Genomic DNA, 57671 nt, shown 5'->3' with positions numbered 1-57671 from the left:
CGCGACGATTGCTGCACGTCGGTATCGCCGAGCATGACCTTGTGCCCTTGCGAGGCGAAATAGCCGGCAAGATTGGTGGCAAGCGTACTCTTGCCGACGCCGCCCTTCGGGTTGGCGATGACGATGACTGGCATGGCATTCTCCCTTTGCACGATCAGCGAAAACGACGCAGCCCGGGCGGGCCGCAATTGCAGAAAGGCAAGAATAGCATGTGCCGCCGGACGACGGCAGCCGGAAGAAAATCGATCAGCCGCGATCGCCGTATGCGCGCAGCGCCTGCAACAACGGTAGCGCAGCATCGGCGATGCGATCCAGGCTGGCTTCGCGCAAACGTGCAGTATCGACAGCAGCATCGCCATGCAGGCCCGCCCAGCGCAGCAGCGCATTGCACGCAGCAGGCGTATCGAACACGCCGTGCAGATAAGTGCCAAGTACACGGTCGTCGTCGGAACGCGCACCTTCGGGCCTATTCCCGATCGAAACGCCACTCGTATCTTCAATGAAAAAAACCGGCTTGCCGCGTGCAGCGCCGTCGGACGCGCCCATATGGATCTCGTAGCCGCTGACGGTGGCATCGGCAAAGGTGCAATGACCACCGACCTGCTCCAGCCGTTTCTCCGCCGTCAGCACCGTGTCGACATCCAGCAAGCCTAGTCCTTCGGATATTCCGGGCGCGCCTTCGACACCCTGTGGATCGGATACCGTGCGTCCCAGCATCTGGTAGCCGCCGCAAATGCCGATCACCTTGCCGCCGTAGCGCAGATGACGCAGCAATGCCTGCTCCCAACCGTTGGCACGCAGCCATTCGAGATCGCCACGCGTGTGCTTGCTGCCTGGAAGAATAATCAGGTCGGCCGGCGGAATCGGCTGGCCGGGGCCGACCAGTTGCAGATCGACATCCGGATGCGCGCGCAGCGCATCGAAGTCGGTGTGATTGCTGATGCGCGGCGGCACCGGTACGACGACGCGGAAGGCGCCGCACGCCGCCTGCGTCTGCTCAACCGCATCTTCCGCATCGAGGAACAGGCCGTGCAGATACGGCAGCACGGCCAGCACCGGCTTGCCGGTCTGCGCTTCCAGCCAGTCGAGCCCCGGTTCCAGCAGCGACAGATCGCCGCGAAAACGGTTGATGACGAAACCGACGACGCGATTACGCTCGCTTTCCGACAGGCAGGCCAGCGTGCCGACCAGATGCGCGAAGACGCCGCCGCGATCGATATCGGCAACGATGATCACCGGGCAATCGACGGCTTCCGCAAAACCCATGTTGGCGATATCACGCTCGCGCAGATTGATCTCGGCCGGGCTACCCGCACCTTCTACCAGCACCACGTCGTATTGCGCCGCAAGACGCCGGTATGATTCCAGCACCGCCTGCATCGCCACCGGCTTGTAGGCGTGATAATCGCGCGCGTTCATGTCGGCACGCGCTTTGCCGTGAATGACGATTTGCGCACCGATATCGCTGGACGGCTTCAGCAGGATCGGATTCATGTCGGTATGTGGCGCGATGCCGGCGGCGACTGCCTGCAGCGCCTGCGCGCGGCCAATCTCGCCGCCGTCGGCCGTCACTGCGCTATTCAGGGCCATGTTCTGCGGCTTGAACGGCACGACCTTGAAGCCTTCGCGTGCTAGCAGGCGGCACAGTGCTGCGACCAGCACGCTCTTGCCCGCGTCCGACGTCGTTCCTTGCACCATCAGGGTCTTGAACGGGAAATCCGCACCACCGTTTTTGGCATCACTTCCCATATGTCATTTCCCGTTCACACGCCGGCTGCGTGCCAGTTCCAGCTTTTCGCAGACGAAGGTCGCGCCGTCGATCAGACGTGGACCGGCGCGATTGAGCAGATCGGCATCAATGGAAAACAGGTTGTCGCGCTTCACCGCCAGCAGTTCCGGATACTGTTTCCAGATTTCCAGTCCCTGCGTCGTCTTGCGTTCTCCGGTAATCATCGCTTCGGGATTTTCCAGCAGCACCGCTTCGATGGAAACCGTCGGCGCGGTCACGCCCAGGTTGCCGAAGATGTTGACGCCGCCGCATAGCTGCAGCATATCGCTGATGATGTGGCTGCCGTTGACCGTATAAATAGGCTTGCCCCAGACCTGATAGAAGGTGCGCACCGGCGGTCGACTGCCGTACTGTTTCTGCAATTGCGCCAACTGCGCGCGTTCGTCGGCAGCGGTTTTCTCGGCCTGCTGTTCCGTACCCATCAGCTTGCCGAGACGCGAAATGGAATCGGGAATATCGGCCAGCTTTTTCGGCTCGCTATAGAAGAACGGAATACCGAGCTTGTGCAGGCTGTCCAGCTGGCGCTCGGAACTGCCGTGCAGCCATACGACCAGCAAATCGGGCTTCAGCGCGATCACACGTTCGAGATCGATCTGCCGATGATCGCCGACACGCGGAATCTTCAGCGCCGCTTCCGGATAATCGCTGTAACCGACGGTGCCGACGATGCGGTCACCTCCGCCGGCCGCAAAGATCAGTTCGGTCGCATGCGGCGCCAGCGAGACGATGCGTTGCGCCGGCTTCTCCAGCACGACGGCGTTGCCGGCATCGTCACGCACGGTAACGGCGGCAAAAGCCTGCACGGCATACAACGATACGCATATCGCAGCAGCGATGGGATGGAGATAACGTTTCATGTACTTCCCTGAGAAGATTGCCAATCGGCCAGCGCATGCTGCAATCGCTGCCAGCCGGCTTCGTCCGGCGGCAGCCCGAGGCGCACGCCATGCGCAAATTGTCTGATCCAGATGCCATGCCGCGCCATGTGATCGGCAAAAACAGGCGCGCTCTTTTCCGGCCAATACTGGTACAGCGCGCAACCGCTGGCGGCCACGCCATGCAATGCCAGCAGCGCATACAGTCGTGCCCCCTTTTCGCGCAGGCGCTCGCGCATCTGCGATTGCCACACGGTATCGCGCAATGCCGCCGCACCGATCTGCTGCGCCGGGCCGCTGACTGCCCACGGGCCGAGCATGTCACGCAAGCGTTCCAGCAAGCCAGCTTCCGCAGCGACAAAACCCAGGCGCAACCCCGCCAGCCCGAAAAACTTGCCTACGGAACGCAGCACGATCAGACCGGGAACTGTAGCCGATGCGGCCACACTCAATTCCGGCGTCACATCGCCGAAGGCTTCGTCGACGATCAGCCAGCCACCGCGTGCCGCCAACCGGCTCGCCCAATCATGCAGGATCGTCGGCGCGATGCTCTCGCCGGTCGGATTGTTCGGATTGCAGACGACCATCACATCGCAATCGTCGATGGCCGTTGCAAGCTCCGCATACGGCAGCTCGCATACCGCATGTCCGTTCCGCTTCCAGTGATGCGCATGTTCGGCATAGGCGATGGAAGGCACGATTACGCGCGACGGGCCGCGCAATCGCGGCAGCGCCTGAATGGCTGCCTGCGTGCCGGCCACCGCCAGCAGCGGCGATGCACCGTAATATTCTTCCGCCGCTTGCAACAGAACCGCATCCGTCTCGGGCAAGCGGTGCCAGGCGTCCGCCGCCAATGCCGGCGCCGGATATGGATGGGGATTGATGCCGGTCGACAAGTCCAGCCAGTCTTCACGCGGCCGACCGTATCGCCGTACCGCATCGTGCAGATTGCCGCCGTGATCAAGCACGGAATACTCCCGCAATCATGATTATTCCCGCCCACAGGCAGGCCGTTGCCGATACCAGTCGCCATGCGCGCACGATATCGCTGCCTTCGGCTTCCGGCCCCGTACCTAATGGCGGACGTTGTTCGATTTCACCGTGATAGATGGCCGCGCCACCCAGCAGGATGCCCAACGCTCCTGCACCGGCAGCCATCACAGGCCCGGCATTCGGGCTGCCCCACGCCGACGCCTGCGCACGCCAGCACTGCCATGCCTGCCGCGTATTGCCGAGCATGGCATACGACAGTGCCGTCAAGCGCGCCGGGATGAAATTCAATGCGTCGTCGATACGTGCCGCCGTGCGGCCGAACGCATCGAAGCGCGGCGTGCGGTAACCCCACATCGCATCCAGCGTGTTCGCCAGACGAAACAGCAACGCACCAGGGCCGCCGGCGACGAGAAACCAGAACAGCGCACCGAACACGGCATCGTTGCCGTTTTCCAGCAGCGATTCGACGCCAGCCTTCGCCAGATCGCCTTCCTTTGCCTGCGCCGTATCGCGGCTGACGATGCGTGCCGTCAACCGGCGCGCGCGCGGCAGATCGCCAACCGCCAGCGCACGTGCGATCGGCAATGCATGATCGCGCAGGCTGCGCAAACCCAGACTGAAGTACAGCAACGCAACATGTCCGATACACGCTGCCGTCAAAGACCATTCCGTCAATTGCGCCAGTGCCATCCAGACCAATACGGTCGGTAACAGCACGGCGATGGACCACGCACACAGGCCGCGCATGAAACGTGCGCCATCCTTGTTCAGCGTTCTTTCCAGCCAGCTCGCCGCATTGCCGAAACCGACCAGCGGATGCCAGCGTCGCACCTCGCCAAGCAACCAGTCCAGCAGCAGTCCTAGAGGCAGCAACAATGCAAGCAGTGACAGCGGCAATCCCGCCAGCATCTCAGCCTTTCAATGCCAGCGGCAAGCCGGCGACGATCAGTCTCACGCGATCGCAGCGGGCAGCGACGTCCTGATTCAAGCGCCCCGCTTCGTCGACAAACCAGCGCGACACCGCGCCCATCGGCACGACGCCCTGTCCGACTTCGTTGGTGACGAGAATCACATCGCCGGCCGTCTGCTCCAGCGCTTGCAGCAGACTGGCACGCTCGCGCGCAAAGCAAACCGGCGGCACGATGGTGCCGATCTCGGGAAAATCGCCGCCTTCGGAGAACAGCAGATTCGAGAGCCACACCGTCAGGCAATCAACCAGCACCAATGTCTGCGCCGATGCATGCCGCGCAATCGCATCGCCCAGCGCCAGCGGTTCTTCCACCGTCTGCCAGCTTGCGTCGCGCCGCGCACGATGATGCGCAATGCGATTCCGCATTTCATCGTCGCCGTCATCATCGTCGATACGCGCCGTGGCGATATAGACGATCGACTTGCCAGCACCGAGCGCCAGCTGCTCCGCATGCGCGCTCTTGCCCGAACGCGCGCCGCCGATGAGAAGCGTGCGTGTCGTCATGGAGTATCCGGCAGAAAGAAGCGTGCCATCGCCGCCGGGCATGACGAGAAATACGCGTGAAAATAGGTAGCAGTCAATCCGTTGCTGCGATAGACAGCTTCGCCGGGCTGGCCGTTTTTCTGGCGCACCGTCTGCGCGACGGATTCTTCCGACGTCTGCAGCGTCGAGTAATGGAATGCATGGCCGCGCAGTTCGCCATCCGGCGTCGCCAGCGACTGCATGCCAATGCCGGCAAGACGCGGCTGCATGACGATCTGTCCCGGCATCAGTCCTGCCATCGGCCATGCCTTGCCGTTTGCATCGGTCAGCGTATCGGCGATCACCATCATGCCGCCGCATTCGGCGAGTATGGGCATGCCGGCTGCATGCGCGGCCTGCATCGATACACGCCAGCGTTGAGCCGATGCCAGTTCTTCGCAATGCAGTTCCGGATAGCCACCGGGAATGTAGACGGCATCAGCGTCAGCGGGAATCGGCTCGTCGGCGATCGGCGAGAAGGAGCGCAGCGTCGCACCTGCTTCACGCAGGCATTCGAGATTGGCCTGATAAACGAAAGCGAAGGCAGCGTCGCGCGCGATGGCAATCGTCTTGCCGGCCAGCGGACGCGGCATGTCGGAAACAGCCGGCGGCGCATCGAAATGCGTCAGCGGAATCGCATTCCATACATTCATGTCCAGTTCGATCTGCTCGGCCAGCTGATCGAGTACGCGGTCGACCTGTTCCACCTCTTCCGGCAGCACCAGGCCGAGATGCCGTTCCGGCAGCGATACCTGCTGACGCGGCAGCGTCGCCAGCAACGGTACGTTCCGCATGCTTCCCGCCACCATCTGCGCATGCGATGCACTGGCAACGCGATTGATGATCACACCAGCCAGATCGACCGGGCCGAACTGCCGCAAGCCAAGTACGACAGCGCCCGCCGTCTGCGCCATCTTCGATGCATCCAGCACGGCCACAACCGGCACACCGAACGTGCGGGCCAGATCGGCCGACGAAGGATCGCCATCGTACAGCCCCATCACGCCTTCGATCAGGATTACGTCGGCTTCTGCAGCAGCCTGCGCCAACAGGCGGCGGCACTGTTCGAGGCCGACCATCCACAGATCCAGCGCATAGACTTCCGCGCCGCTGGCACGGCGCAAGATCATCGGGTCCAGATAGTCGGGGCCGGTCTTGAAGATGCGTACACGCAATCCCTCGCGAATCAGGCGACGAGCCAGCGCGGCCGTTGTCGTCGTCTTGCCCTGACCGGAAGCGACGGCAGAAACAAGGACGACGCGCGCGGACGACGTTGGCATTTTTACTTCCACCGCCGTCACCACTCGACGCCCGGCTGTGCCGCGATACCGGCCGCAAATGCATGTTTGACCGGCTGCATCTCGGTGACGGTATCGGCTGCTTCGATCAGTTCCGGCGGCGCACCGCGCCCTGTTACGACAACGTGCTGCATGGCCGGGCGCGCCTGCAAATCGGCAATCACCTGCTGCACATCGAGATATTTGTATTTCAAGGCAATGTTCAATTCGTCGAGAATCACCATGCCAATCGCCGGATCGCTCAGCAATTCCTTCGCGCGCTGCCAGGCCGCCTGCGCCTTCTCCACGTCACGTGTGCGATCCTGCGTTTCCCACGTATAGCCTTCGCCCATCACATGGAAGCTGACTTCGTCGGGGAAACGACGAAAGAACTGTTCCTCGCCGGTCGGAATCGCGCCTTTGATGAATTGCACGATGCCGACCTTCATGCCATGGCCGAGCGCACGCGCCACCATGCCGAAGGCGCTGGAGCTTTTCCCCTTGCCGTTACCGCAGGTGATGACAAGCACGCCGGCATTGCGCGTGGCGGCCGCAATCTTCTTGTCGACGACTTCCTTCTTGCGCGCCATGCGCGCGTTATGTCGCTCGGTCAAGCCGCCGTCCTTCGTTTGTTCGTTATCCATGATTTTCCTCCGCCGCCACGAACACAGCGCGTTCGCCATGCCGGACGATTTCGATGGGATGGCCCAGGCAGGCGCCGAGCAGCGCCGGTGTCAGCACATCGTGCGCTGCACCTGCATGCCAGCTGCCATCGCCCATCAGCAGCAAGGCATGCGTCGCCACGCCATAAGCCAGATTCAGGTCATGACTGACCATGACCGCAGATTTTCCTTGTTCGGCGCATAGCTTCGCCAGCAGGCGCATCACGCCGACCTGGTGCGCGAGATCGAGCGCATTCGCCGGCTCGTCCAGCAGCATCAGCGGCGCATCCTGCGCCAGCACGGCGGCAATCGCCACGCGCTGCCGTTCGCCGCCCGACAGCGAACGCACATCGCGTTCTGCCAGGCCGGCAACATCCATTGCCTGCAACGCCGCGCGCGCCGCCGTAAAATCGCTTTCCGATTCCCAGTACGCATCTTCGTGATACGGATGGCGTGCCGACAGCACAGTTTCGATCACACGGTACCCAAACGCATCGCTGCGCCCCTGCGGCAGATAAGCGCGCTCGCGCGCCAGCGCCGCCAACGGCCAATCAGCCAATGCCTTGTCTTGCAGCAGCACTTGCCCGTCGTCCGCGGCACGCAATCCCGCCAGCGTGCGCAGCAGCGTACTCTTGCCGGCACCGTTGCGGCCGATCACGCACCAGCATTCGCCAGGCGCAATCTGCCAGTCCAATGCATCGATCAACGTACGGCCGGCCACACGCAGCAGCAGTTTTTCCGCTCTCATCCGCGCCTCCGCAGCTGGTGCAATTGCAGCAGGAAGACCGGCACGCCGATCATGGCCGTAATGACGCCAACCGGCAGCTGCTGCGGCGCCAGCACCGTGCGCGCCAGCGTATCGGCCAATACAAGAAAACTGCCGCCGACCAGTGCCGATGCCGGCAACAGCAGACGATGATCCGGCCCCAGCACGAAACGGCACGCATGCGGCACGATCAGGCCGACGAAGCCGATGCTGCCGGCATTGCTGACCGCGCTTGCCGTCAGCAACGCGCTGCAGACGAACAGGCCGCGCCGGCATGCGGACACATTCACACCCAGCGTCAACGCGTTCTCCGCATGCAGCGCCATCATGTTGATCGCACGCGCCATCCGCACGGCAATGGTCAGCGCGCCGAGCAGCACGATCCACGGCAGCCAGCGGAACGATGAACCGGACAGATCGCCGATCAGCCAGAACACCATGCCGCGCAACCGATTCTCCGGCGCGATCGACAACATCAGCGCGATCAATGCGCCGCAACCCGAAGCAAGGATGACGCCGGTCAGCAGCAGCAAGGGTGCACTGCCTTCGGAATGCGGTGCACTGCGCAGATCGCGGCGCGCCAGAATATAGAGAAGAAACGCAATCGCCAGCGCACCGGCAAAGGCCGCAGCATCGACGATCCAGGCCGCTACCGACAGCATCAACGCCAGCAAAGCACCCACTGCCGCACCGCCGGACACGCCAAGCACATACGGCTCGGCCAGAGGATTGCGCAACAGTGCCTGCATCATGACGCCGGCCAGCGTCAGCGAGGCGCCGGTTGCAAAGGCAGACAACGCACGGCCGAAGCGCAGCTCGACCAGCGTCGTCGCCAGCGTGCCCGTCTGACCATGAAAGACATCACGTATCACGCCGAACAGATCGGCTGGCGTCAGTGCAACGGAACCGATGACGCATGCCAGCAGCAAACTGATCAATGCCAGCACAGACAGCAGCGACAGTACGTGCCACGCACGCGTACGGCGCGGCGCTTCCCATGCTGTCGATCGTTCGTGCGAGGTCATCTTCATTATTGCCTGTTCATTTCCTTAAAAGCAGATGCGGCGCCGTCCGAAAACCGCGCCGCATATCCGCCATGTCGGCCTTGGCGTTGCTTACTGAAATCCGTAACGCACGCCGACAAACACGTTCGATCCCGGCGTTTCGTAGCCGTAGGCGAGTGTGTAGTCCTTGTTCGTCACGTTGTTCCAGCGACCGAACAGCTGCCAATTATCGGTCAGATCGTAGGTCGCGTGGAGATTCAGCACGGTGTAGCCGCCGAGGCGTTTCTTCTCGGTGTTCTTGTCGTCGTCATAGCGGTATCCCGAAAAGAAGACATCGCTGCCCACCGTCCAGGCGCCCATGGCGTAATCGAGGCTGATCGTGCCATGCGAACGTGATCGACGTGCCAGCAATGTGTCGTTCGTTTCATTACGCGGGTCCTGCAGATCCAGCGTGCCATGCAAGGCGAAATTGCCGAATCGCGTTCCGGCGGAAAGCGAAAGCCCGGACAAGACGGCATCCTCGACGTTGTAATAGCAGTTGCCGGCACCGGTGATGGGGCATGGCTTGACCGTCACTAGCATATCCGTCAGGTGATTGCGGTAATAAACCGCGCTGAAATCCGTATGGCCGTCGTCGTAGTAGATGCCGATTTCGGCGTTCTTTCCCTTTTCCGGTTTGGCATCGAGATTGCCGTATCCTGGGTAGTACAGATCATTGAATGTCGGCGCACGGAAACTCGTTCCCACGCTGCCGTTGACGCGCCAGGCTTTTGTCAGGCGATAACCGTAACCCAGGCTGCCCGTCACGCGCGAACCATAAATGGAATTGTCGTCATAACGAATGCCGGCACTGCCAAGATGATTACCCCGGTTCAACTGATAAGCGACAGCAAGCGAATCCGTATCGCGATCCTCGTTCTCAGCCTCACTTAGCGCCGCCTCTTCGTGCAAATGTTCGGCAACGATCTGCAACAGGTCCGTACCCAGACGAATGTCGTTCTGCCACGTATAGCGATCCTGCTGCGATTCGATCACCGAGGCCTTCGGCGAGGTATAGGTACGGCTCCTGTCCTCATTGCGCGACACCTGGAACAGACTGGTCCAGTTATCGATAATACGGTTGCGCGTATAGACCGAATACACATCAACCTCACTGATCAGATGCGGGTTGTAGTTTTTTACCAGCGACGTGTCGTACTCGCCATCATTACGGCTGCTGAGAAAACTCGCGCCGATCTCCTGTCCCTTCGCCACTTCCATCGACAGCGATCCACTGGCGCTGCGCTTGCTGTAGCCGTCGTCATCCGGATCGAAGCTCTTGCCGACCAGCTTGTTGGTGGAGCTGAAACCGCGCGACTCCTCGCGTGAAACATTGAAGGCATAGCGCAAGACATGTTCGCCCTGCGTCGAGCCATAAACACCGGCCGTCAACACTTCTTCGCCGTAGCTGCCCGCTCCGGCAGAAAAAGTCGGATGCGGCTTCCCGTCGCCCTTCTTCGTGAAAATCTGAATCACGCCACCGACTGCATCGGCTCCATACAACACCGCCATCGGCCCCAAGATAATTTCGATGTGGTCGATCTGGGACAGCGGTATCGCAGACCAGGTCGGCTCACCTGACGTGGAAGAAAAACTGCGCACGCCATCGATCAGCAGCAATGTCTGTTTGCTTGTGCCGCCCCGGATCGCAACGGTCGCGCTATTGCCTGCGCCGCCGTTGCGCGTCACCTCGACGCTACGCTGTGTCTGCAGCAAATCGATCAGCGAGGTCTGGCCGGACTGTGCAATGTCTTCGGACGTAATGACGACATGGTCGGCAATCACGTCTCCAGCTTTCTGCGCAGTACGCGCAGCAGTTACGATCACGGGTTCGAGCGATGAAGTGGATGTTTGCGCATAAGACGCAGGCGTATAGGCGGCAGCAACGCCGACGGCGATCGCAAGCGGACGAAAAGCCGCTGCTGCATGCCGCAATGCGGATGAAGTCATGATGATGTTTCGAATGGAAACGTACCGCTCTGCCTCCCCGCAGAACGGATCGAACGGAAACACCGGACAGGGATGAACGACGAGAACAGACGACAGGAGCCGATGAGGCCCGGATGTGCATGAACCGCGTTGCGAAGATCCCCGTTCGCAGCATTTCCACCTGTTCTGGCCGGTATCCGGGCTAGCAAGCATGATCGCCCGGCCTTCCCATGCGATATGCACAGTGGCGTGGAGGACGATCTGTCACGAATGTGACGCTTGATTACCGTTGCGGGGGCAGCACACGTCAGCTTTTAGAACATCAAGCCTCGTGTTTCCCGTTTAACTGCCGACATGGACATGCCGGCGGGCACCAGAAACTGGGCGGTATTGTAATGGCAAGAGCCGAACTTGCCTATACATTCATTAGAAATCGTATCTTGCCGAAAGCCGCACAGAACGCCCTGCATCTGGATAGATAGCGCGCTTATCCGAGCAATCTCCAAATGCCTGCGCATAATAATCCTTGTCTGCCAAATTGTTGCCAACGATGGCCAACTCCCAGCGACCAAAACGTTTTGCGTAACGTGCATCAATTGTGGCGAAAGACGGAATTCTGGCGCTGCAGCTATTCGAAAAATCTTTCCCATACCGCTGCTTGTCAACCCACTGCACACCAATGTCTGCACTTTGTCCGTTTCCCGACAACCAATTTATTCTCAGCGTTGCCGTGTTTTGTGGCACGAGCACCATTTGATTACCATCATTAGGCCCACCTACAAACTTCGCAGATACATGCTGCAATGTGGCAGAGAGAGTGAAATCCGACGCAATACGTACACGACCTTCCAATTCCACACCTTGTCGTTGCGTTGGATCGAGATTGACGTTTTCTCCAAAAAACGAAACAGTCGGATCGAAGAAAATCTCGTCTTTCAGTCGATGCCGGAAAATACGAGCAGTCAATTGATGCGCATCGCTACCCAATACAGCGCCGATTTCCGTGTCGTTGGAAAGCTGCGGCTTCAATGGATTGGAAAGAAACGCATTGTCGTCCACATTGCCAATGCGATAGCTTCGTCCTGCCTTGGCAAATACGCTCACGGTTGAAGTAAATGCATAACTTCCCTGAATATCCCAAGCATTGACCGATATGGATTGATCGTAAGCATCCTCGACCTGCTGCTCAAAATTTTCATGACGCGCACCAATTGCAACTCTGGCCTTGCCATACTGGATTTCATTCCGAAGATAAAACGCTGCCGAATTCTGCGTCGCACGCTGGCTGCTTGGCCCGAATGAAGACTCGCTCTGCGTAAAACGGTTGGAATTGGCGAAATCCATACCTGCAATCAACTCGTTGGCAAGAGCGCCGCTCGTCGACTTGTACTTAATGCGCGGTGAAAGCTGCGTTACCGAACTCCTCGCATCAGAAACAAAATCACTGCTGCGGAATATCCCAATCGATGTCTTTTCCCGATAGGAAAGATCGGTTGCAAATTCCAAATCTCCATGTCTTTGATTGATAAAAAAGGTGTACCGATTTGAATCGAGCGATCCCTTGTCAAATGGCGTTTCCGTTTGACGCGGATTCTGGCGATATTCACTTAATGTCAACGAACCAGGAAAATGAAAGTCCTCTCTTGCCGCATCTATGCGCAAACCAACCTTCAGATCTTGCAACATCCACTGTAAACCGCCGCTGAAATTGCTTTGTTTCAGTTGATTATTGTCGCGATAATTATCCGTACTCAATGTACCGATATTTGCATCCATTGAAAAACCATCCCAGCCCTTCGATAAGGCTGCACGCAGCTCCTGATATCCACGATTTCCCGCTTCCACCACCGCTGTACCGTGTGTGCCGTCAGTTTTCCCACGCTTTGTAATGATCTGGATGGTGCCTCCAGTTGCGCCATCTCCGTACAACACACTGCTACCACCACGTACGATCTCTATACGTTCGATCGCTTCGATCGGAATTGCCGACATCATTGCGGGTTGCTGTTCATTCTCTGAGATACGAATACCGTCGACGAAAACAGCGACGTTCTGATCGCTGTTTGCGCCAAAACCACGCAGGTCCAGCGAATAATCGGAGGTTCCACTGAAACTCTGTCTTCCGAACACCCCACCAATCTTGCGAATCGCTTCATTGACGTTATTGATACCAGCCTCACGAATCTGCTGGGCGGTGATGACCGTTGCGCCAATAGGAGCGACATCGCTCTCAAAACGGGAAGCAGATACGGTCACGGGTGGCAGCTGCTGCCCGGCTTCTGTCTGCGCCACAACAGGCGTGACCTGGATGACTGATACGGAAAACAATGCCAATGCCTTGCACACGACGGCACGGCGATGCGAAAAAGCAGATTTCATGATGTGGTTTCGACGAGAAATATCGACCTGCCTCCCCGCAGGTCGATTCAACGAAGAGACGAATCGGATTCGCATCTTCTCCATCCTGGCCGGTATCCGGGCTAGCAAGCATCATCGTCCTGCCTTCCCATGCGAACACAGTGGCGGTGAAGGACAATCTGTCGCAGCAGATGTGCGACGCTTGATTACCGTTGCGGGGGCAGCACGCGTCAGCCCAAGAACTTACGGCCTCGCGTTTCCCGTTTAACTGCGGACAAGAACATGTCCGCGGGCACCAGAATCGGCGCCATTGTAGGCGGCACGCGGGCGGGATGCAATGCCGCCGGGCCGCGCTGGTCTATAATCGCGCCTTCCTTTCCTACATTCATCCCATGCTGACATCCGACCAGATTGCCACGATCGAAGCCGATCTCGCACGCAGCCGCGCACGCACGCGATTGCTGGATCTGGACGGCACGGCGGTCATCGTCAAGCAACTGGAAGCACCGCTGAAGCACTGGGGTTATCCGGTGCTCGACGCGCTGGCAAGCCTGCTGCGTCAGCCGATGCTGCGCGCCGTGCCGGCACCCGGCGGACGTGCAGCCCAGCAGATCGAAGTCGCACGCCTGCGCGCGCTGGCTGCCGCCGGCGTGCCGGTGCCGGAAGTGCTGCATGCGACACCGCAATGGCTGGCGCTTTCATGGGTGGGCGAACTGACGCTAGACCAGTTGCTGCGCCGGCATCCGGATATCGGCCAGCGCTACTGGGAAAGCGGCCTGGAAGCAATCCTGTCGCTGCACCGGTTGGGCCAGACGGCAAGTCAGTGTTTCGCGCGCAACATGCTTTGGCACGAAGGCAAAATCAGCTTCATCGATTTCGAGGACGATCCGACACAGACGATGCCGCTGTCGTCGGCGCAGGCGCGCGACTGGGTGCTGTACCTGCATTCGACGGCTTACATCGTGAAGATGGATCCGCAACGCATGGCGGAAATCCTGTTGCGGCATTTGCGCAAGGACGATGAAGAAGTACGTCGCCAGGTGATCAAGGCGGCAAAGACCTTCGGCTGGCTGCGCGTCCTGCCGGATCAGCGCAAGCCGTGGGGACGCGATGTCGTTGCGGTACAGGCTGCCGCTCGCGTGATGCATCTGCTGGTGACGCAAGTCAGGCGCATGCGTGTCGACCTGTAACGTTCAGCAGTCGACGACCAGCAATTCTCCGTAGCGAATCCGATGCGGCTTCTGCGCCGCATACAGCGCCATCTCGGGCACCGACAGGCCATGTTCGCAGGCAGCCAATAGACGGATGATGCCGGCATGGCAGACGACGATCGCGTGTTCGAGCGCCATAGCCGACAGTTCATCGCGAAAGTCGCGCACGCGTTGCGCCACCTCCAGCACGCTTTCGCCGCCACCGGGACGATAGCCGGCCATGTCGCGCGTCCATGCGTCGATATCGGTGCGCGCAATGTCGTCCCACAGACGCATTTCCCATTCGCCGAAATGCATTTCGATCAAACGATCGTCGTAGCGAGGTTGCGGGCAACCCAACGCGCTTGCCAGCGTATTGGCCAGTCCGGCGCAGCGCTGCAGCGGGCTGGAAAACAGTTGCGCATTCTTCGGCAACACAGGCAACAACGATGCGCGCGCCGATGCCAGCTCCTCCTCCTCCACCATCAGATCGGTGCGGCCATAGCAGGTATTGGCGGCGACGGACGGTCTGGGATGGCGAACGAGGTAAAGATGCATGGCAAACCTCAGTAGACGGTGGCGGTCAGGACTCCGAGATAGAACGCGACTTCTGCAACCTGCTGCACGGCTCCCAGGCAATCGCCGGTGTAGCCGCCGATGCGCCGATCAAACATGCGTGCCAGCCGATAGGATGCCACCGCTGCCAACACGATGCCGACCACGATGCCTTCCCATGCAATCCAGCTTGTCAAACAGCCAATCACCGCTATCGGCAACAGCACGATGGCCGTCGCGATTCCGAATTCAGCGTTAGACATCTGTTCGGCGATTGGTTTCGCCTTGCCGTTCATCTTCGCGTATGCCATCTGCCATACCAGCGCGGACGCCATCCAGCGCGACAATGGATGGCCAATCAGCAAGGCGGCCACCACCGTCGGCGGCGGCAGACTGATCAATGCAGTCGCCTTCAATGCCAGCATCAGCATGATACCGATCGCACCGTAGGCGCCGATGCGCGAATCCTTCATGATCTCCAGCACGCGCTCGGCCGACGTTCCACCACCGAAACCGTCGCAGGTATCGGCAAAACCATCTTCGTGAAAGGCGCCGGTCATGTAGATGCCAACAATCATCGACAGCAATATGGCAACCGTCTGCGGCCACAGCAGCGTCGCCATGATGTAGACCAGCGACGTGGCCAGCGCCACCACGATGCCGACTGCCGGAAAATAGCGCAAGGCCTGCTGCAGCCATTGCGGATCGAAGCCGACGCTACGCGGCACGGGAATGCGCGTAAAGAATTGCAGCGCGATGCAGAACAGTCTCAATTGATGCACACAGCGTTTGCCGAAGCCGTCTTCATCCTGCGGGAAATATTCGTCGTTCATACTGTCTGTCCGCCGACGTTTCCGCTGACGCCTGCCGAATCGAAGGTCGCCATTTCACAAAGGAAGTTGACCGCCGCCTGCAGCATCGGCAAGGCCAGCACGCTGCCGGTTCCCTCGCCCAGTCGCAGGCCCATCTGCAGCACGGGTTGCGCATCGAGCAATGCCAGCAAGCGGCGATGTCCCTGCTCGTCCGAGCAATGCGCAAACACGCAGTAATCGAGAATCGCCGGCTGCAGCTTCGCCGCAACCAGCAAGGCGCTGGTGACGATGAAACCGTCGATCAACAAGACCTTGCGCTGCTCCGCGCCCTTCAGCATCGCGCCGACCATCATCGCGATCTCGAATCCGCCGAACGTTGCCAGCACATTCAGCGGCGCAAAATGATGTTCCACGGCATGGCGCTCCACCGCCTGCTGCACGACCTGTTGCTTGTGCTGTACACCAGCCGATGACAGACCGGTACCGGCGCCCACGCATTCCGCTGCCGGAAGTTCTGTCAATGCATGCATGATGGCGGCGGCCGACGTCGTGTTGCCGATGCCCATCTCGCCAAAACCCAGCACATTGCCGGCCAGATTCGTCGCCAGTTCGGCGCCGTGCTGTATCGCCTGCGCACATTGCTGCGGCGTCATCGCCGCTTCCCGCGCAAAGTTGCGCGTGCCATGCGCCACCTTGCGGTCGATCAACCCGGCCCGTACGCCGAAATCGTGATTGACGCCGGCATCGACGATATGCAGCGCGCAGCCGTTCTGGCGCGCGAACACATTGATCGCCGCACCGCCGGCCAGGAAATTTTCTACCATCTGCCACGTCACGCTTTGCGGATAGGCAGAGATACCCTCTTCCGTCACACCGTGGTCGCCGGCAAACACGATCAATGCCGGCTCCGCGATGCGCGGCTGCGTCGTACGCTGGATCAGGCCGATCCGGTGCGCGATGTTTTCCAGCATGCCCAGGCTGCCGGGCGGTTTGGTCTTATTGTCGATGGCAGCGCTCAGCGCGCGCGCCAGCGCATCGTCATGGGTCGGGGAAATGGTCGGAATGGTCATGGGGTACGCGCCACCGCAGCGGCACGATCCTTGTCTGGGAAATATGAGCAATTCGTCAAGCAGGTTGTGAATTGCACAAAGCGTTGCGGTCGGAAAAGAAGCAGCAGTGTATGCGTGAGGAAAATGGGCGTCAAACAGGTATCGAAGCGGATGTTCAACCGGATGCAAGAGTCGCGGCATTATCAACCCGATCACGGTTTCGGCTCTCATCACATTTCAGGCAGTTTTCGAGAATATTTCACGAAAATTCACAACTGTTGTCTGCCGTCGCCAACTTGCATCGATTGGCTATGCGTCCCTCTGAAATCTGGTTATTATTGCCTTGAATCAACTAGATAAAACGCGGGGCGAAAGGCCCCGTTGTCTCCGGCGGAAGATATAGTCGATCATCGTCCGGCATCAATGCGGATGCTTTCGCGATCGGCCGGAAATTTCCATCGACAGGAAGGGTAAGTTCATGAGCGGCGAAGCAGAAGACGATTTGGAAGCATTGTTCGACGAGATTTCCTCGCAACGCATGGGGTCGCCCGCTCCTGCCGCAGCGGAACCTGCCGCTCCCGCAACGCCTGCAGCTACGACAGCCACTACTGCCGCAGCACTCCCGGAAGATTTCAGCGACAAGCCGATGTACGAACGCCTGGGCGGTATCGTCCGCCTGCTGCACGACTCGCTGCGCGAACTTGGCTACGACCGCTCGCTGTCCGACGTCGCCACTGAAATCACCGATGCCCAAGGCCGCCTCGAATACGTCGCCACGCTGACCGAGCAAGCCGCCAACAAGGTGCTCAACGCCATCGACATCGGCATGCCGGAACAGGATGCGCTTTCCAAGCAGGCCAGGGAAATGGATGCGCGCTGGGCGCAGCTGTTCGAAGGCAAGCTCGGCGTCGACGAATTCAAAACGCTGGCGAGCGATTCGCGCAGCTTCTCCGCCAAGGTCGCCGAAGCCACCGAAGCGGAAAAGGCGCGCCTGCTCGACATCATGATGGCGCAGGATTTTCAGGACATCACCGGCCAGCTGATCAAGAAAATCGTCGGCATTACGCACAAGGCGGAAAGCGAACTGGCGCAACTGCTGCGCGACAACGCACCGCCGGAAGTGAAGGCCGCGCATCCGGACAAGCCGTCGACCGACAAATCGGCCAATCAGCCGACGGACCTGATGGCAGGCCCTGCCGTCCCAGGCACGCATGCCATGGCGCAGGACGATGTCGACAGCCTTCTCGCCGATCTGGGGTTCTAAATGGATGACATGCTCAAGGAATTCGTCGTCGAGGCGCTGGAGCTGGCGTCGAACGTGGAAGAACACCTGCTTTCCCTCGAGCGCAATCCCGACGACCTCAATACGCTGAACGCGGTGTTCCGCTCGTTCCACACGATCAAGGGCGGCGCCGGCTTCATGAACCTGCAGCCGATGGTGTCCGCCTGCCACCTGACGGAAAACCTGTTCGATGCACTGCGCAACGGCCAGGTGCCGGTGACGCCGATGGCGATCGAGGCAGCTCTGCAGGCCAGCGGTTTTGTCGCCGACCAGTTGAGCGAACTCGCCAACGGCGCACAGCCGGACAGCCTGCCGGCGATGCCGTCATCGCTGGAAAGCATTCTGACCAGCGCCATCGAAGGCGGTGCCGCAGCAGCATCTGCTGCCACAGCACAGCCCGCTGTACAGGCAAATGACGCGCCGGCAGCATCCACGTCCGACGATGGCATCGACTGGAACGCGTTGTACCTCGCCGTCGTACCGGACGGCACCGCCATTCCCGCCGCTGCATCCGCACCGCAGGAATCGACTACGCTCGCACCGACGGCACCCGCTGTCTCTGCCGCACCAGCCACGCCTGCGACATCTGCATCTCCTGCAGCCACCGCGCCGGCCAAGGGCTGGGATGGCGTCGAGCGCCGTGGCGGCGGCAATGCAAGCGGCGCAACATCGGTCAAGGAAGACAGCATCCGCATCGATGCCGTCAAGCTCGATACGCTGCTGGAAGTCGCCGGCGAATCGGTGCAGGCTGCCAACCAGGCCGCCGTGCTGCTGGAAAAACTCGCGCAGTTCCCGGTCGAAGGCCAGGCTGCCACACTGATGACGGCATTGCAGGAAACGCTGTCGCGGGCCTCGCGCTACTCGACGGAACTGCAACGCGCCACGCTGTCGACCCGCATGCAGCCGGTCGGCAAACTGTTCCAGCGCTTCCCGCGCCTGGTGCGCGAATTGGCGAAGGATCTCGGCAAGGATGTCGATCTGCAGATCGAAGGCGCGGAAACCGAAGTCGATCGCGTCGTCGTCGACAGCCTTTATGATCCGCTGGTGCACATGCTGCGCAACTCGCTGGACCATGGCATCGAAGATGCCGCCACGCGCGCTGCATCGAAGAAGCCGGCCAAGTCGATGATCAAGCTGAAGGCATGGCAGGAAGCCAGCAGCGTGATGATCGAGATTTCCGACGACGGCAAGGGCATGGACCCGCAGCAGTTGCGCAACAAGGCGCTATCCAAGGGCTTGATTACCGAGAACCAGGCGCAGAGCACCGAAGAAGCGCTGCAATTGGTGTTCCTGCCGGGCTTCTCGACGAAGGAAGTGGCCAACAGCGTTTCCGGCCGCGGTGTCGGCATGGACGTCGTGAAAACCGCCGTCGAAAAGCATCGCGGTGCGATCACCATCGATTCGCAGCTGGGTTCCGGCACGCGCTTCCTGATCCGTCTGCCGATCGAGCTGTCGATCGTGCCGACGATGCTGGTGCGCAGTTCGGATGCTGCACTGGCGCTGCCGATGGCGGTCGTCGAGCGCGTCGTCGAACTGCCGGAGGAGTTCGAATATCAGGTCGGCGGTGCGCCGGTACTGCGCGATCAGGGTCGGCCGCTGCCGGTGCGTTCGCTGGCCGGCGCGCTTGGCTATGAGCTAGCAGCAGAACGCGTCGGCATCGTCATCACCGCTCCGCAACCCTACATCCTGTCGGTCGGCGCAGTCGAAGGCACGGCCGATCTGGTGATCAAGCCGATGACGGCCATGAGCGTGCCGGGCATCGCCGGTACCGCGCGCTCGGCGGAAGGCGAACTGGTGCTGGTGGTCGGCCTGTCGTTCCTGCTGGAAGGCGGACGTGGTACGGCAAAGATGGCGGCATAAAACGCTCACGAGACATCATACGAGCAACCGCATGCACTTCTTCGCGGTACAAAACAAAAGACCCTGAATTATCAGGGTCTTTTTCATTCTTGCTTCGCTTCATCCTGCAGACGCCGTTCAGTCCTCCTTCGCGCCTGCAATACCCAGTTCATGAATCTTGCGCGTGATCGTATTGCGCCCGATACCCAGCCGTACGGCTGCGTCATTCTTGCGGCCATGCGTATGCTTCAACGCCGTCTTGATCAGGATCGATTCGAACTGGCGTCCCAACATATCCATCACTTCCGGCTGCCCCGCCGCCAGCAAGGCTGCCGCCTCACTTTCCAGCAAACTCATCCAGTTCGCCGATTCTGCCGATTCGCTCGATGTGACGGTTGATGCCGAAACCTGCGGCGGCGCATGGTTGGCCGCAACCGTATCGCCGACGGCAACACTGGCGTTGCGCGTTTCCATCTGCACGTCAGCCGGCAACGATGCAGGAGCGCTTACGGATGTGCTGCCGCTTCCCGCCGTCAATTCCGGTGGCAGATCCTTGATCTCGACAGTCTGCCCCGGCGCCATCACGGTGATCCAGTTGCACAGATTTTCGAGCTGACGCACGTTGCCCGGCAGTTCCAGGCCGCTGAGAAAATGCATCGCGCTGTCCGACATGCGCTTGGCTTCGACGCCGAGCTGGCGTGCGCTCTGCGCGAGGAAATGCCGCGTCAGGATCGGGATGTCTTCACGGCGCTCGCGCAAGCTCGGTAGACGCAGGCGGATCACGTTCAGGCGATGATACAAGTCCTCGCGGAACAATCCTTCGCGCACGCGCTGCTCCAGATTCTGATGCGTCGCCGCAATCACGCGCACATTGGCCTTCAGCGGCTGATGGCCACCGACACGGTAGAAATGGCCGTCCGACAGCACGCGCAGCAGGCGCGTTTGCAGATCGAACGGCATGTCGCCGATTTCGTCGAGGAACAGCGTGCCGTCTTCCGCCTGCTCGAAGCGGCCGCGCCGCGTCGCCTGCGCACCGGTAAAAGCGCCACGTTCGTGGCCAAACAGTTCGGATTCCAGCAGGTCTTTAGGAATCGCCGCCGTATTCAGCGCAATGAAAGGTTGCGATGCACGCGGACTGTGCTTGTGCAGCGCGCGAGCAACCAGCTCCTTGCCGGAACCGGATTCGCCGGTGATCAGCACCGTCACGTTCGATTGCGACAGCCGGCCGATCGCGCGGAACACGTCCTGCATCGCCGGCGCCTGACCGAGGATTTCCGGCGTGTCGGCCGAATCGTATTCGACGCTGGTTTCGCGCAGGCTTTCCTCCATCGCGCGACGGATCAGTTCGACCGCCTTGTCGATGTCGAACGGCTTGGCGAGATATTCGAAGGCGCCGCCCTGAAACGCCGCGACGGCAGAATCCAGATCGGAAAACGCCGTGATGATGATGACCGGCAGGCCGGGATGCTTGGCCTTGATGGTCTGCAGCAATTCCAGTCCGGATTCGCCCGGCATGCGAATGTCCGACACCAGCACCTGCGGCGCGCTGTCCTTCAGCGCTTCCATGGCGTCGCGTGCGTTGGAAAAACTTCTGGTGGCGAGATTCTCGCGCGCCAGGGCTTTTTCCAGCACCCAGCGGATCGATTCGTCGTCGTCAACAATCCAGATCGGTTTCATATGGCTTGGTTATCCCGTGTCACGGCGATGCATGCATCGCCTCAATATTGTTATCCCGCCTCACGGCAATGGAATCAGGATTCTGAAATCCGTGTATCCGGGCCGGCTTTCGCATTCGATCACACCCAGATGCTGCTGCACGAATGTCTGCGCCAGCGTCAATCCCAATCCGCTGCCGCCATCCCTGCCCGACACCAGCGGGTAGAAAATCCGGTCGCGGATATCGGGCGGAATGCCCGGTCCGTTATCGATGATATGCAAGTCTAATGCCAGCCGGTAGCGCACCTTGGCCAGCGTGACCTGCCGTGCGATGCGTGTACGCAACGTAATCTCCGCCGCGTCGTCCGCCATTTGCGGCAACAACACCTGCGCGGCATTGTGGGCGATGTTCAACACGGCCTGAATCAGCTGTTCCTTGTCGCCGCGAAATTCGGGAATCGACAGGTCGTAATCGCGCTGGATCTTCAGGCCGTTCGGAAATTCGGAGACAATCAGGCTGCGCACGCGCTCGCAGACTTCATGGATATTCACGTCGCCGACGATATGCGGCCGGCGGTGCGGCGCCAGCAGGCGGTCCACCAGCGTCTGCAGCCGGTCGGCTTCCTTGATGATGACCTGTGTGTATTCGCGCAATTCCTTCAAGTGCCGCTCGGGAATTTCAAGCTCCAGCAGCTGCGCCGCGCCGCGTATGCCGCCGAGCGGATTCTTGATCTCGTGCGCCAGATTGCGGATCAGTTCCTTGTTGGCCAGGCTCTGGTCGAGCAGGCGTTCCTCGCGATCCAGCTTCAGTTGCTGCAGGTTCTCGCGCAGCTCGATCAGTACCGGCATTTCGGGATCGTCGAGCGTTGTGACGACGACATGCACCTGCAACGGTTCGCGCCCGGCGCGCTCCAGCGCCAAGTCCTGTCGCTTGTCGGCGAACTGGTGTGCCAGCGCTTCCTCGAACATCCCTTGCAGTTCCTCGCTGTTGAGGAACAGTTCCGGCAACGTGTGATCGACCAGCGCCTTGCTCGAATTCTCGAGCAGGTTTTCCGCAGCCGGATTGGCATAGATCACACGGCCGGCGCCATCCATCACCAGGACGGCCGACGCCAGCAGATCCAGGCCATCGAATGCAATCGCACTTTTTTTCACGGGAATCCAGACAACAAAAATAATAGCCAAAAAAGAATGGCCGCATCATGCGGCCAGACTCAAGCAAACATCATACCGATGCCGCACGCGCTCATTTCAGGTTGTTCAGTTCGCGCTTGAGGGCTTCGACATTCTTTTCGGTACGCGCCAGATTGTCCTTCAGCGTGGCGGTGCGCTCCTGATATTTTGCGTAGTTGCGCTCACTGCCCAGGCGTTCCGGCTGTCCGTTGTTGTATTCGGCCCGGATATCCGCAAGCTTCTTCTCTTCCTTGCGCAATTCGTCCTGCAGGATCTGGCGGCGTTCATTGTCGCGCGCCTTCTGGACGGAATCGTCGACGCGCGGAAAATCAGACGGCGCGGACGGCGTCGACTTCGATGCCGGTGCGACACTTTTCGCCGGTGCCGGAATCGTCGTCATCGGCGGCAGATCGACCTTCTTGCATCGCGCGGTGGAGCCGGTGTTCTTGTATTCCTTGTTGCCGTTGGCGTCGATGCACAGATAGACGTCGCTTTGCGCAAGTGCCGGAAGCACGATGATGGAGCACAACAGGAAGGCGAATTGACGTTTCATAAACTTTCTGTCTGAAAGTGTTAAATGCGGCCTTAGTTTATGCCAAGTAACTCGGGCTGACAAACAATGGTCGCCGGCCGCAGGCACCAAATCGATGCATCGCACCATGCCGCGCGCGATCAGATGCACCATGTGCAAAACCGGGGCGCAAGAAAACAAAAAGCGGGAAAAGCTTGCGCTCTTCCCGCTTCGTTTCGATCTTCGACGGCTGATTACAGCGAGTAGTACATGTCGAATTCGATCGGATGCGTCGTCATGCGGAAACGCTGCACTTCGGTCATCTTCAGTTCGATGTAGGCATCGATCATCGCATCGCTGAACACGCCGCCGCGGGTCAGGAACTCGCGATCCTTGTCCAGATGTTCCAGCGCTTCATCCAGCGAGGCGCAGACGGTCGGGATCAGCTTGTCTTCTTCCGGCGGCAGGTGGTACAGGTCTTTCGACGCTGCTTCGCCCGGATGGATCTTGTTCTGCACACCGTCCAGACCTGCCATCAGCAGTGCTGCGAAGCACAGGTACGGGTTGGCGGAAGGATCCGGGAAGCGTGCTTCGACGCGACGGCCTTTCGGGTTCGACACGTGCGGAATGCGGATCGAAGCCGAACGGTTGCGTGCCGAGTAAGCCAGTTTGACCGGTGCTTCGAAGCCAGGAACCAGACGCTTGTACGAGTTGGTGCCCGGGTTGGTGATCGCGTTCAGCGCCTTGGCGTGCTTGATGATGCCGCCGATGTAGTACAGCGCGAATTCCGACAGGCCGGCATAGCCGTCGCCTGCGAACAGGTTCTTGCCATCCTTCCAGACGGACTGGTGAACGTGCATGCCCGAACCGTTGTCGCCGACGACCGGCTTCGGCATGAAGGTTGCCGTTTTGCCGTAGGTGTGCGCGACGTTCCAGATGACGTATTTCATCGTCTGAGTCCAGTCTGCGCGCTCGACCAGCGTCGAGAACTTGGTGCCCAGTTCGTTCTGGCCGGCGCCTGCCACTTCGTGGTGGTGCACTTCGACCGGGATGCCCATCGATTCGAGGATCAGGGACATTTCCGAACGCATGTCCTGGAAGCTGTCGACCGGCGGAACCGGGAAGTAGCCGCCCTTGACTGCCGGACGGTGGCCGGTGTTGCCGCCTTCGATCTTCTCGCCGGTGCTCCACGATGCTTCTTCGGAATCGATCTTGACGAAGCAACCGGACATGTCGACTTTCCAGCGGACGCTGTCGAAGATGAAGAATTCAGGTTCCGGACCGAAGTAGGCGGTGTCGCCCAGGCCGGAGGATTTCAGATAGGCTTCAGCGCGCTTGGCGATCGAGCGCGGATCGCGGTCGTAGCCCTTGCCGTCGGACGGTTCGACGACGTCGCACTGCATGAACAGCGTCGTCTCTTCCATGAACGGGTCGATGTTGGCCGTGTTCGGATCCGGCATCAGCAGCATGTCGGACGCTTCGATACCCTTCCAGCCGGCGATCGACGAACCGTCGAAAGCATGGCCGGATTCGAACTTGTCCATGTCGAAATGCGAAACCGGCACGGTGACGTGCTGTTCCTTGCCTCGTGTATCAGCAAAGCGGAAATCAACGAATTTGACTTCGTTGTCTTTCACCATCTTCAAGACCTCTGCGGCCGTCCTTGCCATGCGAATCTCCTAAAATTGGGAACGTACGAAATTTGTTGGGGGTTGTGATCCGTGCTGAGGCTTGCGTCAAACAGCATGCGTCCATAACTCGCCGGAATAATAGCAGATTCCATGCCACCAACTTTGCGAAAATCGGCGGCCCGCACCCGAACGAGGCGCAGCGCTAAATTGCAGGTTTTATGCGGGTTTGCAGCGTTTTGAGAGGTGCAAAACCAGTGCACGTATTCGGTGCAAATTTACAATTTGCACCATAAAAGTGCATTACAAATTTCAATGCGCACCGGCATAGGGCATGTTAATGATTTGGCCGAAATATTCCGCAATGTGAGACGAATTGCAAGGCATTCCTTGCCTGTGTAAAATCTTGTTCGGGTGTTCGTGCTGCATTCGCAGCCGACAGGCAACGCGATGGTCGGGCCGCCACGCGAAGATATGGATTTGACCATGAACCAATCTCTTTCCCAAGAGAACACCCTGCCGCGCGCGCAACGCATTGCCGAACGCGCCTTTGCCACCCTCGAGCGTTTCCTGCATATCGAGGCCTTCAGCGGCGTCGTACTGCTGGCCGCAGCGGCCATCGCCCTCATCTGGGCCAATTCTCCTTTCGCTGACAGCTATCACCATCTTTGGCATACCGAAGTCGCCTTTTCCTTCGGCGACTGGAGCGTATCGCAATCACTGCATTTCCTGATCAACGATGTGCTGATGACCGTGTTCTTCCTGGTCGTCGGCATGGAAATCCGCCGCGAAATTCATGAAGGTGCACTGGCCAGTCTGAAACTGGCCGCCTTACCGCTGACGGCGGCGGCTGGCGGCGTCATGGTGCCCGCACTCATCTACCTCGCGCTCAACCACACCGGCACGCCGGCGCATGGCTGGGCGGTTCCGACCGCAACCGACATCGCTTTCGCCGTCGGCGTGCTGGCGTTGCTGGGCCGCTCCGTTCCGGTCAACGTCCGCATCTTCCTGCTGGCGCTGGCCATCATCGACGATATCGCCGCCGTTCTGATCATCGCGCTCTTCTATTCGGCCGGGCTCGATTACAGCGGCTTCGCCATCGCGGCGATCGGTATCCTGATGGTGCTGGGCTTGCAGCAGATCGGCGCCGGTTCCGCCTATGCTTACGTGCTGCCGGGTGCCATTCTCTGGATCGGCCTGTTGAAGACCGGTGCGCATCCGACATTGGCCGGCGTGGTGCTCGGTCTGATGACGCCTGTCGTCGCCACACGCACCCGCGAACGCCCGCTGGACATGGCCGCGCAGGCCGTCAAGGAGCTATGGACGCACAATGAAGCGCCGAAAGTCGAAGCACACAATCTGGCCGAGCCGCTGAAACAATTACGTCAGGCGCAACGCGCGCTGCTACCGCCGGTCAGCCGCGTGCAGATGGCACTGCATCCGTGGGTAGCCTTCGGCATCATGCCGATCTTCGCGCTCGCCAACGCCGGCGTCACGCTGGACGGCGTCGATCTCTCCGCCAACGGTTCGGCTGTCGTCATGCTCGGCGTGCTGCTGGCGCTCGTCATCGGCAAGCCGGTGGGCGTCATCAGTGCGAGCTGGATCGCCGTCCGTCTCGGCTTGTGCGCACTGCCACCCGGCGTCAACTGGGGCGGCGTCTGCCTGGTCGGCCTGCTGGCCGGCATCGGCTTCACGATGTCCATCTTCATTGCCAACCTGGCCTTTACCGACGTCAACCTGCTTGGCGCGGCCAAACTCGGCGTGTTGCTTGCCTCGCTCTGCGCAGCGATACTTGGCTTGACGTGGGGTGTCATCCGAGCCAGAAGGCAGGCACATTCCGCCGATCGGCAACTGTCATCACAACATTGAGCGCGACATGTCGAGAAGCGCATGAAGCACATCCCGGCTGCAAGAATCGAATTTACGTGGAAACCGCCATGAAACCATCCGACATCATCTCCATCGCGAAACAACGCGCGCAGGAACAACAACTTCCCTATGCCGGCGCGATGACGCCGCAGGAAGCCTATGCATTGCTGCAGGCAGACACGAAAGTGAAACTGGTCGACGTACGCACCAACGCCGAACGCGACTGGATCGGCCGCCCCGCGATCACGCCCGAACAACAGAGTGCGGTGCAATGGAATCTTTATCCGGGCGGCACGCCGAATCCGGAATTCCTGCCGCAACTGGGGCAGGCGGCCGGCAAGGAAGACATCGTGCTATTTCTGTGCCGCAGCGGCGTGCGTTCACGGCATGCAGCCAAACTAGCAACCGAGAACGGCTACGCGAACTGCTTCGATATCCTGGAAGGGTTCGAGGGAGAAAAGGATGGCGAAGGCCATCGCAAGACCGTCAACGGCTGGTGCAAGGCCGGCCTGCCATGGAACGGTGCATGATTCGGAACAGCTAGTCGTGCAACTTCGGTAAGGACGGCGACGTCATTTGCGCGTCGCCGCCTCCTCTTCGATCAGCCGCAACACGCGCTTGCGCACCAGCCCGATGCTGCTGCGCAGGCGATACAGTTCATCGGCAAACGACAACGGAATCGAAATGTGATTCACTTTGTCGTCCAGTTCCTCCAGCCGGCGGAACTGCGCCGCATACACTTCGGCACGCGATTCAGGCGGCGCCTCTTCCACCGTCTGCTCGATGACACGCAGTTCGCCATACCAGCGATAGACGCGCGAACGCACCTTCCACACATACAGCGGCGGCACCACGCGCGACAGCGGCAGGATCAATGCGACCAGCGCCACAATCACCAGCCACATGCGTTCGAAGAAATTGGCGACCCAGAACGGCAAGTAACGCTGCAACAGCGGCGGACCGTCGCGATACAGTTTGATCGCGGCCGGCACCACGGGGATATCGGCATAGCTGGCGTTCGGGAATTCGCCGCGCTTGCGGAACCAGCCGGCGCTGCCGTGAATATTCACGGCAGCCTGTGCAAACAGATTGATCAATGCCGGATGCAGGTCTTCACGTGCCACCAGCGTGGTCGTCAGCGCAATCAGATGCACGTCGCGCGGTGGCTGGTCGCGTCCCAGATCGACGATACCGCGCGGCAGCGTCACCGGCGACAGATACGGAATGCGCCGCGAATAGGCTTCCGCCTGATAGAAATCGAACAGGTCGATCTTCGATGCGCGCAGCAGCTTCTGGATCAACGCGCTATTGGGCGCGGAACTGAACACCGCGGCATCGATGCGGCCTGCCAGCAGCGCATCGGCGGCCGGCTTGTCGTCCAGTGTACTGATGCGCACGCTGTCTTCCTTCACGCCATTGACCTTCAGCAGATCGCGAAACAGTTTCGGAATCCCGCTGCCTTCCGCGCCGACATTGACGCGCAAACCCTTCAGTTGCGTCAGCCGCTGCAGATCCAGTCCTTCGCGATAGAACAGCCAGACCGGCTCGGAAAACAGGTTGCCAAGTGAAACCAGTCCGTACTCTTCCGCATCTTCCTGCTGCGCCGAGCCACCCTGCACGAAGGCGATGTCGACATCGGAATCGTCTTCCTTCAGACGCTGCAGATTCTCCAGTGCGCCTTGCGATGGTTTCAGCGTGACCTTGATGCCGAACTTGTCCAGTGACGCGGCATATTGCCGGCCGAACGAGGCGTAGGCGCTGTTTTCCTGCCCGGTCGAGATTGTCACTTCCTTCGGCGGGAAGGGGTTGACCAGCTTGTAGGCGAAATAACCGAGGACGACGATCAGCACCGTCAACGGCCCGATCGTGATCAGCAAATCGCGCAGGGAAAAACTGGTGAACTTGAATTTTTTCGGCATGCACGTCTCCATCGGCAACATCGATACGATCGCTCGCATGATGTTGCATCAATTGCATGCCTGTCAATGCACGGCGAACAACCCGTGCATTGACAGCGATGGATCAATCCAGCTTGGCGGCGTGCTCACGCGTTTCGTGGAAAACGATATCCGGCCAGCGCTCCTGCGTCAGCCGCAGGTTGACGCCCGATGTCGCCAGATAGGCGAGATTACCCGCCGCATCGTGCGCGAGATTATGGCCTGCCGACGATTTCTCGAACTCGGCCAGCTTCTTCTTGTCGTCGCAGGATACCCAGCGCGCAGTGCTGATGCTGGTGCCTTCGAACACCGCATCGACACCATACTCGTTCATCAGACGGCTGGCGACCACCTCGAACTGCAGCACGCCGACGCCGCCCAGCACCATGTCGCTGCTGTTGACCGGCTTGAACACCTGAATTGCGCCCTCTTCGCCCAGTTGCTGCAAACCCTTCTGCAGTTGCTTGATCTTCAGCGGATTGCGCAGACGCACCGAACGGAAGAATTCCGGCGCGAAATACGGAATGCCGGTGAACTGCAGCAGTTCGCCTTCAGAGAAACTGTCGCCGATCTGCATGTTGCCGTGGTTGGGCAGGCCGATGATATCGCCGGCATAGGCTTCTTCCACCTGCTCGCGGCTGGACGCCATGAAGGTGACGACACTCGACAGCTTGATCTCGCGATTCAAACGCAGATGCTTGACCTTCATGCCGCGTTCGAAACGACCTGAGCACACGCGCAGGAAGGCGATGCGGTCACGGTGCGCCGGGTCCATGTTGGCCTGGATCTTGAAAACGAAACCCGAGAACGGCGTTTCGGTCGGCTGCACGGCACGCACAGTCGCATCGCGCTCGCGCGGCGGCTGCGCCCAGTCGAGCAGCGCATTTAGGATTTCACGCACACCGAAGTTGTTGATCGCGGAACCGAAGAACACCGGCGTGCGCGTTCCGGCCAGGAAGGCATCCAGATCGAAAGGATGCGAGGCGCCATGCACCAGCTCCACTTCCATCTTCAACTGTTCGATTTCAAGCGGGAACATCTCGGCCAGCTTCGGATTGTCGATGCCCTTGACGATCTCGAACGTCTGGTCGGCCTTCTCGCTGCCCGGCGCGAACAGCATGATCTCGTCGCGCAGCAGGTGATAGACGCCGCGGAAATTCTTGCCCATGCCGATCGGCCAGGTCACCGGCGCGCATTCGATCTTCAGCACCGACTCCACTTCGTCCAGCAATTCCAGCGGATCGCGCGTCTCGCGGTCCAGCTTGTTCATGAAGGTGACGATAGGCGTGTTGCGCATGCGGCAGACGTTCAGCAGCTTGATCGTCTGTTCCTCGACACCCTTGGCGGCATCAATCACCATCAGCGCCGAGTCTACAGCCGTCAGCACGCGATAGGTATCTTCGGAAAAATCCTGGTGCCCCGGCGTATCGAGCAGGTTGACCACGTGATCGCGATATTCGAACTGCATCACCGAGCTGGCGACCGAAATGCCGCGCTGCTTCTCGATGTCCATCCAGTCGGATGTCGCATGGCGGCCGCTCTTGCGTCCCTTAACGGTACCGGCAAGCTGGATCGCACCCGAGAACAACAGCAGCTTCTCGGTCAGCGTGGTTTTACCCGCATCGGGGTGGGAAATGATGCCGAAGGTGCGGCGGCGCGCAACTTCCTTGGCAATCAGGTCGGAGGAAACGGCACGCGTTTCGTTACCGGATTCGGCAGGCGCCGCATCGGCGGTATCGGCAACGGAAGAATCAACAGGGGAATCGGGCGTGACGGACATGAAGAGTGCCCTTGGAAAAAGGCCACAAGTCTACCGATTCCCTGCCTTGAAGTCCAATCGGCATGCGGTGTTGCCGGCCTGGCTTGCCGTTGCGGCAACAGCTGAAATACCGTCGAATTCGGCCTGCCAGGTTTGGCGCGCAGTTCGGAGAAGTGCCGAAAAAACTGTACGAAATCAGCGCAATATCAGTGCAACGCTAGCGCTTGACCAGCCCGGCCGCTTCCAGACGCGCCCAGACGGCGGCCTTTTCCTCGTCGGTGTAGATGATCCAGTTCAGCACTTCGTCCCAGGTACGGCCGCAGCCCTTGCAGACTTCGTCGCCATGCGAAGTGGAGCAGTAACCTGCGCACGGAGAATCGGGGCGCAGGCTGTTGCGGCCTGCGTCGGCGGAACGGTCGTCGGGATTGTCGGAATTGTTGTTGCTCATCGGTGCAGCGTTCGCGATTGCGGTAACGGCATTGTAATGCCTGCCCGCGACGGCCGCAGTCGATCAGTTTTGCTGGATGAGGAAATCGGTCAGCACGATGTCCTGCGCCGCCTGCGTTCCCAGCCGTCCATTGACCGAATCGCGCAACAAGCCTTGTACGTAGGCCACACCGTCGGGCTTGCGCACGCGCGCCGGATCGGCCTTGGCCAGTGCTGCCTGCAACGCAAAGTTCACCGCGCTTTTATTGCTTTCGAACCAGGAGACATCGGCATTGCGCGTCTGCACGGCTACCGTGGCCCGGATGGAGAAATCGGAATTGCGCACGACCATCGGGCCAAAATTCGCATACGCCACATAGGACGCCGTGCGCTGCTTGTAGTCGAAGTACATCCACAACATCGCCGCGCACAGGATGGCGCACACCACCGCAAGCAGGATGTAAACCGTGGAATTGTCCGATTGTCCCTTCTTCGCCATGGATCGTTCCGAAAAGCAACTTCGACAGTTTAGCCGATGTAACCTTTGCGGTTCGATTTATTTCCATGTAGAAACATTAAGGAAGTGGCCGATCCACCTTGCCGTCGCGCTCCAGCCGGTCTTCCACTTCGCCGATATAGGCCGCCAGCGTATTGCCTGACTGGTTCACCGCCGCCATCAATTCCGTATCGAGACGGTCCAGCCGTGCCAGCAGCGCGGTGCGCGTTTCGGTGTCCTGCTGCACGACGGAGCGCAGTTCCAGTTCGATGAAACGGCGCAGTTCGGTGAAACGCGAGGCTTCCGCCTGATCTGCCAGTTCCCGGTTCGCCTGCAGCTCCTTCGCGTGACGGCGCGCCTCCAGCAGCACCGACGATTGCAGATAGATGATGAAGACCAGAAAAAACGCGGTCAGCACTGCCGTCAGCCCCAGCATCACCAGTCCCAGCGGCGCCTGCACCGTCGTTACGCCCAGCCACAGCTCGGTCGGCGCATTGAAGGTTTCCCAGTTCAGTGCCGCCAACCCGCCAATGGCGCCCAGGATGATGACGAACAACACGGTACGAATTTGCATGGCGCCTCCTCGATTTTTCAGAAATTTGGTTTTGTCAGAAAAGATGTCAGTACATTGTGCCGGCTTCCATTCGTCTGCAGTGTTCGACAGCGTACAGATGCCTTTGTCCTTCCGCATCTACGCTGGTCTGTCTACGACAGAAACGCCACCCGGCAAAGGAGGCCATCATGACGCTCGGCACCATTCTTCTCGTCATTCTCATCCTGATCCTGATCGGTGCGCTGCCCAGCTGGGGCTACAGCCGGAGTTGGGGTTATGCACCAAGCGGCATCACGGGACTGCTGGTCGTGATCCTGCTGATCATGCTGCTGACGGGTTATATCTGATACCTGCGCTTCGCTATCGCCTCGCTTCGATAAATAGAAAATGTAAAAATCCTCGCGACAAGACGGGGCAACCCCATCTTTTCCTGCCATTTCGCTTCCCCACACAGGCCGGCGCTTTTCTGCTGGCGCGCCGTTCTTTTGCGGAAAACAAACATGCTGACACACAGCAAGAAAATCTCTTCTCACACTAGCTGATTAATGTAACATTCACTCCCAATAAGCATTACTAATAAAAAAGATACTTGGAGCGACACATGAAATTAATCAGGACTTTTCTGGCGGCGACGGTATTGGTTGCCGGTATCGGTTCGGCAGCGGCACAGGATCTTGTGCTGGCAGTCAACGAAGGTGTGACCTATCAGGACGGCGGTCCGGCCAGCGAGCGCTACAAGCCGTTGCTGCAATTGCTGTCCAAGGAACTGAAGCAGAACGTGCGCGTGCAAAGCGTCGACAAGTACGCCACGCTGGAAAAAGGCCTGGCCGAAGGCAAGTACGATCTGGCCTTCATTCATCCGGCGCACGTCGGCCTGCTGGCCGTGAAGAAAGACGGCTATGAAGGTCTGGCGACGGCCAAGGGCTACACCGACTATCGCGCGCACGTGATGGTGAAGAAGGATTCGCCGCTGAAGTCGATGCAGGATTTGCGCGGCAAGAAGATCGGCGTGCCCTCGATCGAATCGATCACGACCACGATGTTCACCGCCGCCCTGAATGAGCTGGGCTTCCCGCAGCCGGAACGCGCCTATACGGCGACCCGCTATCAGGACGCCGTGCCATTCATGATCGACAACGGCTTCGTCGATGCCGGCGTGACCGGTTCGGCCAAGGTTGCCAAGAGCTGGGTCGACAAAGGTGGACGCATTCTGGCGGAGACCAAACCCGTCCCAATAAAGCAATTCGTTGTGTCGAAAAAGCTGAGCGCCGCCGATCGTGACAAACTGCGCATCCTGCTGCTCGATCTGTCCAACAACGACGCCGGCCGCACCGCGTTGTCGAAGATCAACATGACCGGCTTCGTGCCATGGAACGACGCCGTCATGAGCGAAGCAACCGCCCGCCTCGGCCTGTAATCCGCTCCATCCCCTTTTCGGCCGCATGGCATCTGCCATGCGGCTTTTTGCTTTTTGGGGTGCCGAAATGGAAAGCGTGACTTTTACGGCGACAGGCAATATACTGTGTTTTCATACAGTATATTGTTGCTTTGCGGGCAATGCGTCATCCCCCATCGCGACTCTGCTGTTGTTTTCTTTGCTGCTGTTTTTTGGCCGGACCGCCTCCCCTCACATTTGACGGTCCGGCTTTTTCTTGGGCATCTCCGCAGCATCCCATCCGTTTTCCCCACTACATCCTCCACGCTCTCTTCGCAGCGGAGCATCGCCGCTTGCCTGCTGCCGTTTTTTAGCTCAAAGTAGCGCCCTTCGCCAAACGCGAATTCGCTCGGGGTCCTGCGCATCGTCATTGCGCGGGTGAGAAATACCCGTTGAACCTGATTGAGGTAATCCTCGCGCAGGAAAGCATGCCGGCCGCCTACGGCGCCGCACCGCATCAGCCGACCTGCCATCCTTGAAAGACAACGATGGCCTTGCCAGAATCTTCTTCCGCTTCACCTTCTTCCACCTCATCCGTCTTCACGCCGGTTGCACTGGCCGATCGCGTCTTTGCATTTCGCGATCACGCGGCGCTGTGGTTCAGCCTCGGCGTCGGCCTGCTGGTCATGCAGATCGGCGCCTTCCTCGGTAGCGCGCTGGGACCGCGCAATGCCGTCGTCGCTATCCTGATCGGCTCGCTGCTCGGTGCGGCACTGCTGGCATGGGTCGCGCGCATCGGCTGCGAACGCGGCCTGCCGAGTCCGGCGCTGATGTGCCAGACGCTGGGCAGTTCGTTTGCCAGATTGCCGGTCGTGCTGAACATCGTCCAGCTGCTCGGCTGGAGCGCATTCGAGCTGGTCGTCATGCGCGACGGCACGACGGCGCTGATCAAGGACATCTTCGGACTTGAAGCCGCCTGGGTGCCGTATGTCACCGCGCTGTTCTGGGGACTACTGCTGATCGCGCTGGCAACCGGTTCGATGATCGGACTGGTGCGACGCTTCGTCGGCCGTTTCGGCCTGCCGCTGGTGATCCTGTCGCTGCTCTGGATCAGCTGGCAGTTCCTGCTGAAGGCGCAGGCGAACGGCTTGCAGGATTTCTGGGACAAGCCCGGTGACGGCTCGATGGGGCTATTAGCCGGCATCGATCTGGTAATGGCGATGCCGGTATCGTGGCTGCCGCTGGTGGCGGATTTCGCGCGCTACGGCAGGAGCAGTGCCAGCACCTTCCGCGGCACCTGGCTGGGCTTCGCGATCGCCAACATCTGGTGCCACGCGCTCGGCGTGCTGATCGTCAGCACGACTGCACCGGATGCGGACCTGCTGGCGACCATCCTGCTCGCGCAAGGCGGACTGGTCGCACTCGGGCTGATCCTGATCGATGAAATGGACAATGCCTACGGCGACGTCTATTCCGGTTCAGTTTCACTGAACTTCCTGCACAGCCGTATCAGCATCCGCAGCTGGGGCATCGTGCTGGCGATCGCCGCCACGGCCTGCGCGCTGGTGCTGCCGATGCACGGACTCGAACCCTTTCTGCTGATGCTGAGCTCGGTCTTCGTTCCGCTGTTCGGCGTCGTCGTATCGCAATTGTCGCTGCGGGGAGAAGCCACGCAACGTCCGGTCAACACGGTTCCGGTTGCGATCTGGCTGATCGGCATCGCCGTCTTCCACGCCTGCCCGGCATGGTGGCCGCAACTCGGCTCTGCGCTTCCCAGCCTGGCCGTTACGCTGCTACTGGGTGTCGCATGGCGGAATTTACGCGGCAAAACGCCGCAGGCTCCGCAGATACACGTCTGATCGGCGTTACTGCGTCGTAATCGGACGGCTCCAGCCGCCGCCCAGCGCCTTGAATAGATCGGTGGTACCGCTCAAACGCAGCAGGCGCTGCTGCGCCAGCTGATCCTCTGCAGTGAATAAAGTGCGCTGCGCATCGAGCAGGCTGTTCAGATCGTCCGCTCCCTCGCGGTAACGCAACTCGGACAGCTGCAGTGCGCGCAGCGCTTCTTCGCGTATCTCGATCTGCGCTCTTTCCTGGTTGCGATTGCGTTCGGCATTGCCGAGCGCATCGTCGACTTCCTTCAGCGCGGAATGGATCGCATTGCGATAGCTTTCGACCAGCTGGCGGCGCGACGATTCGTTCAATTCGACCTGCTGGCCAAGACGGTCGCCATCGAACAACGTACGGACAATGGATGCCGCAATGCCGATGCTGTAGGCAGGATCGGTCAGCGACAACAGCGCCGCGCTCGACGAACCGGCCGTGCCGCTCAGCGTGATGGTCGGCAGCAAGGCTGCGCGCGCGGCGGCGACATTCGCATCGGAGGCATACAGCTGCGCTTCCGCGCTGGCCAGATCGGGGCGGCGCAACAGCAGCGTCGACGGCAGACCCGCGCCGACTTCCGGCACCGTCAAGGCATCCAGATCCTGCTCTGCCACCTGCAATGCCTGCGGCTGGCGTCCGAGCAGGATGGCCAGTGCGCTGACCGCCTGCCGTTCCTGCACTTGCAGCGGCAGAATGGTCGCGCGTTGCGCAAGCACCGTGCTGCGTTGTCGGCTGACATCCAGCGCCGACGCCGAGCCATAGCGATAACGCGCTTCGACGATGTTGAACAGTTTTTCCGCAATCGCCAGATTGTTCTGCGCGATGCGCAGGCGCATCCGCAAGGCCAGCACCTGGAAGTAGGCGTTGGCGACTCCGGTCGTCAGCGTCAGCCGCGCCGTTTCCAGATCGTAGCGGGTGGCATCCAGCGAAGCACGCGCACCGCTGGCCTGCGCGGCGACACGTCCCCACAGATCGACTTCGTAATCGATAGCCAGCCCTGCTCCCGACGATTCGCGCTTGCGCCAGCCTGCATCGCTGGCGCTACCCGGCTTGACCGAGCCGGTACCAGTATCGGCGCTCAGCGTGATCAGCGGAAACAGCGAGGCGCCGGCGCTACGCGCAGCGATTTCGGCCTGCGTCACGCGTTCCAGCGCAATGCGCAAATCGGGGCTGCCGGTCAGCGCTTCGTCAACCAGGCCGCTCAGTTCGGACGAGCCGAAACCGTACCACCAGTCGCGCTGCAATTGCGCCTCGCCCGGCGAGGCTTCGGCCCAGCTGGCCGGCAACTGTACGTCAGGATGCGTGGTATCGAAACGATGCGCGCAAGCGCCCAGCACCAGCATGGCCGCCAGCGCAAGCGTCATGCGCAAGCGACGGAAAGGAACCGGCGTGCCGGTAATGGCTGTTATGTCGTCGAGCATGTTTTTGTGGATAGCTGTTTTCATGTCATTCACTCATTCAGCCGCCAGCGCGACCACCGGATCGAGTTGCGCCGCCTTCTTGGCAGGCAGGTAGCCGAACACCAGTCCGGTCATGAAGGCGCAGCCGCAGGCCAGCAGCACCGGCGTCACCGAATACGCAATTGGCGTGCCGAAGGCGCCGATGATGGCGGCCGTCGCCAGTCCGCCGATGACGCCGATCGCGCCGCCGAGTGCCGAAACCACCATCGCCTCGATCAGAAACTGCTGCATGATGTTGCTCTCGCGCGCGCCGGTCGCCATGCGGATGCCGATCTCGCGCGTACGCTCGGTAACGGAGACCAGCATGATGTTCATCACGCCAATACCGCCGACCAGCAACGAGATCGCTGCGATCGAACCGAGCAGAATGGTCAGCGTGTTCTGCGTCTGCTCGGTCGTCTCGATGATCGATGCCATGTTGCGAATCCGGTAGTCGACCACGCCGTGCCGTTCGTTCAGCAGCTTGTCGACATCGTTCTGCGTCTCGTCGATGCGGTCGACGTCTTCCACGGCGACAGTCACGTTGCGCAGGAAGCGCTGGCCGGATAATCGCAGGCTGCTGGTCGCATACGGCACGAAGACGATATCGTCCTGATCGCTGCCCATCGGCGAGGCGCCGCGTTCGGACATTACGCCGACAACCTGGAACAGCAGGTTGTTGATCAGCACGAATTCGCCGACCGGATTCTCGTCGCCGAACAGACCGGTAGCGACCGTCTTGCCCAGCACGGCGACGGCGGCATAGTTCGCCTCGTCGTCCTCGCTGAAGAAGGAACCTTGCGCGACCGGCCATTGCCGCGCCAGCGGAAATTTGGCCGACGTGCCGTTGATCGATGTCGATACGTCCGACGTACCAAAGCGCAGCGTGGCAGAACTGTTCTGTTCCGGCACCGCGGCCAGCACGTTCGGCAGTTCGTCGATCGCGCGCACGTCCTCGACGACCAGCGTCGCCGTCGAATTGAAGCCGCGCTGGTTAGGCGCGCCAGGGCGCACCAGCAGCAGGTTCGATCCCATCGCGCTGATACGTTCGATGACGGCCGCCTTCGCACCGTCGCCGATCGCCAGCATCGCGATCACCGAACCGACGCCGATGACGATGCCGAGCAATGTCAGGATGGACCGGAAGATGTTGGCGCGCAGCGAGCGCAATGCCATCTTCGCCGCTTCGAGAATATCCGCCAGCCGCGACGCGACGCCAGCCGTCACGGGCCGCGTGAAGACTGCCTGCTCCAACGGTGCGGGCGACGGGCCGGGGTCGGACAGGATATTGCCGTCCTTGATTTCGATCAGCCGGTGCGCATGGTCGGCCACTTCACGCGCATGCGTGATCAGCAATACGGTATGGCCGCGCTGCGACAGGTCGGACAACAGCTTCATCACGTCGGCGCCGCTCTTGCTGTCAAGCGCGCCGGTCGGTTCGTCGGCCAGGATGATGCGGCCGCCGTTCATCAGCGCGCGCGAAATGGAAACGCGCTGCTGCTGGCCGCCCGACAGCTGGTTCGGCCGATGATGCGTGCGATCGCCCAGGCCGAGTTCTTCCAGCAACTGGTGCGCGCGCGCATGGCGCTCTTCCGGCGGCATGCCGGAATACATGGCCGGCACTTCGACGTTTTCCGTCGCGCTGGCAGAAGGAATCAGGTTGTAGCTCTGGAACACGAAGCCGAAGTCGTCGCGCCGCAACAGCGCCAGCTCGTCGCTGCTGAAACCGGAGACGTCACGCCCCATGAACAGGTACTGCCCGGTCGTCGGCCGGTCCAGACAGCCGAGGATGTTCATCAGCGTCGATTTGCCGGAGCCAGATGCGCCCATGATCGCGACAAACTCGCCTTCATAGATCTTCAGGTCGATGCCGTGCAGTACTTCTACTTCGAGACCGCCGTTGCGGTAGGTCTTGGTGACGCCGCGCAGTTCGATCAACGGCGTTCTGCCGTCCTGACGATCGTCGGACGGCGCAGTCTGCGCGGGCTGCAATGCCCCGCTGTCGGCGACAGCATCCATCAGCGCATGCCTCGCGGCGCCTGGCCAAGCCCCGTTGCACCCGGTGCTTTCGCATTGCCGCCATTCTGCGCATGTGCCGATGGCGGCAGCTTGAGGCCTACGACGACTTCATCGCCTTCCTTCAACCCGCTCACTACCTGCATCTGCACGCGATTGGTCACGCCGACTTCGACGGTACGCTGTTCGATCTGGCCGTCGCCATCGATGACACGCACCGTTCCCTGGCGCGTCCGGCGCGCAGTGCTCTGGTCGGTAAAGCCGCCATCCGTGTCCGCGGCTTCCGTTCCCGGCCGCGGCTGCTTCACGATGTCGGCATGTCCTTCCGTTGCCGCAGCTGCCTGCCCTGCCTGTGCCGCGGCTCCTGTTTCGCGTGCTGCCTTGCGGCGTTCGCGGTAGGCGGCACGCTGCTCCGGCGTCATTTTTTCCAGCGCGGCGCGACGTTCCTCGCGCGACATGCCGGCAAGCTTGTCTTCTGCCGGCGCCGATTGTGTCTGTTCGGTCTTCGTCGCCGTCTCGCCTGCCTTGCCGGAATCCGCCGGCTTGCGTTGCGTCCCCTTGCGGCCGGTGCCGCGCGACAGTGAAACCGCAGCCGTCGGCACCAGCAGCGCATCCTTCGCCGTGGCGGCGATGAAGAAGACTTGCGTCGTCATGCTCGGCAACAACGACAAGTTGCGGTTCGCGACGTCGAACAACGCGTTGTACAGCACCACGTTGTTGGTGACGGTCGGCGTCGGTTCGACCTTGCGCAGCGCGCCGTACCAGCGACGCCCCTGGCTACCCAGCGTCGTGAAATAGACGTCCATGTCCTTGAACAGCTTGCCGACTTCCGCTTCGGATACCTGCGCCTGCACCGTCATCGTCGACAGGTCGGCGATTCGCAGGATGATAGGCGCGGACTGATTGGCATTCAGCGTCTGCCCCTGGCGCGCCGTCAATGAGACGACCGTGCCGGACATCGGTGCATAGATTCTTGCGTAGTTCAGGTTTGCTTCGTCGGCACGCAAGCTCGATTGCGTCTGCTCGATCTGTGCCTGCAGCGCTTCGATCTGTGCGCGCGCCGAACGCAGCGACGCTTCGGCCGTCTGCAGTGATTCGCGCGTCGTCGCATCGGCTGCCATCAGGTTCTTCTGGCGCTGATACTGCAGTTCGGCCAGCGTCAGTTGCGCCTGTCTATCTTTCATCGTCGCCTGCTGGTTGCGCAGGTTGGCGCGCCGCGCGTCGACGTTGGCGAGGAACACGGTCGGATCGATTTCAGCCAGCAGATCGCCTTCCTTGACGACGGAACCGACCTCGATGTGCAGCTTCTTCAACTGCCCCGACACCTGTGCGCCGACGTCGACGAATTCCAGCGGCTGCACGGTGCCGGTCGCCGTGACGACGTCTTCGATGTCGCCACGCTCGACTTTTGCAGTCTGATAGGTTTCGCGTGCATCCTTCTTGCCGTAGGCCTTGTGCCAGGCGCGATAGCCGAATGCGGCGATCAGCACGATCAGCACGGCGGCGATCGTGTAGCGGTTGAAAAGCCGGCGACGCAAGCCGGCTGGCACGATTGGTTTCATGAATGGATCGGCTCGAAAGAGAGTGCAGTAAAGGTTGCGATGAATGCGTATTTTCTGTCGCGAATCCGCATGCAGATGCACACAAATTCACGCTCTGACAGTCGTCGTAACGATAGCGAGTCCCATTCGACGAGGCAAGGAAATCCGGGCCTCCGCAAGGTAAAGTATTGTGAAGATTCGTATGCTTTTTTCCATCACATGCATTGGACAAGGCGTCGAAAAAATAATGGAAAAAAGGCAGCGGCAAAGCGGTCAGAGAAAACGGCAAAACTGACCAAAAACGAGCGCAAAAAAACGCCGCCATGTCCATCGACACGGCGGCGTTTTTTATACAGTGCAGCGCCTTGCGGCGCAGCGATCAGCGTTCGACGAAAGCGCGTTCGATCACGTAGTCGCCCGGCTGGCCGATACCTGGCGAAACTTCGAAGCCAAGCTTGTCCAGTTCGCTCGCCGTATCCTTCAGCATTTCGGGGCTGCCGCAGATCATCGCGCGATCGGTCAGCGGGCTGATCGGATCGATGCCGAGGCTCTCGCACATCTTGCCGGTCGAGATCGCGGTCGTGATGCGGCCCTCATTATGGAAAGGCTCGCGCGTAACGGTCGGGTAGTACAGCAACTTGGCGGCAATCTCTTCGCCCAGGCCTTCGATCTGCTTCAGTTCGTCGGCGATAAAGTCGCGATAAGCCAGCTCGCTGACCAGGCGCGTGCCGTGCACCAACACCACCTGTTCGAAACGCTCATAGGTATCCGGATCGCGAATGATGCTCATGAACGGCGCAAGGCCGGTGCCGCTGCCGAACAGGAACAGGCGCTTGGCCGGCAGCAGATCGGAAATGACCAGCGTACCGGTCGGCTTGCGTCCCACCAGCACTTCGTCGCCGACCTTCAGGTTTTGCAGATGCTTGGTCAGCGCGCCGTCCTGCACCTTGATCGACAGGAATTCCAGATGCTCTTCCCACGACGGGCTGGCGATACTGTATGCACGCATCAGCGGCTTGCCGTCGATCGGCAGGCCGATCATCACGAAGTGACCGCTTTCAAAGCGGAAGCTCGGTTCGCGCGTGGTGGTAAAGGAGAACAGCGTGTCGTTCCAGTGATGAACGCTGAGGACACGACAGGTTTCAAAGGCAGCCATAAGATCGATACATCCCAGATTAAGAAAATTGCCGCGCGAGTGACGCGCCCTTCCCTTTGCATGCTTGGTGCGAAAGGGAAAAATGCGTATTTTACTAGCGAAGGCGAAGCTGCTGCGGGGCAGCAGGAACAACCACTGCTTTCAGCTTGCGGAAGCAAAGACGCTTTTATGCGGGATCGCGGGGCACTCAACCGGACAGTTGAGAATTGTTCTCATTGTATCGGAAACACCTTTTTCCGGCAAGAATGCCCCCACTGGATGCATGGTGGCTTCGCACAAATGCCGGTCAAATCATGTCGATGCGCTGCATCGGCGACTTCACATTGCTCCCGTTTTTCGTAATCGTCTTGTCATAAGTGCTACGCATAATCGCGGCTTTTATCCACCTCTTGGGAAAAATCCGCCATGCGCTTCCGCCACGCGTTACGTCCGCTTCCGCTTGTCATTGCCCTGCAAGCTGCCTTTCCGCTTGCCGTCCATGCGGCAGACATCACGACCGACACCATCATCACCAATTCGACAGCGGCGCAGACTCTGGTCTCTGGCACGCTCACGGTCAATGGCACACTGCAGGTTTCCGGCGACAAGGCGGTCAACGTCAAGGCGGGCAATTCGGCCATCATCAACAACGGCACCATCAGCAGCACGGGCGGCAAGAAAACCATCGACATAGGCAAGGCCGGCACCACGTTCAGCCTTATCAACAACGGCAGCATCCGTTCGGACAATGTCGCAGTGCGCGTCGACAACGACAACGTCGCCTACGCGATCAGCAACCAGGGCACGATCTCGGTGAACGCCGACATCGGCGACGGCAAGAACTACGCGGTCAAGCTCAATCCCGATCCCGATAGTCCGACGACCGGCAACACCTTCGTCAACGGTTCCGCAAGCAACCGCAACGCAACCGTCACGTCGAACGCAGGCGCTGCAATCAAGCTGGGCAGCAACGTGCTGCTGACGAACTACGGCAATATCGTTTCGACCAGCGCGGTCAACACCTCCTGCCCCGATTATCTGGGAGCCGATTGCGATGCGCTGAACGACGGCGACGGCGCGCCCAAGGCCGGCGACGGCATTTCCATCGACGACGGCGATGAAGGCGGCGCGAACGGCAATGTCGCCCTCGTCAATCACGGCAAGATCACCGGCACGCGTCACGGCATCGATGGCGGCAGCCCGATCAGCACCTCCGCTGACGCCAACCTGCTGGACGCGAAGAAGCTCGTCTTCCACATCGGCGCAAACGGTGTGACCTTCGACCGCACCGACATGAACGGCAATGTCACGAATGGCGTGACGATCGCCAACCCCGTGGTCATCAACGACGGCACGATCACGGGTAACAACGGTTCCGGCGTCGGTCTGGATGGCCACGGCTTGGTCTTCAACTACGGCACGATCGCCGGCAACTACGCGGGTGCCGGCAAGGTGTACGATCACCTCGACGACGGCCAGACAACCGATAACGGCGACGGCGACGGTGTGGACATCGACGGCGTGGCTTACATCGAAAACTGGGGCACCATCAAGGGCACCGGCGCAGGCGGCCTCGACTCCGGCGGTCTGCCCAACGGCGCCGACGGCATCGCCGCCGGCGGCGGCACCATCATCAACCATGCCGGCGCGACGATTTTCGGCGACGCACACGGCATCCTGATCGACGACGGCTCCGACGGCACCACAGCCGCAGTGCGCGGCACGGCCGACGCCGCTGGCGCCAAGGCGTACATCGTCAACGAAGGCACGATCACCGGCAACAAGGGAATCGCCATCGGCTTGGTCGGCGACTTCGACGACACGCTCGTCAACACCGCCAGCGGTGTCATCACCGGCGGCGCTCAGGCTACCCTGGTCGGCGCAAACAACAGCACCGCGGCAGGCGCGGCCGTACAGATGGGCGGCGGCAACGACAGCCTGACCAACTACGGCCGCATCGAAGGCAGGAACGGCCTGGCGATCGACATGGGCGACGGCGACGACACCCTTAATCTCTACGGCGGCAGCGTGATCGGCACTATCGACGGCGGCGCCGGCAACAACCTGCTGCAGACCAATGGCACGCAAGTGTTCGGTAGCGGCCAGTTGAGCAACTTCCAGAACATCACCGTCAAGGGCGGCAGCACCACCTTCAACATGGCGCTGAATGCCGGCGGCAATGTGCAGATCGATGCCGGCGGCAGCCTGCAGGTCAATGGCAATATCGATGCCGCCGACCTGAAAGTCGACGGCACCCTGCAAGCCACGACCGGCAATAACTTCCGCACCACCACACTGAGCGGCAACTATGCGCAAGGCGCGAGCGGCGTGCTGGAAACCCACATCGGCGCCAGCAACAGCGACAAGATTCTCGCCAGTGGCACCGCAACACTGGCCGACGGCGCAACGATCAAGCCGCTGATCACCGGTTCCGTCACCGACGGTTCGTCCTACACGCTGATTTCGGCAGGCAGCGGGCTCACAGCCGATGCCGCCAAGCTGAACATCGCCGGCGGCAACGGCGTCTTCTACTCCTACACGCTGGAAACCGATACCGACGCGCTGAAGCTGGTCGCGCATCGCGAACACGGCCTCGCTTCCGTCGTCTCGCCGCGTTTCAGCGGTGTTGCCAACGCACTGGACGCAATCGCTTCCAACGTCAATTCGCAACAAGCGTTGGATCTGCTCAATGCATTCCAGGCGCTGCCCGATACCAACGCAGTCGCCAAGGCCACCGAGCAGCTCGCGCCGGAAACCAACGCCGCTGCGCAATCGGCTTCGATGGCAGCGCAAGGCAGCGTGTTCTCTGCCTTCGACAACCGTGTCGACGCGATGCGCAACGGCGGTTCGGTCGCAATGGACAAGAGCGGCCTTGCCGGCGGCGATGTCAGCGGCGCGCGCTTCTGGGTGCAGGGTCTGGTTTCGGTCGCCACGCAAAAGGCGCGCAAGGGTGCCAACGGCTATGACCTCGACGCGCAAGGCCTGGCCGTCGGCTTCGAAACCGATCTCAACGCGCGCGACATGGTCGGCCTGTCCGGCGGCTACACGCAAGCCGGCAGCGATGGCCGCAACGACGGCAACGGCGACGACAACGACGTCAAGGCGCTGCATCTGGGCGGCTACTTCAGCCGCACTGATCGCGACTACACGCTGGATGCCAGCGTGGCGCTCTCGTCCAACCACTACGACAGCCATCGCCGTGTCGACATCCCCGGCTTTACCGAAACACTGAAAGGCAAATATTCAGGCTATCAGCTCGGCGCACGCGTCGAATACGGCATTCCGTTCGAGCTGAATCCGCAATGGAGCGGCCGCTGGCTGGTCGGCGCGCGCGCGGCGTATCTGGATAACGAGAGCTATACCGAAACCGGCGGCGCCTCGGCGCAACATGTGGAAAGTCAGGATGCGCATTCCTTCCAGAGCGTCATCGGCGCGGAATTCGTCAACCGGCTCAGTGCATCGTCCAGTGCAACGCTGCGTGCGCGTTATCTGCATGAATTCGCCGATACGCCGGCCGTCGAAGCCACCTTCGTCAACGGCGGCCCGTCGTTCAAGGTCGACGGCGTACAACCGGGCCGCGACGCGCTGCAGCTTGGCGTGGGCTATCGCAACGTCACCGCAGGCGGCACCGTCATTTCGGTCGGCTACGATCTTGAAGTGCGCGACCGCTATCTCGGCCATCAACTGACTGCCCGCGCAAACTGGCAGTTCTGATACGCGCCAGATCGATCGCCGCGCGCATGCGGTGATCGACACCCGGCAGAACGATCAGTTCTGCCGGCGCGTCCGTCGGATAGGTTCGCAGAAAATCCTGCAGCAGACCCGGCGGCACCACCTTGTCTTCCGCACCCGTCAGATGCACCTGCGGCAGCCTGAACAATTTTTCTTTCACCGAAACGGGATTCAGCGAAGCCGCCAGCGGCGACACGCCGTGCAGGCGCGTCCACGCCGCATGATCGAGCGGCGACGCGACCGTCAGCAAGACGCCGACATCGTTGCGCCGTGCCGCGATCAATGCTGCCATCGCGCCGCCACCCGAATAACCGGCAAGCACCACGTGCGATGCCTTCGTCGCGCGTTTGGCATCGTCGATCGCGGCATTCGTGCGCGCCACCCATTTTTCGGCAAAGCGCGCGTCGGTCCAGTCGTCGATCGAACAGGCCTGCAATTCGGCAGAAGAAAGGAATTGGCAGGGCCGCGCCAGATACAGCACCGGCGCAGCCGTCAATTCCTTCGCCAGCCGCCAGCCGACGGCATCGCGCGGCGTCGGATCGGATGACGGCTGATGCATGTTCAGCCAGGCATGGCCGTCGCCTTCGATCACCACCCAGAGTTCATCGGATGAAATCGATTCCTTCTGCATGTGCATCATGCCGACCAGCGGTGGCGTGCTGCCGTAGCGGACGGCGGAAAATTCGAGCCTGGCGCCCTCGTCCAGCAACGTCGCGGTACGCTCGGCCGGGGTCGAGGCGCAAGCGGCAAGCGTCGCAATGGCAGCGATGAGCGCCATGCGGGAAACAATGCGGATCGCATGCGGAAATGAAAGATAAAAGGGAAGACGAAAAGTCATGCCGTAATGTCGCCGCGCATGCAACCGGCGTCAAGGAAAACGCCTGTCGAAACCGGATGTACAAAAAGAAAATGCACGACAACGCAAGCTGTCGTGCATTCATCGGAAGCGACTGATCACATCATCGCTTGATCGATGGCTCCACCGTCGCGATGCTTTCATCCTGCTCGATCTTGACGACCTTGCCCTTGGAAAGGTCATCGCAGACCTGAACCAGCAAACGCAGACCCAATGGTGCGAGATCGCGTTTCCACAGCAGTTCCGGCGTATCGCCTGGTTTCACGAACACATGCTCCTGCGCCGCGATCGGACCACCATCCATCACTTCGTTCAGCCAGTAGACGCTGCCGCCGGTGACCTTGTCGCCCATGTTGATGGTCCAGATGATCGCATCCTTGCCGCGGTGCAGCGGCAGCAGCGACGGATGGTAGCCGATCGCGCCGAAGGTCGTGCGGTTGCGTGTCGGCTCGCGCACGAAATCGTGCGAGTGCGCGGTGACGATCAGGTCCACGCCGTCGGGAATCGTGTTCTCGTTCAGCAGGCCGGATTTCATCCACTTGACGCCGGCCGCTTCCGCCACCGCTTTCAAGCGGTCGTCGCCGCCGTCGCTGCTGGTTGCCGGCGACGAAACACCGACGATGTTGTGGCCTGCGTTGCGCAAGGCCGTAAATGCTTCCGCACCGAAGTGCTTTTGTCCACAGATATAGATATTCACGAATGTAGCGCTGCTCGAGTTGTCGCCGTTCCGGCTGTTGATCTTCAGGCACCGGCGACTACCCGGCCGGGCCTGCACGATGGTCGAAGACATGCAGCCCAACGACCCGTACATTGCGCAAACGACATGGCCTGCATGCAGCCTACCGTTCCCGCGCCCGGCATTTTATTACAGATGCAGCTAGCCGCCGATGCTGCCGGTAATCGGCAGCACGATCCCGCTGATGTAGCTGGAGCAGGCGGCAGAGGCGAGAAACACGTAAGCAGGCGAGATTTCCTCCGGCTGTGCCGGCCGTCCATAGTCGGTCTGCGCACCGAACTGGGCGATCTGGTCGCCGCTCCTGTCGGCCGGATTCAGCGGCGTCCACACCGGGCCCGGCGCCACGGCGTTCACGCGTATGCCCTGCTCCAGCACATTGGCCGCCAGCGACTTGGTGAACGCGTGGATCGCGCCCTTGGTCGCCGAATAGTCGAGCAGCTTCTTGCTGCCGGCAATGCCGGTGACCGAACCGGTATTGATGATCGAAGAACCGCGTCCCAGATGCGGCAGCGCGGCTCTGGCCATGTGGAAATAACCGTAGATATTGGTCTTCATCGTTTCGTCGAAACGCTCGTCCGTCAGATCGAGCAGCGAATCTGCGTGTTCCTGGAAGGCCGCATTGTTGACGAGGATATCGAGCTTGCCGAACGCCTTGACGGTTTTCTTCACCGCCTTCTCGCAAAATGCCGGGTCCTTGATATCGCCGGCCAGCAGCAGACATTGACGGCCTTCGGCCTCGACGTGGCGCTTTGTCTCCTTTGCATCGCGATGTTCGTCCAGGTAAACGATTGCCACATCCGCGCCTTCGCGTGCGAACAACACCGCCACCGCACGGCCGATGCCGGAATCGCCGCCCGTCACGATCGCCTTCATGCCCTTAAGTTTGCCGCTGCCCTTGTAAGACGTTGCCATGAATTGCGGTTGTTGCGGCAGCTCAGCTTCCAGTCCCGGCTTGGCGAGATGTTTGCCGGCCAGCGGCGGTTCGGGTTGCCGCTTCGCGCCGGTCTGCACGGCCTTCTTTGCAGTTTTCTTTGCGGCCGTCTTCGCACTCCTTTTCGCTGCGGCCTTGCGTGCGTCCTTGTCGTCCTGCTGGCGTTGTATGCCGCGCTGCTTCGCTGCTACCGGGCTTGGCGTGTCGTTTGACTGGTTTATCGCGCGCCTCTTCGTCGTTCTGCTTGCGGCCATGTCGCTCTCCTTTCGGCTATCGATCAAAGCTGTATGACGCGAGGAGGCTGCAGCCGTTCCCGACTGCAGCACATGGCGAATTCAAACGGAAGAAAATGTCAGCGGACGTGCCGTGAGGATGTCAGCGCTTCTGTCGCGCAAGCAGCATTGCACGCAGATCGTCGAAGGCTAGTGGGCAGCTGATGAAGTAACCCTGCCCTTCATCGCAGCCGTTCTGTTTCAGGAAGGCAAGGTGCTCGGCCTTTTCGATGCCCTCGGCAATGACCTTGATCTTCAGACCACGCGCCAGCGCGATGATGGTCTGCGCAATGATGGCGTCGTCCGGATCGGTATCACAGTTGAAGATGAAGGACTGATCGATCTTCAGCCGATCGATGGGGAAACGCTTCAGGTAGGCCAGGCTGGAAAAGCCGGTGCCGAAATCGTCGAGCGAAAGCTGGATGCCCATCTCGTTCAATGCGCTCAACACACCGACGACTTCCTCGATGTTGTGCATGACCATGCTTTCGGTCACTTCCAGCTCCAGATAACGTGGATCGAAGCCTGCCGCGTCCATCGTATCGCGCACGGTCTGCACGAAATCCTTCTCGCTCAACTGACGGGCGGACAGGTTGACCGCCACGCGCAGCAGCGGCAGGCCTTCCCGCTGCAATTGCAGCACCTGCTTGCATGCCGTCATCAGCACCCAGGTGCCGATCGGGATGATCAGGCCGTTGCATTCGGCCATCGAAATGAAATCCAGCGGCGAGATCATGCCGCGCTTCGGATGTCTCCAACGCAGCAGCGCTTCCACGCCGGTTATCTCACCGCTTTGCAGATCGATCTGCGGCTGATAGACGAGGAACAGTTCGTCGTTGCCCAACGCCTGCCACAGATCGCGTTCCAGCGACAGGCGCTCGCCGGTCTGCGCGTTCATTTCCTTCGCATAGAACTGGAAGTTGTTGCGGCCGCTGGATTTGGCGCGGTACATCGCAGCATCCGCATTGGCCAGAAGGGATTCAACATCCTCGCCATCTTCCGGGAAGCGTGCCACGCCCATGCTGCAGGTGACGACGATATCCTGTCCGCGAATCAGCACCGGCTTGATCAGTTCCTGCTGGATACGTTGCATCACGCGCAACGTGCTGCCGCCTTCCTCGTCGCGATTGATCAGCAGCAGCACGAATTCGTCGCCGCCGATGCGCGCTACCGTATCGCCGTCACGCACGCAATTCTGCAGCCGCGCGCCGACGGTCGCGATCAGTTCGTCGCCGGCACCATGGCCGAGGCTGTCGTTGACCAGCTTGAAATTATCCAGATCGATGAAGAGCAGCGTCAGCGCCTGCTCGTAGCGGCGGGCATGGATCAGCGCCTGCTGGGTGCGTTCGTAAAGCAGATTGCGGTTCGCCAGGCCGGTCAGCGTGTCGTAGTTGGCCTGATGCTCCAGATCGGCCTGGTAGCGCTTGATCTGCGTGACGTCGTACAGCACGCCGACGAAATGCCGCACCGATGCGCTATCGCTCATCTGGCTGACAGGCGCAATGTACAGCTCGTTAAGGAACATCGTGCCGTCCTTGCGATAGTTGCGCAGCATCACCGAGGCCGGACGCCGCTCGCGGATCGCCGCGCGCAATTTTTCCAGTTCCGGCTGGTCGGTATCGTTACCCTGCAGGAAATTGCAGTTGCGGCCGATCGCCTCTTCGCCCGGATAGCCGGTGATGGTTTCGAATGCGCCGTTGACGTAGATCAGCGGCATTCCCGGCGCTTCCACATCGACGATGACGATGGGATTGACGCAGGCCTCGATCGCGCGCGTGCGCAGCCAGAGTTCCTGCTCAGCCTTCATCCGTTCGGTAATGTCGATCGCGATACCGCCGACCTGCGGCTTGCGGCTCTTCGCATCGATCAGCGGAAACTTGGTCGACAGCCAGTACGTCTGCTCGCCAGAAGCCGACGGAAAGTTCTCGACTTCCTGCCTGGCCTCTCCCGCCTGCAGCACCTGCCTGTCCAGTTCGCGCAGGCTGTATGCATATTCCACCGGCAGCAATTCGGTATCGAGCCGGCCTACCGCATCGCCCTGCTTCACGTTCAGCGCCTTGTCCAGACCGTGATTGGCATAGACGAAACGGCCGTCGCCGTCCTTGATGAAAGCCGCGCCCGGCATGTTTTCCATGAAGGCACGGAACATCTGGTTGACTTCGTGCAGCTCGTTCTCGATGCGGCGACGTGCGTCGCGCTCCTCGACCTGCTCCATCACGCGCGTCACCGCACTCGGCAGCCGCGACAGATTCGTCTTGATCACATAATCGCTAGCGCCCATCTTCAGCGAATCGATTGCCAGTTCTTCGCCGATACGACCAGAGACGAAAATGAAAGGCGTATCCGGGCGATGCTCGCGCACCACCTTCAACGCCGACATGCCGTCGAAATGCGGCATCGAGAAATCGGACAGCACGACGTCCGGTGCAAAACTGTCCAGCTCATGGCGCAGCGCAGCTTCGGTATCGACGCGGCGTGCCTCGTGACGTATGCCGTTGCGCGTCAGTTCGCGCAATGCCAGTTCCGCATCGGTCGGCGTATCCTCGACGAGTAGAATCCTGATCATCGTCCGGCCCTCCGGTTTGTTCAGCCCTTGTTCAGCCTTTCGCAATCGCCCCGGGGATCCGGTTCAGGATCGCCCAATAGAATCCGGCTTTCGATACTTCTTCGAAGAACTTATCCGATTCGACCGGCTTGACGAGGTAACTGTTCACACCCATCTCGTAGCAGCGCACGATGTCGGGTTCTTCCGCACTGGACGTCAACATGATGACGGGAATCATCCGCGTCCTTTCTTCTCCCTTGATCTTCTTCAGCACTTCCATGCCGTTGACCTTGGGCATTTTCAGATCCAGCATGATCAGCGTGGGATCCCCATCAACGCGGCCGGCAAACTCGCCTTCGCGCGCGATGTAGTCCAGCGCCTGCTGGCCGTCGGTGACCCAGGTGATGTTGTTGACGAGGCCGACCTTCTTCAGCGCACGCATCGTCATCTCGGCATCCGTCGGCGTATCTTCGGCGAGCAGAATATGCACGGGCATCAGGTTGTTCATGCGTGTGTCTCCTTGGGCAGGCTGAAATTGAAAATCGTGTATTCGTTTTGTTTGCTTTCGGCCCAGATGCGTCCGCCGTGCCGTACGATCACGCGTTGAGCGATTGCCAGACCGACACCGGTTCCCGGGAATTCGTCTTCCGTATGCAGGCGCTGAAATACGCCGAACAGCTTGTTGTAGAAGCGCATGTCGAAGCCAACGCCGTTGTCGCGCACCGAATAGATGACGTCATCCTCGCGCGGATCGCTGAATACCTCGACCACCGGATCTGACTGCTTGCTGCTGTACTTGACGGCGTTGGCCAGAAGATTCAGGAAGACTTGCCGCAGCAGCGCGCGATCGCCCCAGCATGGCGGCAACGGCTTCTTCTCCAGCCGCGGCGGCGACGGCATGTTCATGCACACCTCGTGCCAGACATCGTCGACCAGTGCATTCATGTCGACCTTGCCGAAATCCACCGGCTTGCGCCCCATGCGCGAGAACGCCAGCAGATCGTCGATCAACTGCCCCATCTTTTTGCTGCTTGTCCGGATGACCTTCAGCAGGCGACGTCCTTCGTCGTCCAGCTTGTCGGCGAAATCTTCCTCGAAGATGCGCGAATAGCCATCGATCGCGCGCAACGGCGAACGCAAGTCATGCGAGACCGAATAGCTGAAGCTTTCCAGTTCCTTGTTCGTCAGTTCCAGTTGCGCCGCGGTCTTCTCGATTTCTCGCTGCGCCGTCCTGCGATGTGCAATCTCATGCAGGATCAGCCAGATAGCGGACAACAGCAGCACCACGGCCAGCAGATTGCCGAACAGGATCCAGCGCTTCGTCGAGGCGGCCTGCTGCTCCACCATGCTGGCTCTGTCCTTCAGCAGCTTTTCCTCGACGTCGATCATCGTCTGAATCTGGCGGTGCAACTGGCCCATCGTCTGCCGCCCGTCGCCGCGTATCATCGAGACGACTTCCGCATTGCTGATATCGCTTCGATCCGCCAGCATGTCGATACCCAGGCGCAGCACGTGCAGGCGTGCATCGATCATGTCTTCCATGACCGCGATCCGCTGCTGTTGCTTCGGATTGTCCTTCGTCATCTCCTTCAACTCCGCGATCTGCTGCGGCAGCGAGACGACGACGGCGTGATGCGTCTCGAGAAAGCTTTCGTCGCCCGTGATCAGATAGCCACGCTGCGCGGACTCGGCGTCCTTCAGATCGGAAAAGATACGGTGGATTTTCTCGATGACGAGATGGGTATGGCTAACCAGCTGCGCGCTGTCGGCGAACTGCTGGATGCGATAGAAGGCGATGGCCGACACAAGGATCAGCAGCAGCATCGCTGCTGTCAGCCCTGCCTTTGTCAGCCATGTCTTGCTGCTGGTGCGAACCGATCCGGACTCGTTAGACATTTTCACCTGCCAAACACATTTCTCTGTACTTCAACGGCGCGTACTGCGCCGATCCGGACATCGTATTGGGATGAGACTTCTAATTTGAGTACTGCCTTGAGTGCTGCCGTCGGCGCATCGACCGGGCGGATCGCCGTGCGATGCATCATGAATGATTCTAGTAGATAAAAATTCCTCCAAGCATCATTATTGCGGAAATATTTCCGTCGCATCGACCGGATGTTTCACTCAACTATGCAATTCATATGCCCGTACAAACTGGCGCCATAGTTTTTATCCCATGTATATGGGAATAACAGAGGGAAAATGGCTATGAAAAATAATAATTCTGCAACTTTGTAAAAAGCAGAATGCAACAAATCAGCCAACGAATTTATAGGTAAAAAATGCACGCTTTGTTACATCTTCAATTCAGCATCACGACACATCGCTATGTTCCGCCAGATTCCTTAAAAGATTTCCAACAAAACTTTTGCAGTTCAAATCACGGCATCGTTCATATCAATGCCGTTCGCGGTGCAAGCAGTCGATTTGATCCGGCATAGCATTTTTCCGACAAGCGAGAAAATGAATTCATCGCGCTGCCACATGAACCACAGGGACATGAGCCACAAGACATGAGCTACACAACGTTTTTCACAGTGAGCCGAACTGGAAAAATTTCGTATCAGACGCTCACTGCTGTGCTGACTGCATTAGAAAAATTCATTCTCGCGATCCTCCTCTGCATGGAAAATATCGAACAGAGCAGCACAGAAATGTAAATTGGGCCTATCATGGAAACGCACGTCGCCCACTCATCCAGGACAAACAATGGATAGTCTGAACGTACAATTCAACGTCGCCGTTCTCACCGTACCCCACTTCGTCGCGCCCGAAGATTTCCCCCGTTGGCTGCAGCATGAAACGCATGCGCTGCAGGATCTTGCCGCCGACAACAGCCTGATCATCGTTCGCCTGTTTCTCGACAAGCGCATCAAGGACGCCTTGACGCGCAAGACGCTCGACGTCCTGCTGCAGGAAACCACCAACAAGTATCCGCACATCTTCCGCATGGAAATGGTCGTCATCGAAGACGATCTGGAAAGCGACGAGATTGAATGGATACAGTCCGATGCAGAGAAGGAACTGGCCGAACTGCTGCAGACGGTGGAACAATTTCAGGAACAGAAAATCGCGCGCAGCAAGCTGCACTGACGTGCCCGTAGCTGTTGACGCCACATCCTGTCAGTATCGGGGAGACTGGCGGTTGCCATCGACGATTGAAATTCCCAGACGCTGCCGTGAACGATATTCCTACAGAAGAAGCAGGGAAACACCGATCCCTCGCGGCCGCCTCCAACAATAAGATTGTCTTACCGACACGATTCAAGGAGACGACATGAAAACCGACAACCCGAATCAGCCAAGCCGCGACAAATCCGGTAATCCGACCGCATCGCGCTCAAGCGAGGATGAAAAAATCATTCATCACGAAACGATCCCTGGCGTGAAACCCCAGTCGGGTGACGACAAGAAGAAAGCGTCTACCAGCACGGCCGATGAAGATTTGAATTGATTGCACACTCCATGCGAAAAGCCGTGTCGTTTCTGGGCGCGGCTTTTTCATTGGTCGTTTCTGTGCCACACGCTCCATCACCTGCCACATGCTAGGATAACGATTCGCAATTTCCGGATAAAACACATGCAATCGCACTACGAAACATACAAAGGCTGGAGTGTCTCCGTTCAAGTATCGGCCCATCTTTCACGCATCGATACCGACCGCGAACTGCCGGACTACATGCCGCGCGTCTATGTGACCGAACATTTTCCTGACGGCTTCAAGGATCGCGAAGTGATCGACGGCCATTCGTACCCAACCACGGAAGCATGCATCGAACACGGTCTGCAGACGGCACGCGAATACATCGATCGCCAAACCGGCGACAAGAAATCGATCAAGCATTGACACACTGATTCTGCACACTGATTTAGATTTCTCCACTGCCCGGCAACTTGCCGGGCAAGTTTTTTCTGCGATGGATCACGCCGCCATCGATACCTCCTTCGGCAGATAACGCGCCGCCCATGCGGCAATCAGTTGGGCCACGTAATCCGCATCCTCTCGCCGCGTCAATAGATGATCGGCATCGTCCAGCGAAATGAAACTCTTCGGATGACGCGCCGCCGCGAATATATGCGATGCGTTGGCGATCTCCACCGTATCGTCTCCCGGCGCATGCATGACCAGCAGCGGTCGCTGCAGATTCGCGATACGCGAACGCAGATCGTTCTGCCGCAATCCATCGACCAGGCTCTTGCGTACGACGAAAGGACGTCCGCCCAGTTGCACTTCCGCCTCTCCTTCCGCTTCCACCTTCTCCAGCCCGGCCGGATCGAACAGGCGCAGCACATGCGCCACGTCATACGGCGCACCGACAGTGACGACAGCGCGCACGGTCGGCAGTTCGCCGGCCGCCATCAGCGACGCTGCGCCGCCGAGGCTGTGACCGATCAGCAGAGATGGCGGCTTGCCGGCAACCTGCATCGCCCGTGCTGCCGCGATCAGATCGCTGACATCAGCTGCGAAGTTCGAATCGCCGAAGACGCCGCCGCTGGCTCCCAAGCCGGCAAAATCGAAACGCAGCACGCCCACGCCGCGCTCGGCAAGCGCCTTCGTCACGCGCGTCGCAGCCAGGCTGTCCTTGCCGCAGGTAAAGCAATGCGCAAAAATCGCCCAGCCGCGCGGCGCGATTTCCGGCTCCGAGAGACGGCCTGAAAGACGGTAGCCTTTGGGGCCGTCGAAATCGAAAACTTGTGGTGGCATTCTTCCTGTCCCTTTTGATTCAACTTGATTCAAACCTGCTTCAACGATGAGGCATCATAGAGAAAAAGCGGCGAGCGAATATTTCACACTGTATCTGCCGCGCTTTTTCACCGATGTGCGGTTTACCTTTACAACATGGCCTTTTCGATGCCGTTACGAGCCTTCACTTTATGAGAATGAAGCAATGTACATAAGACTCAAAACAATCAATAAAACATCAATTCGTCTCATCCGCTCGCCCCACACGTCGCGTTCCTTTCAGAGAAATCCCATATCCATGGGATGCCCATCCACTTGGCAATCCCGCATGCTTCGCGCCATCGTTTTACCTGTCCACCGCCATGGTTCGCGCACCGTTCAGGCAAATCTTCAACCCTTCCGACGCTATTCCCTGGCATGACGCTGGCACTCGTTTCCCACGCTGCTGACGATTCTCACACCTTGCGCATCTGGGTCGGTATCGCTCATCGCGAACCGGATGCCGCATCGACATGGCTGATTGACGGCAAACCCGTACAAGCGGCAACGCTGCGCGCCCTGAGAGCCTGGCGCATTGACGGTTGCAGGCCGTTTCATTCCGGCGTCTTCGAATTGCACGGACTGCAGCCAGCCACCCGATACGAAGTGACGCTGAAGAACGGCAAGGAAACCGTTGTGCGCACCATGCAGACGCTGCCTGCTGCCGTGCCCGCCTTGGACGGCGGTAGTTTCAACCTGCTGTTGCTATCCTGCTTCCATGGCGCACAGGATGCGACCGGCATCGCAGGGCGAGAGCTGGCAACGCTGAAGCCTCGTCCCGACCTCACCATCCTGGCCGGCGATCAGGTCTACCTCGATCTGCCGACGCTGAGCGATTTCCGCGACGAGCCTGCTTGGCTGCAACGTAAATTCCAGCAGGACTATCTGATCAACTGGTTCGGCGCGCCGCAACAGACACCGGCGCCACGTGACATCCCGGCCGGCTTTCCGCAGATCCTGTCGCTGGCGCCAGTCGTCACGCTGCCGGATGATCACGAATACTGGAACAACGCGCCCTTTTCCAGCCCCATCATCCAAAACAGCTGGACCGAAGCCGGGCGCAGAAACTGGAGCGATGCCGCCGAACTTGCGTTCGAGATGTTCCAGAACGGCAGCGCGCAGCCGATGGGCACGCCGCGCCGCATCGATATCGATCCACTGTCCTTCCTCGTGCTCGATACGCGCAGCACGCGCAACCGCGGACAGGGCGACCAGCCCGACAGCAAATCGATGCGTCTGGCCGCCGGCGATCTGCTCGGTGCGCAAGGACGCGACGCATTGCGCGACTGGGCCGATACGCTGATCGCTACTGCAGACGATGCGCAACCGAGATACGGCGTGCTCGTCACCGGCCAATCGCTGTTCGCAGAAGCGGCCGGCGAACTGCGCGGCAATCTTGCCGATTTCGAATTCCCCGATTATCCGGAAGACTATCGTTTCATCATCGAACAGATCGAACGCATTTCGCACGCCGGCCTGCCCGTGTTATGCCTGACTGGCGACGTGCACTGGGGCCGCATTCTGCGCGCCGCCGGCCCGTTCGGCACGGCACCCGTCTTTGAAGTGATTTCTTCGCCGACTTCGCTGGTAGAAAGTGTGGGAGCCGATCAGGTCGCACTGGCTATCGACGGCATTCGTTCATTATTCGGTCAATCGCGTCCATGGCCGCGCCACCACGATGCCAAGCTACCGCCACCGCGCTTCGGCATGACGGTGAGCTATGCGCCCGATATCCTGAACAATGACGCCGGCGAACAGGCTGCGATGCGCGGCAACATGGCGCTGATGCTGCGCTTCTGCCGCATCGGTCCGGCGGTCGATGTCGAGATCGACTATCTGCCGCTACACAAGGACCGCACCGTCAACGTGCGTGAAAAATGGCAGCTCGCCTTTCGTTTGCGACCATCGCAATAAGCCGCTCAAAAACGCATGAAACAAGTCATATGAAACAAGCCGGATAAAACGAACCGCATAAAACAAGCTGCTATAGAACAAACAGCGTAACGACAATATTCACAGGGGGAAAACGATCATGGCCGCCATCAACCGCAATTCGCCCGCCAAGGGTGCCAACCCGCACGTGGAAAAACTGGAACGCCGCTCCGCGAAGGAAAACAATCTTGCCTGGATCGCACGGGCGATGAAAAAGAGCCCGCTGGCAGAAAGCGGCGATAGCGCGCTCGTACTGCTGACCGGCGGCAGCGATCCGCTGTCGTTCCGTCTGCGCCTTGCACAGGCGCATGTGCGTCCCGATCTGTCGACCAGCGCGTGGTCCGCGGCGTATTTCATCCCGTCATTGAAAGCGGATATCGGCGCAAGCGAAACCATCGGCGTGTCACTCGCACCGACCGAATGGTATCCGCCGTTCGGCTACGCATCGACGACCAATGCGATTCAGCACGGCAAGCTGTCACAGCTTGCATCGCCGGAATTCCTGCCGAATCTGGCGCTGCTCTCCTTCCCCGTCGCCGCACAAGACATCCACAAGAGTCTGGCGCGACTCGAAACCGAACGCCTGACGATCGATCTCTCCGCATTGCTGCTGCGCTGGATACAGTACGCCTGGG

The 57671-nt window shown here is 60.0% G+C and carries 49 protein-coding genes and 3 riboswitches (2 of these 52 cut by a window edge); of the genes, 14 read left to right on the top strand and 35 right to left on the bottom strand.

Features of this window, described 5'->3' with window-relative positions:
- The 12 genes from ACO1VH_RS07230 to ACO1VH_RS07175 form a co-directional block, all read right to left on the bottom strand.
- Window positions 1-134 carry the beginning of a ParA family protein gene (locus ACO1VH_RS07230; protein ID WP_486243835.1) on the bottom strand. The gene continues 487 nt to the left of window position 1, outside the view, so 134 of the gene's 621 nt are visible here — the first part of the coding sequence; it begins with the start codon at window positions 132-134; the stop codon falls past the left edge of the window.
- A gap of 112 nt (window positions 135-246) precedes the next feature.
- A complete protein-coding gene (locus ACO1VH_RS07225) occupies window positions 247-1698 on the bottom strand; it encodes a cobyric acid synthase (RefSeq protein ID WP_486244224.1) in 1452 nt (483 codons plus the stop codon).
- Between the two features lie 54 nt (window positions 1699-1752).
- Window positions 1753-2646: a cobalamin-binding protein gene (locus ACO1VH_RS07220; RefSeq protein ID WP_486243834.1), complete on the bottom strand. Its 894-nt coding sequence runs from the start codon at window positions 2644-2646 to the stop codon at window positions 1753-1755.
- Window positions 2643-3632: a threonine-phosphate decarboxylase CobD gene (gene cobD, locus ACO1VH_RS07215; protein WP_486243833.1), complete on the bottom strand. Its 990-nt coding sequence runs from the start codon at window positions 3630-3632 to the stop codon at window positions 2643-2645. Before cobD ends, ACO1VH_RS07220 begins: the two co-directional genes overlap by 4 nt.
- Complete coding sequence (gene cbiB / locus ACO1VH_RS07210) at window positions 3625-4566, bottom strand: adenosylcobinamide-phosphate synthase CbiB (RefSeq protein WP_486243832.1); 942 nt, start codon at window positions 4564-4566, stop codon at window positions 3625-3627. Before cbiB ends, cobD begins: the two co-directional genes overlap by 8 nt.
- Window position 4567: 1 nt before the next feature.
- Complete coding sequence (gene cobU, locus ACO1VH_RS07205; protein ID WP_486243831.1) at window positions 4568-5131, bottom strand: bifunctional adenosylcobinamide kinase/adenosylcobinamide-phosphate guanylyltransferase; 564 nt, start codon at window positions 5129-5131, stop codon at window positions 4568-4570.
- Window positions 5128-6429, bottom strand: coding sequence for a cobyrinic acid a,c-diamide synthase CobB (locus ACO1VH_RS07200; RefSeq protein ID WP_486243830.1), 1302 nt, complete (start codon window positions 6427-6429; stop codon window positions 5128-5130). Before ACO1VH_RS07200 ends, cobU begins: the two co-directional genes overlap by 4 nt.
- Before the next feature lie 17 nt (window positions 6430-6446).
- Window positions 6447-7070, bottom strand: a complete 624-nt coding sequence (gene cobO, locus ACO1VH_RS07195) for a cob(I)yrinic acid a,c-diamide adenosyltransferase (protein ID WP_486243829.1) — start codon at window positions 7068-7070, stop codon at window positions 6447-6449.
- Window positions 7063-7836 (bottom strand): ABC transporter ATP-binding protein, encoded by a 774-nt coding sequence (locus ACO1VH_RS07190; protein WP_486243828.1) that lies wholly within the window; start codon window positions 7834-7836, stop codon window positions 7063-7065. Before ACO1VH_RS07190 ends, cobO begins: the two co-directional genes overlap by 8 nt.
- Window positions 7833-8879: a FecCD family ABC transporter permease gene (locus tag ACO1VH_RS07185; protein ID WP_486243827.1), complete on the bottom strand. Its 1047-nt coding sequence runs from the start codon at window positions 8877-8879 to the stop codon at window positions 7833-7835. The genes ACO1VH_RS07190 and ACO1VH_RS07185 overlap by 4 nt, the downstream gene beginning before the upstream one ends.
- Before the next feature lie 90 nt (window positions 8880-8969).
- Window positions 8970-10847: a TonB-dependent receptor domain-containing protein gene (locus ACO1VH_RS07180; RefSeq protein WP_486243826.1), complete on the bottom strand. Its 1878-nt coding sequence runs from the start codon at window positions 10845-10847 to the stop codon at window positions 8970-8972.
- Between the two features lie 150 nt (window positions 10848-10997).
- Window positions 10998-11219, bottom strand: a riboswitch (cobalamin riboswitch).
- 33 nt (window positions 11220-11252) lie between these two features.
- Window positions 11253-13205, bottom strand: coding sequence for a TonB-dependent receptor family protein (locus ACO1VH_RS07175; RefSeq protein WP_486243825.1), 1953 nt, complete (start codon window positions 13203-13205; stop codon window positions 11253-11255).
- A 70-nt stretch (window positions 13206-13275) separates the two neighbouring features.
- Window positions 13276-13499, bottom strand: a riboswitch (cobalamin riboswitch).
- Window positions 13500-13516: 17 nt separating this feature from the next.
- Between ACO1VH_RS07175 and ACO1VH_RS07170 the strand changes: the two genes are divergently transcribed.
- Complete coding sequence (locus tag ACO1VH_RS07170) at window positions 13517-14374, top strand: BUD32 family EKC/KEOPS complex subunit (protein ID WP_486243824.1); 858 nt, start codon at window positions 13517-13519, stop codon at window positions 14372-14374.
- 3 nt (window positions 14375-14377) lie between these two features.
- On the opposite strand, the gene ACO1VH_RS07165 is transcribed toward ACO1VH_RS07170, so the two are convergent.
- Genes ACO1VH_RS07165 through cobT form a run of 3 tightly spaced genes read right to left on the bottom strand, consistent with a single transcriptional unit; the run spans window position 14378 to window position 16811 of the window.
- Complete coding sequence (locus ACO1VH_RS07165; protein WP_486243823.1) at window positions 14378-14932, bottom strand: histidine phosphatase family protein; 555 nt, start codon at window positions 14930-14932, stop codon at window positions 14378-14380.
- 8 nt (window positions 14933-14940) lie between these two features.
- Window positions 14941-15762 carry an adenosylcobinamide-GDP ribazoletransferase gene (locus ACO1VH_RS07160; protein ID WP_486243822.1) on the bottom strand — a complete coding sequence of 274 codons (822 nt, stop codon included), beginning with the start codon at window positions 15760-15762 and terminating at the stop codon, window positions 14941-14943.
- Entirely contained in the window at window positions 15759-16811 is a 1053-nt protein-coding gene (cobT, locus tag ACO1VH_RS07155) for a nicotinate-nucleotide--dimethylbenzimidazole phosphoribosyltransferase (RefSeq protein WP_486243821.1), read from the bottom strand. Before cobT ends, ACO1VH_RS07160 begins: the two co-directional genes overlap by 4 nt.
- 457 nt (window positions 16812-17268) lie before the next feature.
- Between cobT and ACO1VH_RS07150 the strand changes: the two genes are divergently transcribed.
- Both ACO1VH_RS07150 and ACO1VH_RS07145 read left to right on the top strand, forming a co-directional pair.
- On the top strand, window positions 17269-18054 hold the full coding sequence (locus tag ACO1VH_RS07150) for a protein phosphatase CheZ (RefSeq protein ID WP_486243820.1): 786 nt from the start codon (window positions 17269-17271) through the stop codon (window positions 18052-18054).
- Window positions 18055-19932, top strand: coding sequence for a chemotaxis protein CheA (locus ACO1VH_RS07145; RefSeq protein WP_486243819.1), 1878 nt, complete (start codon window positions 18055-18057; stop codon window positions 19930-19932).
- A 117-nt stretch (window positions 19933-20049) separates the two neighbouring features.
- On the opposite strand, the gene ntrC is transcribed toward ACO1VH_RS07145, so the two are convergent.
- The 4 genes from ntrC to glnA form a co-directional block, all read right to left on the bottom strand.
- Window positions 20050-21588, bottom strand: coding sequence for a nitrogen regulation protein NR(I) (ntrC, locus tag ACO1VH_RS07140; protein WP_486243818.1), 1539 nt, complete (start codon window positions 21586-21588; stop codon window positions 20050-20052).
- A gap of 60 nt (window positions 21589-21648) precedes the next feature.
- Entirely contained in the window at window positions 21649-22722 is a 1074-nt protein-coding gene (glnL, locus tag ACO1VH_RS07135) for a nitrogen regulation protein NR(II) (protein ID WP_486243817.1), read from the bottom strand.
- 91 nt (window positions 22723-22813) lie between these two features.
- Window positions 22814-23293 (bottom strand): DUF4124 domain-containing protein, encoded by a 480-nt coding sequence (locus ACO1VH_RS07130; protein ID WP_486243816.1) that lies wholly within the window; start codon window positions 23291-23293, stop codon window positions 22814-22816.
- A 212-nt stretch (window positions 23294-23505) separates the two neighbouring features.
- Complete coding sequence (gene glnA, locus ACO1VH_RS07125; RefSeq protein ID WP_486243815.1) at window positions 23506-24921, bottom strand: type I glutamate--ammonia ligase; 1416 nt, start codon at window positions 24919-24921, stop codon at window positions 23506-23508.
- A 444-nt stretch (window positions 24922-25365) separates the two neighbouring features.
- Here glnA and nhaA point away from each other — a divergent pair, with 444 nt between their 5' ends.
- Together nhaA and ACO1VH_RS07115 are read left to right on the top strand one after the other, a co-directional pair.
- A complete protein-coding gene (gene nhaA, locus ACO1VH_RS07120) occupies window positions 25366-26748 on the top strand; it encodes a Na+/H+ antiporter NhaA (protein WP_486243814.1) in 1383 nt (460 codons plus the stop codon).
- A gap of 68 nt (window positions 26749-26816) precedes the next feature.
- On the top strand, window positions 26817-27278 hold the full coding sequence (locus ACO1VH_RS07115; RefSeq protein ID WP_486243813.1) for a rhodanese-like domain-containing protein: 462 nt from the start codon (window positions 26817-26819) through the stop codon (window positions 27276-27278).
- A 42-nt stretch (window positions 27279-27320) separates the two neighbouring features.
- Here the strand turns inward: ACO1VH_RS07115 and ACO1VH_RS07110 are convergent, their stop codons facing one another.
- From ACO1VH_RS07110 to ACO1VH_RS07090, 5 genes are all read right to left on the bottom strand, one after another.
- A complete protein-coding gene (locus ACO1VH_RS07110; protein WP_486243812.1) occupies window positions 27321-28667 on the bottom strand; it encodes a TAXI family TRAP transporter solute-binding subunit in 1347 nt (448 codons plus the stop codon).
- A gap of 103 nt (window positions 28668-28770) precedes the next feature.
- Window positions 28771-30465 (bottom strand): peptide chain release factor 3, encoded by a 1695-nt coding sequence (locus ACO1VH_RS07105; protein WP_486243811.1) that lies wholly within the window; start codon window positions 30463-30465, stop codon window positions 28771-28773.
- Between the two features lie 196 nt (window positions 30466-30661).
- Window positions 30662-30892, bottom strand: a complete 231-nt coding sequence (locus tag ACO1VH_RS07100; RefSeq protein WP_486243810.1) for a DUF1289 domain-containing protein — start codon at window positions 30890-30892, stop codon at window positions 30662-30664.
- A 63-nt stretch (window positions 30893-30955) separates the two neighbouring features.
- A complete protein-coding gene (locus ACO1VH_RS07095) occupies window positions 30956-31369 on the bottom strand; it encodes a hypothetical protein (RefSeq protein ID WP_486243809.1) in 414 nt (137 codons plus the stop codon).
- A 76-nt stretch (window positions 31370-31445) separates the two neighbouring features.
- A complete protein-coding gene (locus ACO1VH_RS07090) occupies window positions 31446-31940 on the bottom strand; it encodes a LapA family protein (RefSeq protein ID WP_486243808.1) in 495 nt (164 codons plus the stop codon).
- 167 nt (window positions 31941-32107) lie between these two features.
- Between ACO1VH_RS07090 and ACO1VH_RS07085 the strand changes: the two genes are divergently transcribed.
- The 3 genes from ACO1VH_RS07085 to ACO1VH_RS07075 all read left to right on the top strand — a co-directional run bounded on the left by ACO1VH_RS07085 (window position 32108) and on the right by ACO1VH_RS07075 (window position 35153).
- On the top strand, window positions 32108-32266 hold the full coding sequence (locus tag ACO1VH_RS07085; RefSeq protein WP_486243807.1) for a DUF3309 family protein: 159 nt from the start codon (window positions 32108-32110) through the stop codon (window positions 32264-32266).
- A gap of 254 nt (window positions 32267-32520) precedes the next feature.
- A complete protein-coding gene (locus ACO1VH_RS07080; RefSeq protein ID WP_486243806.1) occupies window positions 32521-33336 on the top strand; it encodes a phosphate/phosphite/phosphonate ABC transporter substrate-binding protein in 816 nt (271 codons plus the stop codon).
- Between the two features lie 358 nt (window positions 33337-33694).
- A riboswitch (TPP riboswitch) is annotated at window positions 33695-33796 on the top strand.
- A gap of 46 nt (window positions 33797-33842) precedes the next feature.
- The gene (locus ACO1VH_RS07075) at window positions 33843-35153 is read left to right on the top strand and encodes a purine-cytosine permease family protein (protein WP_486243805.1); all 1311 of its coding nucleotides are present in this window, start codon (window positions 33843-33845) and stop codon (window positions 35151-35153) included.
- A 6-nt stretch (window positions 35154-35159) separates the two neighbouring features.
- Here ACO1VH_RS07075 and ACO1VH_RS07070 read toward each other — a convergent pair whose 3' ends face one another.
- The 4 genes from ACO1VH_RS07070 to ACO1VH_RS07055 all read right to left on the bottom strand — a co-directional run bounded on the left by ACO1VH_RS07070 (window position 35160) and on the right by ACO1VH_RS07055 (window position 41330).
- A complete protein-coding gene (locus ACO1VH_RS07070; RefSeq protein WP_486243804.1) occupies window positions 35160-36623 on the bottom strand; it encodes an efflux transporter outer membrane subunit in 1464 nt (487 codons plus the stop codon).
- Window positions 36624-36632: 9 nt separating this feature from the next.
- Window positions 36633-38636, bottom strand: a complete 2004-nt coding sequence (locus tag ACO1VH_RS07065; protein WP_486243803.1) for a MacB family efflux pump subunit — start codon at window positions 38634-38636, stop codon at window positions 36633-36635.
- Window positions 38636-40195: an efflux RND transporter periplasmic adaptor subunit gene (locus ACO1VH_RS07060; RefSeq protein WP_486243802.1), complete on the bottom strand. Its 1560-nt coding sequence runs from the start codon at window positions 40193-40195 to the stop codon at window positions 38636-38638. Before ACO1VH_RS07060 ends, ACO1VH_RS07065 begins: the two co-directional genes overlap by 1 nt.
- A gap of 358 nt (window positions 40196-40553) precedes the next feature.
- Complete coding sequence (locus ACO1VH_RS07055; RefSeq protein ID WP_486243801.1) at window positions 40554-41330, bottom strand: ferredoxin--NADP reductase; 777 nt, start codon at window positions 41328-41330, stop codon at window positions 40554-40556.
- 405 nt (window positions 41331-41735) lie between these two features.
- On the opposite strand from ACO1VH_RS07055, the gene ACO1VH_RS07050 reads away from it, so the two are divergent.
- Window positions 41736-45023 carry an autotransporter domain-containing protein gene (locus tag ACO1VH_RS07050; protein WP_486243800.1) on the top strand — a complete coding sequence of 1096 codons (3288 nt, stop codon included), beginning with the start codon at window positions 41736-41738 and terminating at the stop codon, window positions 45021-45023.
- On the opposite strand, the gene ACO1VH_RS07045 is transcribed toward ACO1VH_RS07050, so the two are convergent.
- The 6 genes from ACO1VH_RS07045 to ACO1VH_RS07020 all read right to left on the bottom strand — a co-directional run bounded on the left by ACO1VH_RS07045 (window position 44941) and on the right by ACO1VH_RS07020 (window position 52277).
- Window positions 44941-45819 carry an alpha/beta hydrolase gene (locus ACO1VH_RS07045; RefSeq protein ID WP_486243799.1) on the bottom strand — a complete coding sequence of 293 codons (879 nt, stop codon included), beginning with the start codon at window positions 45817-45819 and terminating at the stop codon, window positions 44941-44943. The two genes, ACO1VH_RS07050 and ACO1VH_RS07045, sit on opposite strands and share 83 nt — an antisense overlap.
- Before the next feature lie 181 nt (window positions 45820-46000).
- Window positions 46001-46594 carry a formyltransferase family protein gene (locus tag ACO1VH_RS07040; protein WP_486243798.1) on the bottom strand — a complete coding sequence of 198 codons (594 nt, stop codon included), beginning with the start codon at window positions 46592-46594 and terminating at the stop codon, window positions 46001-46003.
- A gap of 180 nt (window positions 46595-46774) precedes the next feature.
- Window positions 46775-47818 carry an SDR family oxidoreductase gene (locus tag ACO1VH_RS07035; protein WP_486243797.1) on the bottom strand — a complete coding sequence of 348 codons (1044 nt, stop codon included), beginning with the start codon at window positions 47816-47818 and terminating at the stop codon, window positions 46775-46777.
- Between the two features lie 121 nt (window positions 47819-47939).
- Window positions 47940-50402 (bottom strand): sensor domain-containing protein, encoded by a 2463-nt coding sequence (locus ACO1VH_RS07030; RefSeq protein WP_486243796.1) that lies wholly within the window; start codon window positions 50400-50402, stop codon window positions 47940-47942.
- A gap of 31 nt (window positions 50403-50433) precedes the next feature.
- A complete protein-coding gene (locus tag ACO1VH_RS07025) occupies window positions 50434-50889 on the bottom strand; it encodes a response regulator (RefSeq protein WP_486243795.1) in 456 nt (151 codons plus the stop codon).
- Window positions 50886-52277 carry a sensor histidine kinase gene (locus ACO1VH_RS07020; RefSeq protein ID WP_486243794.1) on the bottom strand — a complete coding sequence of 464 codons (1392 nt, stop codon included), beginning with the start codon at window positions 52275-52277 and terminating at the stop codon, window positions 50886-50888. Before ACO1VH_RS07020 ends, ACO1VH_RS07025 begins: the two co-directional genes overlap by 4 nt.
- An 813-nt stretch (window positions 52278-53090) precedes the next feature.
- Between ACO1VH_RS07020 and ACO1VH_RS07015 the strand changes: the two genes are divergently transcribed.
- The 3 genes from ACO1VH_RS07015 to ACO1VH_RS07005 all read left to right on the top strand — a co-directional run bounded on the left by ACO1VH_RS07015 (window position 53091) and on the right by ACO1VH_RS07005 (window position 54228).
- Entirely contained in the window at window positions 53091-53474 is a 384-nt protein-coding gene (locus ACO1VH_RS07015; protein ID WP_486243793.1) for a hypothetical protein, read from the top strand.
- Window positions 53475-53658: 184 nt separating this feature from the next.
- The gene (locus tag ACO1VH_RS07010; RefSeq protein WP_486243792.1) at window positions 53659-53835 is read left to right on the top strand and encodes a hypothetical protein; all 177 of its coding nucleotides are present in this window, start codon (window positions 53659-53661) and stop codon (window positions 53833-53835) included.
- A 126-nt stretch (window positions 53836-53961) separates the two neighbouring features.
- On the top strand, window positions 53962-54228 hold the full coding sequence (locus tag ACO1VH_RS07005) for a hypothetical protein (RefSeq protein WP_486243791.1): 267 nt from the start codon (window positions 53962-53964) through the stop codon (window positions 54226-54228).
- A gap of 75 nt (window positions 54229-54303) precedes the next feature.
- On the opposite strand, the gene ACO1VH_RS07000 is transcribed toward ACO1VH_RS07005, so the two are convergent.
- A complete protein-coding gene (locus tag ACO1VH_RS07000) occupies window positions 54304-55086 on the bottom strand; it encodes an alpha/beta hydrolase family protein (protein ID WP_486243790.1) in 783 nt (260 codons plus the stop codon).
- A gap of 396 nt (window positions 55087-55482) precedes the next feature.
- On the opposite strand from ACO1VH_RS07000, the gene ACO1VH_RS06995 reads away from it, so the two are divergent.
- Window positions 55483-57018, top strand: coding sequence for an alkaline phosphatase D family protein (locus tag ACO1VH_RS06995; RefSeq protein WP_486243789.1), 1536 nt, complete (start codon window positions 55483-55485; stop codon window positions 57016-57018).
- Between the two features lie 118 nt (window positions 57019-57136).
- Window positions 57137-57671 carry the 5' portion of a hypothetical protein gene (locus ACO1VH_RS06990; protein ID WP_486243788.1) on the top strand. 248 nt of this gene lie beyond the right edge of the window, so the window shows 535 of its 783 coding nt (coding positions 1-535); it begins with the start codon at window positions 57137-57139; its stop codon lies beyond the right edge, outside the window.

Source organism: Oxalicibacterium sp. (genome assembly GCF_057353965.1).
This window is presented reverse-complemented; position numbering and strand designations above follow the sequence as displayed.

Excerpts from the sequence above, each read along its gene's own strand:
- ACO1VH_RS07225 (WP_486244224.1), bottom strand. The coding sequence starts at position 1,698 with ATGGTGCAAGGAACGACGTCGGACGCGGGCAAGAGCGTGCTGGTCGCA.
- ACO1VH_RS07220 (WP_486243834.1), bottom strand. The coding sequence starts at position 2,646 with ATGAAACGTTATCTCCATCCCATCGCTGCTGCGATATGCGTATCGTTG.
- cbiB (WP_486243832.1), bottom strand. The coding sequence starts at position 4,566 with ATGCTGGCGGGATTGCCGCTGTCACTGCTTGCATTGTTGCTGCCTCTA.
- cobU (WP_486243831.1), bottom strand. The coding sequence starts at position 5,131 with ATGACGACACGCACGCTTCTCATCGGCGGCGCGCGTTCGGGCAAGAGC.
- ACO1VH_RS07200 (WP_486243830.1), bottom strand. The coding sequence starts at position 6,429 with ATGCCAACGTCGTCCGCGCGCGTCGTCCTTGTTTCTGCCGTCGCTTCC.
- cobO (WP_486243829.1), bottom strand. The coding sequence starts at position 7,070 with ATGGATAACGAACAAACGAAGGACGGCGGCTTGACCGAGCGACATAAC.
- ACO1VH_RS07190 (WP_486243828.1), bottom strand. The coding sequence starts at position 7,836 with ATGAGAGCGGAAAAACTGCTGCTGCGTGTGGCCGGCCGTACGTTGATC.
- ACO1VH_RS07185 (WP_486243827.1), bottom strand. The coding sequence starts at position 8,879 with ATGACCTCGCACGAACGATCGACAGCATGGGAAGCGCCGCGCCGTACG.
- ACO1VH_RS07180 (WP_486243826.1), bottom strand. The coding sequence starts at position 10,847 with ATGACTTCATCCGCATTGCGGCATGCAGCAGCGGCTTTTCGTCCGCTT.
- ACO1VH_RS07175 (WP_486243825.1), bottom strand. The coding sequence starts at position 13,205 with ATGAAATCTGCTTTTTCGCATCGCCGTGCCGTCGTGTGCAAGGCATTG.
- ACO1VH_RS07170 (WP_486243824.1), top strand. The coding sequence starts at position 13,517 with ATGCAATGCCGCCGGGCCGCGCTGGTCTATAATCGCGCCTTCCTTTCC.
- ACO1VH_RS07165 (WP_486243823.1), bottom strand. The coding sequence starts at position 14,932 with ATGCATCTTTACCTCGTTCGCCATCCCAGACCGTCCGTCGCCGCCAAT.
- ACO1VH_RS07160 (WP_486243822.1), bottom strand. The coding sequence starts at position 15,762 with ATGAACGACGAATATTTCCCGCAGGATGAAGACGGCTTCGGCAAACGC.
- cobT (WP_486243821.1), bottom strand. The coding sequence starts at position 16,811 with ATGACCATTCCGACCATTTCCCCGACCCATGACGATGCGCTGGCGCGC.
- ACO1VH_RS07150 (WP_486243820.1), top strand. The coding sequence starts at position 17,269 with ATGAGCGGCGAAGCAGAAGACGATTTGGAAGCATTGTTCGACGAGATT.
- ACO1VH_RS07145 (WP_486243819.1), top strand. The coding sequence starts at position 18,055 with ATGGATGACATGCTCAAGGAATTCGTCGTCGAGGCGCTGGAGCTGGCG.
- ntrC (WP_486243818.1), bottom strand. The coding sequence starts at position 21,588 with ATGAAACCGATCTGGATTGTTGACGACGACGAATCGATCCGCTGGGTG.
- ACO1VH_RS07130 (WP_486243816.1), bottom strand. The coding sequence starts at position 23,293 with ATGAAACGTCAATTCGCCTTCCTGTTGTGCTCCATCATCGTGCTTCCG.
- glnA (WP_486243815.1), bottom strand. The coding sequence starts at position 24,921 with ATGGCAAGGACGGCCGCAGAGGTCTTGAAGATGGTGAAAGACAACGAA.
- nhaA (WP_486243814.1), top strand. The coding sequence starts at position 25,366 with ATGAACCAATCTCTTTCCCAAGAGAACACCCTGCCGCGCGCGCAACGC.
- ACO1VH_RS07115 (WP_486243813.1), top strand. The coding sequence starts at position 26,817 with ATGAAACCATCCGACATCATCTCCATCGCGAAACAACGCGCGCAGGAA.
- ACO1VH_RS07110 (WP_486243812.1), bottom strand. The coding sequence starts at position 28,667 with ATGCCGAAAAAATTCAAGTTCACCAGTTTTTCCCTGCGCGATTTGCTG.
- ACO1VH_RS07105 (WP_486243811.1), bottom strand. The coding sequence starts at position 30,465 with ATGTCCGTCACGCCCGATTCCCCTGTTGATTCTTCCGTTGCCGATACC.
- ACO1VH_RS07100 (WP_486243810.1), bottom strand. The coding sequence starts at position 30,892 with ATGAGCAACAACAATTCCGACAATCCCGACGACCGTTCCGCCGACGCA.
- ACO1VH_RS07095 (WP_486243809.1), bottom strand. The coding sequence starts at position 31,369 with ATGGCGAAGAAGGGACAATCGGACAATTCCACGGTTTACATCCTGCTT.
- ACO1VH_RS07090 (WP_486243808.1), bottom strand. The coding sequence starts at position 31,940 with ATGCAAATTCGTACCGTGTTGTTCGTCATCATCCTGGGCGCCATTGGC.
- ACO1VH_RS07085 (WP_486243807.1), top strand. The coding sequence starts at position 32,108 with ATGACGCTCGGCACCATTCTTCTCGTCATTCTCATCCTGATCCTGATC.
- ACO1VH_RS07080 (WP_486243806.1), top strand. The coding sequence starts at position 32,521 with ATGAAATTAATCAGGACTTTTCTGGCGGCGACGGTATTGGTTGCCGGT.
- ACO1VH_RS07075 (WP_486243805.1), top strand. The coding sequence starts at position 33,843 with ATGGCCTTGCCAGAATCTTCTTCCGCTTCACCTTCTTCCACCTCATCC.
- ACO1VH_RS07070 (WP_486243804.1), bottom strand. The coding sequence starts at position 36,623 with ATGAAAACAGCTATCCACAAAAACATGCTCGACGACATAACAGCCATT.
- ACO1VH_RS07065 (WP_486243803.1), bottom strand. The coding sequence starts at position 38,636 with ATGGATGCTGTCGCCGACAGCGGGGCATTGCAGCCCGCGCAGACTGCG.
- ACO1VH_RS07060 (WP_486243802.1), bottom strand. The coding sequence starts at position 40,195 with ATGAAACCAATCGTGCCAGCCGGCTTGCGTCGCCGGCTTTTCAACCGC.
- ACO1VH_RS07055 (WP_486243801.1), bottom strand. The coding sequence starts at position 41,330 with ATGGCTGCCTTTGAAACCTGTCGTGTCCTCAGCGTTCATCACTGGAAC.
- ACO1VH_RS07050 (WP_486243800.1), top strand. The coding sequence starts at position 41,736 with ATGCGCTTCCGCCACGCGTTACGTCCGCTTCCGCTTGTCATTGCCCTG.
- ACO1VH_RS07045 (WP_486243799.1), bottom strand. The coding sequence starts at position 45,819 with ATGGCGCTCATCGCTGCCATTGCGACGCTTGCCGCTTGCGCCTCGACC.
- ACO1VH_RS07035 (WP_486243797.1), bottom strand. The coding sequence starts at position 47,818 with ATGGCCGCAAGCAGAACGACGAAGAGGCGCGCGATAAACCAGTCAAAC.
- ACO1VH_RS07030 (WP_486243796.1), bottom strand. The coding sequence starts at position 50,402 with ATGATCAGGATTCTACTCGTCGAGGATACGCCGACCGATGCGGAACTG.
- ACO1VH_RS07025 (WP_486243795.1), bottom strand. The coding sequence starts at position 50,889 with ATGAACAACCTGATGCCCGTGCATATTCTGCTCGCCGAAGATACGCCG.
- ACO1VH_RS07020 (WP_486243794.1), bottom strand. The coding sequence starts at position 52,277 with ATGTCTAACGAGTCCGGATCGGTTCGCACCAGCAGCAAGACATGGCTG.
- ACO1VH_RS07015 (WP_486243793.1), top strand. The coding sequence starts at position 53,091 with ATGGATAGTCTGAACGTACAATTCAACGTCGCCGTTCTCACCGTACCC.
- ACO1VH_RS07010 (WP_486243792.1), top strand. The coding sequence starts at position 53,659 with ATGAAAACCGACAACCCGAATCAGCCAAGCCGCGACAAATCCGGTAAT.
- ACO1VH_RS07005 (WP_486243791.1), top strand. The coding sequence starts at position 53,962 with ATGCAATCGCACTACGAAACATACAAAGGCTGGAGTGTCTCCGTTCAA.
- ACO1VH_RS07000 (WP_486243790.1), bottom strand. The coding sequence starts at position 55,086 with ATGCCACCACAAGTTTTCGATTTCGACGGCCCCAAAGGCTACCGTCTT.
- ACO1VH_RS06995 (WP_486243789.1), top strand. The coding sequence starts at position 55,483 with ATGACGCTGGCACTCGTTTCCCACGCTGCTGACGATTCTCACACCTTG.